At 66.8% G+C, this 57671-nt stretch carries 52 protein-coding genes and 1 pseudogene (1 of these 53 running past the window's edge); 34 read left to right on the top strand and 19 right to left on the bottom strand.

The window, feature by feature from the left end; genetic code table 11:
* A protein-coding gene (locus E9536_RS29590; protein WP_021156700.1) for a LysR substrate-binding domain-containing protein crosses the window boundary here: on the bottom strand, positions 1-730 show its 5' portion. 242 nt of this gene lie to the left of the window's left edge; the window shows 730 of its 972 coding nt (coding positions 1-730); the start codon lies at positions 728-730; its stop codon lies beyond the left edge, outside the window.
* 136 nt (positions 731-866) lie between these two features.
* Here E9536_RS29590 and E9536_RS29585 point away from each other — a divergent pair, with 136 nt between their 5' ends.
* Positions 867-3167, top strand: coding sequence for an NADP-dependent malic enzyme (locus E9536_RS29585; protein ID WP_027790699.1), 2301 nt, complete (start codon positions 867-869; stop codon positions 3165-3167).
* A 74-nt stretch (positions 3168-3241) separates the two neighbouring features.
* On the opposite strand, the gene E9536_RS29580 is transcribed toward E9536_RS29585, so the two are convergent.
* Positions 3242-3877 (bottom strand): TetR/AcrR family transcriptional regulator, encoded by a 636-nt coding sequence (locus E9536_RS29580; protein WP_027790700.1) that lies wholly within the window; start codon positions 3875-3877, stop codon positions 3242-3244.
* 99 nt (positions 3878-3976) lie between these two features.
* Here E9536_RS29580 and fabF point away from each other — a divergent pair, with 99 nt between their 5' ends.
* Together fabF and E9536_RS29570 are read left to right on the top strand one after the other, a co-directional pair.
* Positions 3977-5266: a beta-ketoacyl-ACP synthase II gene (fabF, locus tag E9536_RS29575; protein ID WP_027790701.1), complete on the top strand. Its 1290-nt coding sequence runs from the start codon at positions 3977-3979 to the stop codon at positions 5264-5266.
* A gap of 709 nt (positions 5267-5975) precedes the next feature.
* Positions 5976-6878, top strand: a complete 903-nt coding sequence (locus E9536_RS29570) for a hypothetical protein (RefSeq protein WP_226113421.1) — start codon at positions 5976-5978, stop codon at positions 6876-6878.
* Between the two features lie 40 nt (positions 6879-6918).
* Here E9536_RS29570 and E9536_RS29565 read toward each other — a convergent pair whose 3' ends face one another.
* Entirely contained in the window at positions 6919-8613 is a 1695-nt protein-coding gene (locus E9536_RS29565; protein WP_136471726.1) for a bacteriophage N4 adsorption protein A, read from the bottom strand.
* Positions 8610-10568, bottom strand: coding sequence for a glycosyl transferase family protein (locus E9536_RS29560; protein WP_247873528.1), 1959 nt, complete (start codon positions 10566-10568; stop codon positions 8610-8612). The genes E9536_RS29565 and E9536_RS29560 overlap by 4 nt, the downstream gene beginning before the upstream one ends.
* Before the next feature lie 973 nt (positions 10569-11541).
* Between E9536_RS29560 and E9536_RS29555 the strand changes: the two genes are divergently transcribed.
* The 6 genes from E9536_RS29555 to E9536_RS29530 all read left to right on the top strand — a co-directional run bounded on the left by E9536_RS29555 (position 11542) and on the right by E9536_RS29530 (position 16982).
* Positions 11542-11838: a hypothetical protein gene (locus E9536_RS29555; RefSeq protein WP_060312435.1), complete on the top strand. Its 297-nt coding sequence runs from the start codon at positions 11542-11544 to the stop codon at positions 11836-11838.
* A 12-nt stretch (positions 11839-11850) separates the two neighbouring features.
* Entirely contained in the window at positions 11851-13494 is a 1644-nt protein-coding gene (locus E9536_RS29550; RefSeq protein ID WP_124918242.1) for a DUF2334 domain-containing protein, read from the top strand.
* A 106-nt stretch (positions 13495-13600) separates the two neighbouring features.
* On the top strand, positions 13601-14569 hold the full coding sequence (locus E9536_RS29545) for a hypothetical protein (RefSeq protein ID WP_124534271.1): 969 nt from the start codon (positions 13601-13603) through the stop codon (positions 14567-14569).
* 317 nt (positions 14570-14886) lie between these two features.
* A complete protein-coding gene (locus E9536_RS29540) occupies positions 14887-16086 on the top strand; it encodes a PLP-dependent aminotransferase family protein (RefSeq protein ID WP_136471722.1) in 1200 nt (399 codons plus the stop codon).
* A 12-nt stretch (positions 16087-16098) separates the two neighbouring features.
* Complete coding sequence (locus E9536_RS29535) at positions 16099-16290, top strand: hypothetical protein (RefSeq protein WP_136471720.1); 192 nt, start codon at positions 16099-16101, stop codon at positions 16288-16290.
* Between the two features lie 95 nt (positions 16291-16385).
* On the top strand, positions 16386-16982 hold the full coding sequence (locus tag E9536_RS29530; RefSeq protein WP_136471719.1) for a pyridoxamine 5'-phosphate oxidase family protein: 597 nt from the start codon (positions 16386-16388) through the stop codon (positions 16980-16982).
* A gap of 10 nt (positions 16983-16992) precedes the next feature.
* Here the strand turns inward: E9536_RS29530 and E9536_RS29525 are convergent, their stop codons facing one another.
* The gene (locus E9536_RS29525) at positions 16993-17274 is read right to left on the bottom strand and encodes a hypothetical protein (protein ID WP_136471717.1); all 282 of its coding nucleotides are present in this window, start codon (positions 17272-17274) and stop codon (positions 16993-16995) included.
* A 27-nt stretch (positions 17275-17301) separates the two neighbouring features.
* Positions 17302-18234: a transcriptional regulator GcvA gene (gene gcvA / locus E9536_RS29520; protein ID WP_027790712.1), complete on the bottom strand. Its 933-nt coding sequence runs from the start codon at positions 18232-18234 to the stop codon at positions 17302-17304.
* A 134-nt stretch (positions 18235-18368) separates the two neighbouring features.
* On the opposite strand from gcvA, the gene E9536_RS29515 reads away from it, so the two are divergent.
* The 7 genes from E9536_RS29515 (at position 18369) to E9536_RS29485 (ending at position 26605) form a co-directional block, all read left to right on the top strand.
* Positions 18369-19073 (top strand): SDR family oxidoreductase, encoded by a 705-nt coding sequence (locus E9536_RS29515; protein ID WP_059732361.1) that lies wholly within the window; start codon positions 18369-18371, stop codon positions 19071-19073.
* A gap of 203 nt (positions 19074-19276) precedes the next feature.
* Entirely contained in the window at positions 19277-20554 is a 1278-nt protein-coding gene (locus tag E9536_RS29510; protein ID WP_060358777.1) for an epoxide hydrolase, read from the top strand.
* 441 nt (positions 20555-20995) lie between these two features.
* Positions 20996-21775 carry an enoyl-ACP reductase FabI gene (fabI, locus tag E9536_RS29505; RefSeq protein WP_027790715.1) on the top strand — a complete coding sequence of 260 codons (780 nt, stop codon included), beginning with the start codon at positions 20996-20998 and terminating at the stop codon, positions 21773-21775.
* A gap of 61 nt (positions 21776-21836) precedes the next feature.
* A complete protein-coding gene (locus E9536_RS29500) occupies positions 21837-24185 on the top strand; it encodes a DUF3141 domain-containing protein (protein WP_136471715.1) in 2349 nt (782 codons plus the stop codon).
* A 19-nt stretch (positions 24186-24204) separates the two neighbouring features.
* On the top strand, positions 24205-25143 hold the full coding sequence (locus tag E9536_RS29495) for a phosphate acetyltransferase (RefSeq protein WP_027790717.1): 939 nt from the start codon (positions 24205-24207) through the stop codon (positions 25141-25143).
* Between the two features lie 4 nt (positions 25144-25147).
* Positions 25148-26326 carry an acetate/propionate family kinase gene (locus E9536_RS29490; RefSeq protein ID WP_060197521.1) on the top strand — a complete coding sequence of 393 codons (1179 nt, stop codon included), beginning with the start codon at positions 25148-25150 and terminating at the stop codon, positions 26324-26326.
* 24 nt (positions 26327-26350) lie between these two features.
* Positions 26351-26605, top strand: coding sequence for a hypothetical protein (locus E9536_RS29485; protein ID WP_060085645.1), 255 nt, complete (start codon positions 26351-26353; stop codon positions 26603-26605).
* Positions 26606-26694: 89 nt separating this feature from the next.
* Here E9536_RS29485 and E9536_RS29480 read toward each other — a convergent pair whose 3' ends face one another.
* A complete protein-coding gene (locus tag E9536_RS29480) occupies positions 26695-27099 on the bottom strand; it encodes a hypothetical protein (protein WP_136471713.1) in 405 nt (134 codons plus the stop codon).
* Between the two features lie 340 nt (positions 27100-27439).
* Between E9536_RS29480 and E9536_RS29470 the strand changes: the two genes are divergently transcribed.
* The 13 genes from E9536_RS29470 (at position 27440) to E9536_RS29410 (ending at position 40959) form a co-directional block, all read left to right on the top strand.
* Positions 27440-28483 carry an alpha/beta hydrolase gene (locus tag E9536_RS29470; protein WP_060085643.1) on the top strand — a complete coding sequence of 348 codons (1044 nt, stop codon included), beginning with the start codon at positions 27440-27442 and terminating at the stop codon, positions 28481-28483.
* The gene (locus E9536_RS29465) at positions 28483-29016 is read left to right on the top strand and encodes a cytochrome P460 family protein (RefSeq protein WP_119338529.1); all 534 of its coding nucleotides are present in this window, start codon (positions 28483-28485) and stop codon (positions 29014-29016) included. The genes E9536_RS29470 and E9536_RS29465 overlap by 1 nt, the downstream gene beginning before the upstream one ends.
* Before the next feature lie 304 nt (positions 29017-29320).
* Positions 29321-29647, top strand: coding sequence for a DUF4148 domain-containing protein (locus E9536_RS29460; protein WP_059692880.1), 327 nt, complete (start codon positions 29321-29323; stop codon positions 29645-29647).
* A gap of 83 nt (positions 29648-29730) precedes the next feature.
* Entirely contained in the window at positions 29731-30522 is a 792-nt protein-coding gene (locus E9536_RS29455) for an alpha/beta hydrolase (RefSeq protein WP_136471711.1), read from the top strand.
* A 76-nt stretch (positions 30523-30598) separates the two neighbouring features.
* Positions 30599-31999 (top strand): amidase family protein, encoded by a 1401-nt coding sequence (locus E9536_RS29450; RefSeq protein WP_136471709.1) that lies wholly within the window; start codon positions 30599-30601, stop codon positions 31997-31999.
* Positions 32000-32421: 422 nt separating this feature from the next.
* Positions 32422-32892 (top strand): rhodanese-like domain-containing protein, encoded by a 471-nt coding sequence (locus tag E9536_RS29445; protein WP_021156736.1) that lies wholly within the window; start codon positions 32422-32424, stop codon positions 32890-32892.
* 28 nt (positions 32893-32920) lie between these two features.
* Positions 32921-33859 carry a serine O-acetyltransferase EpsC gene (epsC, locus tag E9536_RS29440; RefSeq protein WP_027790728.1) on the top strand — a complete coding sequence of 313 codons (939 nt, stop codon included), beginning with the start codon at positions 32921-32923 and terminating at the stop codon, positions 33857-33859.
* Between the two features lie 8 nt (positions 33860-33867).
* Positions 33868-34089, top strand: a complete 222-nt coding sequence (locus E9536_RS29435; protein ID WP_021156738.1) for a helix-turn-helix transcriptional regulator — start codon at positions 33868-33870, stop codon at positions 34087-34089.
* Between the two features lie 138 nt (positions 34090-34227).
* Complete coding sequence (locus E9536_RS29430; RefSeq protein ID WP_027790729.1) at positions 34228-35160, top strand: family 2A encapsulin nanocompartment shell protein; 933 nt, start codon at positions 34228-34230, stop codon at positions 35158-35160.
* Positions 35135-37135 (top strand): family 2A encapsulin nanocompartment cargo protein cysteine desulfurase, encoded by a 2001-nt coding sequence (locus tag E9536_RS29425; RefSeq protein ID WP_136471707.1) that lies wholly within the window; start codon positions 35135-35137, stop codon positions 37133-37135. The genes E9536_RS29430 and E9536_RS29425 overlap by 26 nt, the downstream gene beginning before the upstream one ends.
* A 104-nt stretch (positions 37136-37239) precedes the next feature.
* Positions 37240-37476: a hypothetical protein gene (locus E9536_RS29420; protein WP_136471705.1), complete on the top strand. Its 237-nt coding sequence runs from the start codon at positions 37240-37242 to the stop codon at positions 37474-37476.
* A gap of 411 nt (positions 37477-37887) precedes the next feature.
* Positions 37888-39447 carry a methyl-accepting chemotaxis protein gene (locus tag E9536_RS29415; RefSeq protein WP_136471704.1) on the top strand — a complete coding sequence of 520 codons (1560 nt, stop codon included), beginning with the start codon at positions 37888-37890 and terminating at the stop codon, positions 39445-39447.
* A gap of 363 nt (positions 39448-39810) precedes the next feature.
* Positions 39811-40959 carry a porin gene (locus E9536_RS29410; RefSeq protein ID WP_060171452.1) on the top strand — a complete coding sequence of 383 codons (1149 nt, stop codon included), beginning with the start codon at positions 39811-39813 and terminating at the stop codon, positions 40957-40959.
* A gap of 41 nt (positions 40960-41000) precedes the next feature.
* On the opposite strand, the gene E9536_RS29405 is transcribed toward E9536_RS29410, so the two are convergent.
* From E9536_RS29405 to E9536_RS29370, 8 genes are all read right to left on the bottom strand, one after another.
* On the bottom strand, positions 41001-41894 hold the full coding sequence (locus E9536_RS29405) for an acetylglutamate kinase (protein WP_124918256.1): 894 nt from the start codon (positions 41892-41894) through the stop codon (positions 41001-41003).
* Positions 41895-41953: 59 nt separating this feature from the next.
* Positions 41954-42475, bottom strand: coding sequence for a PTS sugar transporter subunit IIA (locus tag E9536_RS29400; protein WP_136471702.1), 522 nt, complete (start codon positions 42473-42475; stop codon positions 41954-41956).
* Between the two features lie 137 nt (positions 42476-42612).
* Entirely contained in the window at positions 42613-42831 is a 219-nt protein-coding gene (locus E9536_RS29395) for a hypothetical protein (RefSeq protein ID WP_021156746.1), read from the bottom strand.
* A gap of 47 nt (positions 42832-42878) precedes the next feature.
* Complete coding sequence (locus E9536_RS29390) at positions 42879-43250, bottom strand: DUF6697 family protein (protein WP_136471700.1); 372 nt, start codon at positions 43248-43250, stop codon at positions 42879-42881.
* A 425-nt stretch (positions 43251-43675) separates the two neighbouring features.
* Positions 43676-44968, bottom strand: a complete 1293-nt coding sequence (locus E9536_RS29385) for a hypothetical protein (RefSeq protein WP_136471698.1) — start codon at positions 44966-44968, stop codon at positions 43676-43678.
* Between the two features lie 184 nt (positions 44969-45152).
* Complete coding sequence (gene groL / locus E9536_RS29380) at positions 45153-46793, bottom strand: chaperonin GroEL (protein WP_027790738.1); 1641 nt, start codon at positions 46791-46793, stop codon at positions 45153-45155.
* Positions 46794-46805: 12 nt separating this feature from the next.
* Entirely contained in the window at positions 46806-47096 is a 291-nt protein-coding gene (groES, locus tag E9536_RS29375) for a co-chaperone GroES (protein ID WP_027790739.1), read from the bottom strand.
* A 142-nt stretch (positions 47097-47238) separates the two neighbouring features.
* Positions 47239-48522 (bottom strand): lipase family protein, encoded by a 1284-nt coding sequence (locus E9536_RS29370; protein WP_060085633.1) that lies wholly within the window; start codon positions 48520-48522, stop codon positions 47239-47241.
* Positions 48523-48902: 380 nt separating this feature from the next.
* Between E9536_RS29370 and E9536_RS29365 the strand changes: the two genes are divergently transcribed.
* Together E9536_RS29365 and E9536_RS29360 are read left to right on the top strand one after the other, a co-directional pair.
* On the top strand, positions 48903-49583 hold the full coding sequence (locus E9536_RS29365) for a class II aldolase/adducin family protein (protein ID WP_060208399.1): 681 nt from the start codon (positions 48903-48905) through the stop codon (positions 49581-49583).
* Between the two features lie 130 nt (positions 49584-49713).
* Entirely contained in the window at positions 49714-50841 is a 1128-nt protein-coding gene (locus E9536_RS29360) for a sigma 54-interacting transcriptional regulator (protein ID WP_059687577.1), read from the top strand.
* Here E9536_RS29360 and E9536_RS29355 read toward each other — a convergent pair.
* Genes E9536_RS29355 through E9536_RS29340 form a run of 4 tightly spaced genes read right to left on the bottom strand, consistent with a single transcriptional unit; the run spans position 50832 to position 54695 of the window.
* The gene (locus tag E9536_RS29355; RefSeq protein ID WP_060070895.1) at positions 50832-51620 is read right to left on the bottom strand and encodes an ABC transporter permease; all 789 of its coding nucleotides are present in this window, start codon (positions 51618-51620) and stop codon (positions 50832-50834) included. The genes E9536_RS29360 and E9536_RS29355 overlap by 10 nt on opposite strands.
* Before the next feature lie 21 nt (positions 51621-51641).
* Entirely contained in the window at positions 51642-52457 is an 816-nt protein-coding gene (locus E9536_RS29350) for an ABC transporter permease (RefSeq protein WP_060085630.1), read from the bottom strand.
* A complete protein-coding gene (locus E9536_RS29345) occupies positions 52457-53563 on the bottom strand; it encodes a PhnD/SsuA/transferrin family substrate-binding protein (RefSeq protein ID WP_136471696.1) in 1107 nt (368 codons plus the stop codon). The genes E9536_RS29350 and E9536_RS29345 overlap by 1 nt, the downstream gene beginning before the upstream one ends.
* A 55-nt stretch (positions 53564-53618) precedes the next feature.
* The gene (locus tag E9536_RS29340) at positions 53619-54695 is read right to left on the bottom strand and encodes a hypothetical protein (RefSeq protein WP_059692909.1); all 1077 of its coding nucleotides are present in this window, start codon (positions 54693-54695) and stop codon (positions 53619-53621) included.
* 465 nt (positions 54696-55160) lie between these two features.
* Here E9536_RS29340 and E9536_RS29335 point away from each other — a divergent pair, with 465 nt between their 5' ends.
* From E9536_RS29335 to E9536_RS29325, 3 genes and pseudogenes are all read left to right on the top strand, one after another.
* Positions 55161-56333 (top strand): LLM class flavin-dependent oxidoreductase, encoded by a 1173-nt coding sequence (locus E9536_RS29335; RefSeq protein WP_136471694.1) that lies wholly within the window; start codon positions 55161-55163, stop codon positions 56331-56333.
* Positions 56334-56377: 44 nt separating this feature from the next.
* Positions 56378-57424, top strand: a complete 1047-nt coding sequence (locus tag E9536_RS29330; protein WP_136471692.1) for an ABC transporter substrate-binding protein — start codon at positions 56378-56380, stop codon at positions 57422-57424.
* A gap of 33 nt (positions 57425-57457) precedes the next feature.
* A pseudogene (locus tag E9536_RS29325) lies at positions 57458-57671 on the top strand (energy transducer TonB); the annotation flags it as partial.

The following is a 57671-nucleotide window of genomic DNA, read 5'->3' as shown; positions in this document are numbered from 1 at the left end:
ACGAGTAGCTTTCGACGATCGGCACGGGCGGCGGGATGCCGGCCGACAGGAACAGGTCGGTGACCTGTTCCCGCATCGGCGTATGCGGGGCGCCGAGAATCCAGTCGAGCGCGTGCAGCTTGTGCCAGTCCAGCGCGGTGCGGGCCAGTTTCGCGGCAAGACGCCGGCTCGCGATCATGCGCGGCTGCTGCTGGTACAGCACTTCGAAGGAAACCTGCCCCAGGTCGATCGCCGACGACGCCCGCCCGATCACGATGTCGACGCTGTGGTCCTTGAGTTGCAGCAGGAGCTGATCGCTGGTGCCTTCGTGAATCGTCACGGTCAGGCGCCGTTCCATGCGCGCCTGCAACCGCTTGAGCGCCGCCGACAGCATCTGCCCGGAAATGAACGGAATCACGCCGATGTGCAGGTGGGCCGCATGCCCGGCGGCGACGGCCTCCATTTCTCGGGCGAGGTGGTCGAGATCCTTGATCATCGCCTTCGCCCGCTCGAGCACGACCGCGCCGAGCGCGGTAGGCCGCATGCCGCGCGACGAGCGTTCGAAGAGCGGCGTGCCGAACATGCTCTCCAGCTCGGACAGCGCGTTCGTCACGGCCGGCTGGCTGCTGGCCATGTGCTCCGCGACGCGCGTCAGCGACCCGTGCTGCTGAATCTGCAGCAACAGCACCAGGTGCCGCATCTTCAGGCGCGCGCCCAGCCGCCTGACCACGTCGTTCGCGTCAAAAGTCATTGACTGGTCACGTATTCATCATGAAAAAGTGATGGAGCGATATTAAAACAGAATCATCACCTTATGGCGGATCCCTAGAATCACCTTCATGGATCGCGCCGGGACTGGCCTGGCGCCCGTGCCCGGATCGAAAAACATGAAACAGACTGAGACACAGCAGCAGGCAGCGTTCGACTATCACGAATTTCCGACCCCGGGAAAGATCTCGGTCGTCGCCAGCAAGCCGCTCGTGACGCAGCGCGATCTCGCGCTGGCGTACACGCCGGGCGTGGCGGGCGTGTGCGAGGCCATCGCCGCCGATCCGCTGCAGGCGCACCGCTTCACCAGCCGCGGCAACCTGGTCGGCGTGATCACGAACGGCACGGCCGTGCTGGGTCTCGGCAACATCGGCCCGCTCGCGTCCAAGCCGGTCATGGAAGGCAAGGCCGTGCTCTTCAAGAAGTTCGCGGGGATCGACGTCTTCGACATCGAGATCAACGAAACCGATCCGGACAAGCTGGTCGACATCATCGCGGGCCTCGAGCCCACCTTCGGCGGCATCAACCTCGAGGACATCAAGGCGCCCGAATGCTTCACGGTCGAGCAGAAGCTGCGCGAACGCATGAAGATCCCGGTCTTCCATGACGATCAGCACGGCACCGCCATCACCGTGTCCGCCGCGTTCATCAACGGGCTGAAGGTCGTCGGGAAGTCGATTTCCGAAGTGAAGGTCGTGACGTCGGGCGCAGGGGCCGCCGCGCTGGCCTGCCTGGACCTGCTGGTCGACCTCGGGCTGCCGGTCGAGAACGTCTGGGTGACCGATATCGAAGGCGTCGTCTATCGCGGGCGCACCGCGCTGATGGACCCGGCGAAGTCGCGCTTTGCGCAGGAAACCGATGCGCGCAAGCTGGCCGACGTCATCGGCGGCGCGGACGTGTTCCTGGGCCTGTCGGTCGGCGGCATCCTGAGTGCCGAGATGCTGAAGGAGATGGCGCCGCGCCCGCTGATTCTGGCGCTGGCCAATCCCACGCCGGAAATCTTCCCGGAACTGGCGCACGCGACGCGCGACGACGTCGTCATCGCGACGGGCCGCTCGGACTACCCGAACCAGGTGAACAACGTCCTCTGCTTCCCGTACATCTTCCGCGGCGCGCTGGACGTGGGCGCGACGACGATCACCCGCGAAATGGAGATCGCCGCGGTGCACGCGATCGCGGGGCTGGCCGAGGAAGAGCAGAACGAAGTCGTCGCGGCGGCTTATGGCGCGTACGACGTGGCGTTCGGCGCGCAATACCTGATTCCGAAGCCGTTCGACCCGCGCCTGATCGTCCGTATCGCGCCGGCCGTGGCGAAGGCGGCGATGGAGGGCGGCGTGGCGAAGCGCCCGCTGACGGATCTCGACGCGTATGTCGAGCAACTGCAGCAATTCGTCTACCACTCCGGCGCGTTCATGAAGCCGCTGTTCGCGACGGCGCGCCGGCTGGTGCGTGACGGCGGCAAGGCACGGATCGTCTTCACCGAAGGCGAGGACGAACGCGTGCTCCGCGCGGTGCAGGTGATCGTCGACGAGAAGCTGGCGCGTCCGATCCTGGTCGGGCGCCCGGAAGTGCTGCTGGCGCGCATCGAACGGTTCGGCTTGCGGATCCGGCTCGGCCAGGATGTCGAGGTGACGAACCCCGAGTACGACGAGCGGTTCCCGCAGTACTGGACGACGTATTGGGAGCTGCGCTGCCGGGACGGCATCTCGAAGGAAATGGCGCGGGTCGAGATGCGGCGCCGCCTGACGCTGATCGGCGCGATGATGGTGCGGCTCGGCGATGCGGACGGGATGATTTGCGGCACGGTCGGCGAATATCACAACCACCTGCGGTTCGTCGACGAGGTGATCGGCAGGAAGCCGGGTGCGTCCACGTATGCGGCGATGAACATCCTGTTGCTCGATCAGCGGACGGTCGCGCTGGTGGACACGCACGTCAACGACAATCCCGATGCCGAGCAGATCGCGGAATTCACGATCGCGGCGGCTCGTCAGATGGAATGGCTGAACCTCACGCCGAAGGCGGCGTTGCTGTCGCGGTCGAACTTCGGGTCGGGGAGTGCGGCGTCGGGCGTGAAGATGCGCCGGGCGCTGGAGATCATCCGGGAGCAGGCGCCCGATATCGAGGCGGACGGCGAGATGCATGGCGACTGTGCGCTCGACGAAGGCTTGCGGTCGAGGCTGCTGCCGATGTCGCCGCTGAAGGGGGCGGCGAACCTGCTCGTGTGCCCGAACGTGGACGCGGGGAATATCGCTTACAACCTGCTCAAGACGGAGGCGGGCAGCAATGTGGCGGTGGGACCGTTCCTGCTGGGCGTCAACGCGCCGGTGAATATTCTGACGTCCAGTGCGACGGTGCGGCGGATCGTCAACATGACGGCGTTGACGGTGATCGAGGCGAACCGGAACGCGTCCGTTTGAGCGGAAACCGGAAGGGGGCGAGTTCACCGGACGGGGTGTGGTTCGGGGGGATTCGCCCCTTCGGCGATTGATTTCTAGTCGCGCCCGTCGACGTTGACTTCATCGAGGCCCCATGTGGCCGCAAGATGATCGCGCAAGGTCGCGAGAATCTCGTCCGATAGCGCCGGCAATCCCCGCGCGGTGGCTCGGGCGAGGATCAACCCGCCCACCATTGTCGACAGCATCGAAATTGCGCGAACCCGGTCCTCGGGTTCGATCTGCGCAGCCTCGGTGCCATCGGGCCTCCGCTGCGCGAATAGCGTCATGTAGCGCCCGATGCCTTGGGCGAAAGCGTCCGCGATCGCACCCGTTTCGCGTGCCGCGTCTGCCGCGAGCGCGGCCACCGGGCAGCCCTGGCCGATGCTGTCGCGATGCTGCGGCGACAAGTAATTCGCGACTCCAGTTCGAAGGAACCCGTCGGCGTCGGTGTTCGCATCGGCATCCGGTGTCTCCAGCTCGGAGAGTTTCCACTCGAACGCGTATTCCGCGGCCTCGGCCGCCAGCGCGTCCTTCGATTCGAAGTGCCGGTACAGCCCGCCGTGGGTGAGCCCGGCCTCGCGTGTGATGTCGGCCACCCCCACGCCGGTGAAACCGCGCTCGCGGTACAGCCGGGCCGCGGCCTGCAGGATGGCCAGGCGGTTTTCGGCCACCTGCGTTTTCGAGACTTTCATGAAGATCCTTTCGTGCGCATGGCATTGCGTGTTGATGACAATCATACTCAATACTGTATGATGTCGATCATCATCAATAGATCGACCAGGACAGAATCCATGCACATCACGCCCACTGCGAACCGCCGAATCGTCGTCACCGGCATGGGAATGGTCTCGCCGCTGGGTTGCGGAGTCGAACTGGTGTGGCAGCGGCTGCTGGCCGGCCAGTCAGGCTTGCGCCTGCTGCCGGATGCGATGACGGCGGACATCGCGGCCCGCGTGGGCGGTGTGGTGCCCGATGTGCACGAGGATGCGTGCGGCGGCTTCGACATCGACCGCTTCGTGTCGACCAAGGACCAGCGCAAGATTGACCGCTTCATCGCCTTCGCGCTCGCCGCCGCGCAAGAGGCACTCGCGCAGGCGCAATGGGCTCCGGCCGACGAAGCGTCCCAGCAGCGCACAGCCACGGTCATCGCGTCGGGCATCGGTGGATTTCCGGCGATCGCGGGCGCGGTGCGGACGACCGAGATGCGCGGACCGAAGCGTCTGTCGCCATTCACGATTCCCTCGTTCCTCGTCAACCTTGCCGCAGGCCACGTGTCGATCAGGCACGGCCTGAAGGGGCCAATGGGCGCCCCGGTGACGGCTTGTGCCGCGAGCATCCAGGCCATCGGCGACGCGGCGCGGCTGATCCGCTGCGGCGAGGCCGACATCGCGGTGTGCGGTGGCGCCGAGGCCGCAATCGATCGCGTCAGCCTGGGCGCCTTCGCCGCAGCGAAGACCTTGTCCACCGGCTTCAATGACACGCCGACCCGCGCATCGCGGCCCTTCGACCGGACTCGCGACGGTTTCGTGATGGGCGAAGGCGCCGGCATGCTGGTGATCGAATCGCTCGAGCACGCGCTTGCGCGCGGCGCCGCCCCCTTGGTCGAACTCATTGGGTATGGCACCAGCGCCGACGCGTTTCACATTACCTCCGGCCCCGAAGACGGCAGCGGCGCGCGACGCTCGATGCAGGCGGCGCTGACGCAGGCCGGCCTGACCGCGTCCGACCTGCAGCATCTCAACGCTCACGCGACCTCGACGCCGGTCGGCGACCTGGGCGAATTGGCCGCGGTGCGCGACCTGTTCGGCGTCGACGTCCCGCTCGCCATCACCTCCACCAAGTCGGCGACGGGCCACTTGCTGGGCGCGGCCGGTGGCGTAGCGGCGATCTTCACCGCCCTGGCCTTGCGCGATCAGGTCGTCCCGATGACGCTGAACCTCGAACAGCCGGACGCACTCGCCGAGGGCCTGGACATCGTGCACGATGCGCCGCGGCACATGCCGATCGTTCACGCGATGGCCAACGGTTTCGGCTTCGGCGGCGTGAACGCCAGCCTCGTCTTCAAGCGTTGGGGAGCTTGATGTCGCCCGCGTCTGCGAAGCCTGCCGGGCGCCAATGGCCCGGTCGGCTCCTCGATCGGCGATCGGTTCACGGTCAAACGCTCAGCGGACGCCTGAAGTCCGGGCCATTCGCCGAAACCCTTCGGTGCACGGTCTGATCGGAATATTCAATTGAGCTTCTGCTCTCGGCATCGGCGAATGTGCCGGCGTACGTCGGCTTCGGGTCGATCACGGCCCGTGATGGCGTGACGGCGAAGCAATCTCAGGCCTGATCCGACGCTGGCCGAGAGATCAGGGTTTTGACTTACTCGCCTGATCTGACTCTGGCGACGGACGTTCCGACGCGACCCTGGCGAGCGGCTCCCTTCACGCTGCCGTGCTTGTCAGTCGAAATCCGTTGCTGCCGGCTCGGGATGTCCGCAATCGTTTGCAAGCAACCACCCGGACATCGGCTTTACCCTTGGACGCCTCTGCCGCGTCTCCGCACCCCGCGCCGATTTAATCAGTATTTCGTAACAATCACCCGTCGCGACACTCCGGATAGCTCGCTTTCGATACCAATCCTAACGAAGTTTTAGGGCTCGCTACTTCGCGTATCGTCCGATAATTATCTTTTATTTTCGTCTAAAATCGCGCTTCCTCTTACTTTATAACGGAAAGCGTTTTGAAAGGACTGACGAAAAATCTCTCGCGCACGGCCATCGCCGCATGCGTCGCTTATGCCGGGCTCATGCCTTTATCCCGGCCCGCCGAAGCCCAGGTCGAACCTCTGAAGAATCCCGTCTACGGTGTGACCCTCGACGACCTGACCAAACTGGACGCCATCGTCGCGTCGCTGCAGAACCTGCCGTATAAGCCCACCGTGCGTGTCGTGTTCGATCCGGATACGTCGGCCGCCGACTACTACGCGCCTCTGCTGCGCCTGCACGCAGTCGCGTACGTGATGGGCGAAGTCTACGATTCCTACTATTTCCCGACGGACCTCACCACGTACAAGGCAAGAACGCAGGAACTGGTGTCGCAGCTGAAGAACACCGTCGACGTCTGGGAGATCGCGAACGAAATCAACGGCGAATGGCTGCGTAACAACCCGAGCGGCACGAATTCCGTGGTCAACTCGCAAGAGCAGCAGATCGGCCAGATGGTTGCGGCGGCCAACCAGATCGTCAAATCGAACGGCGGCAAGACGGCCATCACGCTGTACTACAACGACGACAGCAAGGGCAACAACTGCTGGGAGAAGCCGCAGGATTACTGGAAGACGTGGCCGACCGCGTTCCTGTCCTCGACGGTCCGCCAGCAGGCCGACTACGCGCTGTTCAGCTACTACCCGTATCAGGATTGCCCGGGGCTGAACCCGACGTGGAAGAACGATTTCGCGGCGCTGGAAAGCATCTTCCCGAACGCGAAGGTCGGCTTCGGCGAAATCGGCACCTCGGATATCTCCGCGCCCGCATCGGTGCAGCAGAACCTGATCAAGACCTACTACCCGATGGTCAACAGCATGACCGATCCGCGTTTCATCGGCGGATTCTTCTGGTGGAACTACGCCGAGCAAATGCTCCCGTATTCGACGAGCTCGTACTTCCAGCTGTTGCGTCAGACGATCATCACGCTCAAGGCGCCCAACTAAGCGAAAAGCGCCATCCAGGAGCAAGCGTCAGCGTCGTTGGTTAGAACCACAATGTCGCGCGTACCACGAGACCACGTGCGCGTGCCGCTGACGTCAATCCGAACCGGTATTGCACCGTGACATCCAGATAGCTTGCCGGCGCGCTGTACCGCCCTTCGCGAAACCAGTACCGCAACTGGATGCCGGGCCCGGCGCCGATCGCCGTCTTTTCCGGCTGTCGATTGTCGTGATCGCCGGCCACCGCGGCGTGCGGGTAGATGGTCAGCCGATCGCTGATCATCGGCAAACGCCAGGTGTGCCCGTAACGCAACTCCGAATAAATGATGTACCGGCCCGCGCTGATGAAGTACGCGCCTTCGACATACGCCTGCCAGCTGCGCCAGCTCGGTTCGGTCACCCTCAGGTCGGTCCCGGCCTCCGACGAATAACCCACGCGCATCAGCCAGTCCGTCATCGACAGGCTGCCGACGTGGAACAGCCGCTCGGCGGTCAGCACGACGTTCTGGTCGGGCAGCGGCTTGTAGCGCGCGCCCACCGAACCCTGCACGGTCGGCATGCCGGTCACGTTGCCCGTCCCGTCGTAGGCCGTGCCGTATCCACGCACGAAGAACTGGAAGATGCGGCCGTTCTGGTAGCCGATCTTCGGCGGCTGCCAATACGCTTCGATACCCGGCTGCAACACGCTGATCGTGCCTTGCGGGCCGAATGCGGCCGACTGGTACGGCGCGCTCAGCACGAACCCCCAGGTGCGCTGAAGCTGCTCGACTTCCCGTCGATAGCCGAACTTGTGCTGCGCATCGAATTTGTGTTCGTTCTCGTCGGCGTCGAGGCTGTGCTCGAACAGGTCGATGGACTCGTCGTTCAACCCGATCCGCTTGGCGGCATAACCCGCGTCCGCGTAGTTCATCGCGTTGCCGGCGCCGCCGGCGAAGCCCTCCTGGAATGCATCGAGTGCCTCGCGATCCTTATGGTCGCGCAGCAGGTCATAGGCTTCCTGCAACTTCTGTTGCGCGGTATTGTCCACCGGCGCCTGGGCGGGCTGGTCTTCCTGCCGCGCCTGCGCCGCGATCGACGCGGCCATGTTGCGCTCGCCGTCGGTCGTCGCATCGCCGGCCGCGAGATCCGCCATCCGGATCGCGGTATCGCGGTCGCCCGCCTGCAGGCTCAACTGCGCGATGCGCAACTGCACCACGGCCGATTTTTCATCGGCGAGTGGTGCCAGCGCAATGCCGGCTTCATGCGGACGATTCGCCGCGAGCGCGCTGTCCGACCAGGCGAGACGCAGGTTGCGCTGCTGCTCCTTGCTCCATTTCCCGGTTGCGACGGCGGCCGAGAAATCGCTGCAGGCGACGTCGTAGTGCATCTGCCGCTGCGCCAGGTAGCCATGCTGCGCACGCACCGCCGCACTCTTCGGAAAACGAACCATCAGCGATTCCACCAAGGCGTCCGCTTCGTCGACCTTTCCTTCCCGCCTGTATACGTCGACGAGCAGCAGCCCGAGCTGTTCGCTACCGGGCTGAATCCTGATGGCGCGCGATGCGTACACTTCCGCGAGGGGCAGGTCGCCGACATTGATCGCCTTGTAGGCGCTGTCGGCGAGCCGGTAGGCTTTGGGCGTCAGCGGCTGCGCGGCGAAGGCCGGCGCCTGCCACGCCAGCGACACGGCGATCGCCAGTGCGCTCAACCGTGCGCAGCGCTTGAGGCCGGCCGCGATCGGGGGTTTCGAATGCTTCATGCCTGTTCTCCCGACGGTTTCGCCACGAGGGCGCCTTGCTGCGCCGCCGGGTCGCCGTCGCGTACGCGGGCGAGTTCGACGAAGCGCGAGTGCCGGGAGAGTTCGGCGGCAATCTCCGCGTCGCAGGCGATGAAGTAGGCCACGTTCGATCGGGCGCCGCGCCGCACGACGTCCTGTTCGTCCGGCGTGAGCGGTCGCCCGACCGCGACGTTCAACGTGCCGTCTTCCGCGGTAGAAAACGGGACGGCGTGGTATGCGTACTGGAGCTCGAATGCCAGCGAATCCGCGAAGTGGCCCACCGCGACGTTGCCGAGGCTCACCCGGGGCAGTTCGGCTTGCTCGGCGATCGCATCCGCGAGCGATTCGGCGGATATCGCGCAGCCTTCGACCAGCAGTTCACCCAGCCGTTTGCCGCAGGTCAGCTGCTTGTCGAGGCTCGCCTGCAATTGCTCCAGCGTGACCACGCCCCAGCCGACCAGGATCTCGCCCACTTTCATGCGTGCTTTCCCGAGCGCTTCGTTCGACAGATAGGTATGGCTGGTCTTGTCCCAGGCGATGGGCTTGCCGGTCACCAGGTGGCCGATATAGATGCGCCACGCGCGGCAAACCGCGTAGAAATTGATCAGGTTGTTGACGAACATCCGCGGGATCGACAGCAGCCCCTGGGTCGGGCCGTTCAGCTTGCTGACGAAGTGGAAACGCTGCCCGGCCCGCGCGAACAGCATGGCGGTGTTGATCCACAGCAGCGGCGCGACCCAGTGGCTGGCCATGACGAGCGGGGCGCCGACGGGGATGACATGGATGGATCGCTGAAGTACGCCGAGCAACAGGAAGTTGATCAGCACGCCATAGGCAATGACCGAAAACAGCGAGGTCACGATGCCCTTGCGATCGTGGAAGAACATGTATCGGGTGAGAAGATTGCCTTTCCAGCCGAGTTGCTCCCAGCCCTGAAAGGCGATGCCGAGGATCCAGCGCGTGCGCTGACGGTACGCGGTACGAAATGTTTTCGGAAAATACTCGCGCGTGGCCAGCAGGTTGCGATCGGCGACGCTACCCGTTGCGCGTCTTTCCGCTGCATCGCGCGTGATGCCCGTCAATGGAATGCATGCAAAGGTTTCCTTCATCCCCAGGTCTCTCAACCGGAAGCTGAAGTCGTAATCCTCGGTCAGCGAACTGGTGTTGAACGGCGCGCCGTTGCGTTCCTTCATCGCCGCTTCGATCGAGCGCCTGCTGTAGCACGATGCAACGCCCGCGCCCGGGACGATGCCGGTCAGGCGGGCCCGAACCGGCACGTCCTTCTGGTGCGTTTCGCTGAAGTCGTCCAGGTAGCATCCGGCGACGAACTCGTTCCATTTTCGCGGCAAGGACAGCACGGGAAGCTGGACCAGGTCGCTATCCGCGACCGCGTGGTTGAGATACTTGAGTTCGACCGGATGAATGACGTCCTCGCAGTCGTGCATGACGACGCCCGCGAATTGAATTCGGTGGACCGCTTCGTAGCGCAGGATCGCCTCGACGATCCAGTTCAGGCAGTCCGCCTTGCAGGTCGGCCCGTCGTTCATGACGGTCGCGCGCGTGACCCTGCCCGGGTACCGGCGGACCATGCGTTCGACCTCGGCCGTGGTTTCGGCATCGTTGTGATAGGTGCCGACGAATATCACGTAGCGCTCGTACTCGAGGGTCGCCAAGGTGTTTTCGATCATCTTGGCGATCACGTCGTATTCCTTCCAGGCCGGTACCATCAGCGCCAGATGCCGTTCTTCCAGCGCGCGCAGCATGCCGATATCGATCGTTTGCGATTTTTCACGACGCAGGATGCGCCGGATTTCAAACGACCAGTAACAGGCATCCAGCGTGAGGTCATCCAGTGTGCTTACCAGGATGACAATTGCGGTCACAATGGCGACAAGGTTAAGTGCGTATAAGTACGCACTCCAAATCATGTTATCCATCATTTTTTCCGCGCTTTTATCTTGTATTTGATTATTTCCCCTCGTATCGACGAAAGACGAAAGTTCCCCGTCCTCGCCGGCCCCGTCACGTCCACTCCGTGGCTTGCGCCGCGCGAATTCCCGCCGCTCGAAAAAGCCGGCAGCACGCGAGCTTTCTCGATGTGGTCACGTTGCATCGCGAACGATGCAACGTGTTCAGTGGATGACTTTTTGACAGCCCGTTTCCAGCTTGCCTGCCTGCCTCCGTCCCTGCATTCCTGATCGCCTGCCGCCGCTCTCCACCCGACGCTTGCGCAGTGCCCCCGCGCACCGACTCCGCAGCACACAGCTCATGTAGCAAGTCGTGCGCCATCGCTGCGCGACCCTTGACGTTACGTGCATCGCAGGGGGCCGCACGGGATTGGCCTGCCGAATCCGAGCCAAATGTTTCAGTGCTGAAACACGCCGTCGATCGACCGGATGACACATCGTTTTCCGACCCTCTGCCGGGCTCCGATCGTCGCTTTCGGGAAATCGCCGCACGATTCCGGCGGTGACCAGCCGGATAAACCGGTGTCGAACCGGAAAGCCGGTGCTTCAGTCGTCATTGCACATGCGTGTCACCGGAGGAAATCTTCGCGTTGCGCTCAGAGAAGCTCGGCGATTGACTGGTTTTCCCTGAATCGTACGAACAGGGTTCGCGCGTTTGTCCGATTAAATTCATGACACCGCCGCGTTGCATGCCTGAAACGTTTTATCGGCCCAATTTTCGAATGGCGTCGATGCATGAATTTCACTCCCTTGGCGCATGCCCATTTGCGACCGATGGTACGGATCTAGCTTGAAAGTAAAGCCATCTCCTCCCGGATTTATTTGTCTGGTTTCAATTGCGCAGCAAAAATTAACGACATGGCGTCCCGATTCCGGAGGGTGATTCTCGATGCTCGTCTCGCGAGCGAGATGAACTTATTTTGCATATCAAAGGATGAAAATCATGCCTTCGCATCGCAATGAATCTTTTCGAAACGGGTTGAGCATCGCCGGATCACTCGTCGCATTGATCACCACGTTCGCCATCGCCGTCGGCGTTCAGGATGCGAATGCGCAGGCGACAGGCAACGCTTCCGTCACGAACATCAAGCCGCCTCCGCTGCCGAACGGCTCGGCCCAGGTCAACGTGAAAGCAGGGATGTCCGACGAGGATTGGGAGAAGGCATACAAGGAAACGGGGCGCCCGAAGTTCAGCAAGAATTCCGTCAAGAAACTCAACGGCAATGTGCAACGTGACTAGGGAGAAACGGCCATGAAAAAGATCTTGCTCGTCATCGCCCTGCTAGCGGGGCTCGCGCAAATGACATTGCCGGGCACCGCGCACGCGCAGGCCACCACAGCGCATACGCTCGTGCTGTACGACAACCCGGCCAACAACCCGTATTCGAAGCTCGGCCTGATGTACAGCATCATGCTGAGAAACCTGCTTGGCCATTTCAATGCGACGATCGATCTGGTTCCGATCCAGAACTACACGTCCGGCATGGTCGGGAGCCACGACGTCACGTTCTATATCGGCGACTACTACAACAACCCGATTCCGACGGCGTTCATGAGCGACGTGATGACCACCAAGAAGACGGTGGTCTGGTTCAAGTACAACTTGTGGCAACTGGCCTGGAACACGGCCTTCACGTTCAATCAGACCTTCGGGTTCAGCTTCGTGGGCCTCGCGGGGATGAACGCGACGCCGTCGGCGAGCAATCCGAATCCGGGTTTCTACGATACGGTCACGTACAAGAACCTGTCGATGGTCAAGTACTACGCCTATAACGCGTCGACGGGCGTCATCAGCGCGGATCCGGACATCGGATTGACCCAGGTCGTCGATTCCACCAAGGCGCAGGCGCTCGTCACCATCAAGAACAGCCAGAGCGGGGCAACCGCGCCCTACATCATGCGCTCGGGCAACTTCTGGTACTTCGCGGACATGCCGTTTTCCTACATCGGCCCGACGGATCGCTACCTGGTGATCTGCGACATCCTGCACGACATCCTGCAGACCAATGCACCGGTGAATCACCGTGCGCTCGTCCGTCTGGAAGACCTCGACGCGTATACGACGACGAGTTCGATGCAGCAGCTGACGAATTACATGTACTCGAAGCACATTCCGTTCACGATGGCAACCATCCCGTTGTATACGGACCCGAACGGCTATTACAACGGCGGCGTGCCGGAGACGATCCATCTGGCGCAGGCAACCGGCCTCAAGAGGGCGCTGAACTACGCGCTCGCGCGCGGCGGCTCGATCGTGATGCACGGCTACACGCACCAGTACGATTCGACGCCGAACCTGCTGAATGCAGTCAGCGGCAGCGACTACGAGTTCTGGTACGCGGTGCAGAACCGGCCGGTTGATGAGGACTCCATCCCGTGGGCGGAAGGCAGGATGGCCGACGGCCTGCTCGAGTTCACGCTCAACGGCTACAAGATCGTCGGCTGGGCCGCGCCGCAGTACCAGATGTCGCCGGCCGCGTCGTCGGCGACAGCCCTCACGTTCCCGACCACGTTCCAGCGGGCCGTGTACTACACGTCGACCAAGCCGCAACTCGGAACGGGTGCCGCCAACCAGGATTTTTCGGCCGGACAGTTTTTCCCGTACATCATCAACGCCGATTACTACGGGCAGCGGATCGTTCCGGAGAACCTGGGCAGCGTGCAGTACAACATCTGCAATGTCGACCCGTTCTCGTGCATCACGTACACGTGGCAGCAAATCGTGACCAATGCCCAGTATGGCCTGGCGGTACGCGACGGTTTCGCGTCGTTCTTCTTCCATCCGTACTGGCTTGAACCGGATCTCGGATTGCCGGCGCTCCAGGACTTCCAGAGCATGATTACCGGCATTACGAATCTCGGCTACAAGTGGGTGGACGGCACGACGGCCAAGTGACGCAGGCGGAGCGACAGCCCCGTGCGACCCGCATTGACAAGGCGGGTCGCACGTTTGCGTTCGATCGGCTACGATGACGCGCAGGCATGCTTCCGGAGAGCCAGCGATGACCCCATACGCGATCCCGGCCTGGCGCAGGATTCAACGGCGTATGGGCCGGCTTCGGCTCGCAGTTCGACCGGGCCCGCTCCCTGTCGCGCCGCGTTCGCCCCGGGCGGCGACGCTCGCGGCGATCGGCGCCTCGCTCGTCGTGGCCGCCTGCAGTTGGACCGCGCACGACGTGCACGCGGACGGCATCGTCTGGCAGGTGGACAACTCGACGACGAATCCGGTCGGCAACTGGCAGATGCTCGGCATTCACGATCTGCTGATTCAATGGACCGTCGTCGACGATACCGCGTTCATCGCCAGCACCTCGATCCAGCCCGCCGCGCATCTTCCCGACTGGGAGCGCATCGGTCGTGAGCCGTGGGCCAGGAACGTCATCCTGGGGCTGGCCGGCTACCAGGATGAAAAACGGGCGCGCACCCATCTGTCGACGCTCGCCGACCAGTCGCTGGAAGTGGCGCGCGCACCGGTTCCGCTGCATGTCGCCGGCTACTACTTCCCGGTCGAGATCGATCCGACCTGGCAGGACGCGCCAAAGCTCGCCGCCGTCCTGCAACGGCTGCCGCGGCCGCTCTGGGTGAGCGTGTACGACCAGACCAACATCGGCGGAAAGGCGCTCGCGGACTGGCTCGCGGCGTGGCTGCCCGCGGACGTCGGCGTGTTCTTCCAGGACGGCTGCGGTGTCTATGCCCGCGAGCCGTATGTCGCGCGCGCCTACCTCGACGAACTGGTTGCAAAGTTGGGAAAAAAGCGCGTGCGTGTCATCGCCGAGGCGTTCAGGCCTGCCGAGCGGGGCGGATTCCGTTCGGCCAGCGCCGACGAGCTGGGCAAGCAACTGCTGGCGTATCGCGGTTATCCGGTCTACCTGTTCGATGGTCCGCACTATGTGTCGGACGACCTCACGCGCACGCTCTCGACGTGGAAGCCCAAGCCGCCGCCGGCCGTGCCGGTGGGCACGGCGCACTGATTCGGCCCGGTTCCGGCGAACCGGGGGCAAGGGAGCAGGTGGCGAAACAATCGGGCGGATTGGTTTTCCGGCGGCAACGCGTGCCCGGCACCCGGTGCCGGCACGCCGGCGTACGGGGCCGACCGTCGATTTGCTGCTCCCGCCCGCGCCCCATTTGATGACCAAACCGCAAGACCTAGTGCATAGATATCGTTTGCCGCGGCCTTAATGACTATCGACAATCGTGGCTCGATTTCGCCGCCGTGGCGCCAGAAGCGCCGCGGTGGCCGGTACCTGGCGGCTATCCCGGCCGTCCGCACCATCCAGCTCACGACGACATGTACGCGTTCACCCCCTCATTCCAGAATCCCGCCGGCTCGCCGATCCGCGAGCTGTTCAAGTACCTGTCCGAACCGGGCATGATTTCCTTCGCGGGCGGCTATCCGGCCAGCGACCTCTTCGACGTCGACGGCCTGAACGCGGCCGCCGGGCGCTCGTATGCGCAGCCGGTGCGCTGCCTGCAATACGGCCCGACCGATGGCCTCGCCGAACTGAAGCAGCAACTGATCGCGTTGATGGCGCGTCGCGGTGTGGCGTGCACGGCGGCAGAGCTGCTCGTCACGACCGGTTCGCAGCAGGGGCTCGACCTGTTGCTGCGCGTGATGGTGTCGCCCGGCGACGTCGTGCTGACCGAACAGCCGGCCTATCCGGCGACGCTGCAGGCGATGCGTCTGCAGCAGGCGCGCATCGTGACGATTCCGGTCGACGGCGCGGGGCTCGACGTCGATCGTCTCGGCGAACAGCTTTCATCCGGCGCGATCGCGCAGCCGAAGCTGCTCTACACGGTCCCGACCTTCGCGAACCCGACGGGCGCGACGCTCACGCGCGAACGACGGCTGAAGCTGCTGCGTCTCGCGGTGCAATACCGCTTCCTGATCGTCGAGGACGATCCGTACGGCGACCTGCGTTTCGCGGGCGAAGCCGTGCCGTCGATGCTTGCGCTGGCCGACGAAGTGGACGGCGCACGCGACTGGATCGTGCATTTCGCGAGCCTGTCGAAGATCGTCGCGCCGGGGCTGCGCGTGGGCTGGACGATCGCGCCGGCCGAGATCGCGCGCCGCTGCGTGATCGCGAAGCAGACGGTCGACCTGTGCAGCACGCCGTGGACGCAGGCCACCGCCGCCGAATATCTGGCCGACGGCGCGCTCGAACGCCACCTGCCGCGCATCACGGCCGCGTACCAGCGCAAATGCGATGCGATGTGCGACGCATTGCGCGACGGCCTCGGCGATGCGATCGAATTTCATCGTCCCGAAGGCGGGATGTTCGTGTGGGCGCGGATCGGCGCGGTGTCGTCGGACGTGCTGCTGCAACAGGCGATCGCGAACAAGATCGTGTTCGTGCCGGGCAAGGCGTTCTTCGCGGACAACGTCGACGCCGCATCGCTGCGCCTGTCGTTCGCCGCGCCGGACGTCGATGCGATCCGGGAAGGCGTCGCGCGCCTCGTGCGCGCGTATGGAGCGGCGCTCGCCGCGTGAGGAGACAACAACGTGAATATCACCGTCAACGACACCGTATCGATGGGCGCAGCACCCGGCGCGGGCGAGAACCGGCCCGTGGCGCACCGCTCGTCGCAGATCAGCGCAGGGCCGCAGTATGTGGCCGACGTGCTCGGCCGCTTCGGCGCACAGCCGGCGGACGACATCGGCGACGCGGCGCCGGTCGTCCTCGGCTACAACTGAGCCGCACGGCGACGGCCGGCGTGCGGCACGCGTGCCGGCGCCGCCGCAAGCGGTTAAGCTTGCGCGACCGCAACACGCACGATCGCCGCTTCGCCATGTCCGACTCAACTTCCGAATCGCTCGCGCAAACGTACGAGCGTCTCTGGTCCTGCCTCGAATCCGGCGTGAGCGCGCAGCGTTCGCCGTTCACGATGCTGCAGGCCGCGACGCTCGGTATCGACGGCGCGCCGAAGGTACGCACGATCGTGTTGCGTCAGGCGAGCCGTGCCGATCGTGTGCTGTCGTTTCATACCGATGCGCGCTCGGAGAAGGTCGCGGAGCTGCGCCGCGATCCGCGCATCGCGTTCGTCGCCAGCGATCTCGATGCGCTCGTGCAGATTCGCGCGGAGGGCGTTGCATCGATCTGCGACGATGAAGCGCAACGCCGCGCGATCTGGCAATCGAGCCGCCCGCATACGCTGCTGCTGTATCGCGCACCGTTGCCGCCGGGTACGCCGGTCGAGTCGCCTGAGGCCGCGCATGTGTCGGCGAGCCCGCGCGCCAATCCCGACGACGACGGCTACGACAACTTCTGCCTGCTTCACGTGAGCGTGACGCGCATCGACTGGCTCGAACTCGCGCGCGCCGGCCATCGCCGCGCGGTGTTCGACCTGCACGAAGGCGGCTACGAAGGCCGGTGGGTCGCGCCCTGAGCCGGACTGCTCACGCACCGCTTTCGACGTGACGGGCCAATGCCGCGGCGAGGTACTGCTCCCCGTCGTCGATCGACCCGACGATCGCGGGCGCGATGACTTCTCCCCAGAACGGCAGACGCCACTGCGGATCGGGATGATGCCCGAGGACGACGGCCCGATACAGGCCATCGGGCCGTTGCACAATCAGCGTGACCAGATGCCGATCGGCGAGATGCGTTTCGGCAACGGGTTGCTCGCCGGGCATCACCACGCCCGTCCAGATGCCGCCGTATCTTTCTTCCCATCCCATTGGATCATCTCCTCGCGGCATATCGCCCTAAGCGCTGCTTCCCGCGCCGCGGCTACCGGGCGAGTCGGGCGGCCGCCCGTCCGACGCCGCCTGCGCGGTCATCCACTCGCGCATCACGACGATGGCGTCGTCATCGCGCCGTTCGGCCGGATACACGAGATAGAACCCCATCGACAGCGGAAACGCGAAATCGAACGGCTTGCACAGCCGGCCGGCGGCGATGTCGCGCTCGACGAGCGGATCGGTGGCGAGCGCGATACCCTGGCCGGCGACGGCCGCATCGATCGCGAGCGACGTCTGGTTGAAGCGCAGCCCCTTGTGCGGATCGAGGTCGACGGGCTCCGGCATCGCGGCGAGGAACTCGGGCCACAGGTCGTGCGCGTCGTGCAGCAGCACATGGCTTGCAAGCGCGCGCGGCGACGCCGGCGCGGCCAGCAGCGCGGGGCTGCACACGGCACACACGTCGAGCGGGAACAGCGCGTGCGTGGCGAGATGCTTGCCGAACGGCGGCTTGCCGTAACGGATCGCGAGATCGACGCCGTCGTGGCGGAACGTCGCGATCTGCGGGTCGGCGATCACGCGCACGTCGTAGTCGGGATGTGCGTCGGTGAACTGCGCGAGCCGCGGGATCAGCCACTTCGACGCGAACGACGGCGTCGTGCTGATGGTCAGCGCGGCGCGCCGCTTCACGAGCTTGTCGGTCGCGTCGGCGATCGCGTGCAGCGCGCGCTGGACGTCGGAGAAATACGCGGCGCCGTCGTGCGTCAGCGCGAGGCCGCGCGGCAGGCGTTCGAACAGCTTCAGGCCGAGCACGTCCTCGAGGTGGCGCACCTGCTGCGCGACGGCGCCCTGCGTGACGCCGATCTCGTCGGCGGCGGCGCGGAAATTGAGGTGCCGCGCGGACACTTCGAACGCGCGGAGCGCATTCAGCGGCGGCAGGCGGGAGGGGCGAGGCGGCATCGTCAGGCTGTAGAAAAACTATCGGCTGGAGGCAGAAATACTGGTTCGACAGTGGGTATCGATGCGCCTACATTACCACCATGGCGCACCGAACGGCGGTTGCGCGGCGGCAGGATTCGAATGAGGAGCAGATCGTGACTGTAGAAAAAGTGGCGTTGATCACGGCGGCGGGCAAGGGCATGGGCGCGGCGATCGCGCGCGAACTGGCGGCGACGGGCTATCGCGTCGCGCTGATGTCGCCGTCGGGCAGTGCGGTGGCGCTCGGCGAGGAACTGGGCGGGTTCGGCATCCAGGGCTCGGTGACGGAAGAAGCCGACATCGACCGGCTCGTGCAGGAAACGCTCGCGCGCTACGGCCGCATCGATGCGGTCGTGAACAACACCGGGCATCCGCCGAAAGGCGAGCTGCTGGCGATCACCGACGACAACTGGCATGCGGGGCTCGACCTGATCCTGCTGAACGTGGTGCGTGTGATGCGCCGTGTGACGCCGATCTTCCAGAAGCAGGGCGGCGGCGCGGTGGTGAACATCTCGAGCTTCGCGGCGGACGCGCCCGAGCAGCCGATGCCCGTTTCGTCGGCACTGCGCGCGGCGCTGAGCGCATGGACGCGTCTTTACGCGGAACGTTACGCGGCCGAGCACATCCGCATGAACGCGGTGCTGCCGGGCTTCATCGACAGCTGGCCGGAAACGCCGGAGATCGTCGCGCGCATCCCGGCCGGCCGCTTCGGCAAGACCGGCGAGATCGCGAAGACGGTCGCGTTTCTGCTGTCCGACGGCGCGGGCTACATCACCGGGCAGAACATTCGCGTCGACGGCGCGATCGTCAAGGCGCTGTAAGCGTCGCGCGGGCGAGCGGCCGCAGCGGCCGTGCCGCTCGCCGCGCCGCCGCTACAAACGCGTACAAATCAGACAAATCCGGGATACATCAGACCTTTCAAATGGGCGACGCCGCGTGAGCCGGGCGCGCCGGATTGAAAGCGAAGGCGCGGCCCCGCGCGCGGCATGTTCACTTTCCACTTCACGAAAGGAGATGCCGAACGATGTCTTCCACACCGTTTTCCCCGATGCGTCGCCACCTGCTTGCCACGTCCGTGGCCGCAGGGGTCTCGGCGATGCTGCCCACGGCGCTGCATGCCGCGACCGGCGCGAGCGGCATACGCCCGTTCACCGCGCACATTTCCGACGAAGCCGTCGCCGACCTGCGCCGCCGCATCGCGGCAACACGCTGGCCGGGCCGCGAGACCGTCGCCGACGAATCGCAGGGTGTGCGGCTGGCGCGCATGCAGGCGCTGCTGCGCTACTGGGGCACCGATTACGACTGGCGCAAGGGCGAGGCGCGCCTGAACGGCTTCCCGATGTTCATCACGGAAATCGACGGGCTCGACATTCATTTCATCCACGTGCGCTCGCGGCACGAGAACGCGATGCCGATGATCATGACGCACGGCTGGCCGGGTTCGATCTTCGAGCTGCTGAAGGCGATCGGCCCGCTGACCGACCCGACCGCGCACGGCGCGAGCGCCGACGATGCGTTCCATGTCGTCGTGCCGTCGTTGCCGGGCTTCGGCTTCTCGGGCCGGCCGACGCAGACCGGCTGGGGTTCCGACCACATCGCGCGCGCGTGGGGCGAGCTGATGGCGCGGCTCGGTTATACGCGCTTCGTGTCGCAGGGCGGCGACTGCGGCTCGGTGATCTCGCACCGGATGGCGATGCAGCGCGTGCAGGGCCTGGCCGGGATTCACGTGAACATGCCGGCGACGGTGCCGCCGGATATCGCGACGCTGCTCGCGACCGATGCACCCGCGCCGGCGTCGCTGTCGCCGAAGGAGAAGGCCGCGTACGAGAAGCTCGCGACGTTCTATCGCGACAACTGCGGTTACTCGGCAATGATGGTCACGCGCCCGCAGACGGTCGGCTATGCACTCGCCGATTCGCCGTCCGGGCAGGCCGCGTGGATGTACGACAAGATTTCGCAGTGGACTTATAGCGGTGGCGTGCCCGAGCGTTCGATCCCGCGCGACGAGATTCTCGACGACATCTCGCTGTACTGGCTGACCAACACCGCGACGTCCGCCGCGCAGATCTACTGGGAGGATCACTCGAACAACTTCAACGCGGTGGATATCGCGTTGCCGGCCGCGATCACGGTGTTTCCGGGCGAGATCTACCAGGCGCCGCGCAGCTGGGCCGAGCGCAGCTATCACAACCTGATCTACTTCAACGAAGTCGACAAGGGCGGGCATTTCGCGGCATGGGAGGAGCCGGAGTTGTTCGCGCGTGAAGTGCGTGCCGGGTTCCGGCCGTTGCGGCGCGTGTAAGCGAGGGAGGACGGGCGAACGCGGGCCGGCGCGGATGCGGCCGGCGTTTGCTTCCGTCGTGCACGTTCCTGAATTCACCGTAGCGTCGTTATGGCTGCCGGCGTCACCCGTCAAAGCGGCCGTTTTACAGCAGAAACGGCACGGCGCTTCCGTTCACGATTGAATGACATATCGATGAACCAGCCCCCTTCTGGAAGAAACATTCCATCGTAATTATTTGATTAAAAAGCGATTTTGATAAAAATCAAAATATATCGCGTGAATTGCCTGATGTATTGAAACCCTCAATACAATGATTCGCGACTGCACCTGAGTGCGGACGGATCATCCTGTTTATTGGCACGCGGCAAAAAGCCGAATCGGCTTTTTCACGGTTTCGCCCGGTGAAAAAATACGACCCGAGGTTTCGCGATGACGAATAACGACGTGCGCGAGTCACGCATGGCTTGCGATGGCATGCGCCCGCTTGAAGGTCGAAGAGGCATCGTCGTCGGCCTGGCGAACGAGCAGAGCATCGCGTGGGGATGTGCGCGCGCATTTCATGCAGCGGGTGCCGAGCTGGCGGTGACCTGGCAATCCGACCGGGCGTTGCCGTACATCGAGCCGCTGCTCGACCAGCTGAAGCCGGCGATTGCGATGCCGCTCGACGTGAGCCGGGCCGACCAGATGCGCGAGGTGTTCGACACGATCGGCGAACAGTGGGGCGGCCTCGATTTTCTGTTGCATGCCGTTGCCTATGCCCCCAGGGCCGATCTGCACGGGCGGGTCGTCGACAGTTCGCCGGAAGGGTTCGCCCTCGCGATGGATACCTCCTGCCACTCGTTCATCAGGATGGCGAAACTGGCCGAGCCGTTGATGACGTCCGGTGGAAGTCTGATGGCGATGACCTATATCGGTGCCGACCAGGTCATCGCGGAGTACGGCGTGATGGGGCCGGTCAAGGCGGCGCTGGAGGCCACCGTCCGATACCTCGCTGTCGAGCTGGGGCCGGCCGGCATTCGCGTGCATGCGGTGTCGCCCGGCGCACTGGCCACGCGGGCGGCCTCCGGGCTGCCTAACTTCGATCACCTGCTTGACGACACCGCCCGGCGTGCGCCATTGCGCCGTCCGCTCGACATCGACGACGTCGGTGCACTGTGCACCTTTCTCGCCAGCGATGCAGCACGCGCGATGACCGGCGGTATTCACTACATCGACGCGGGGATGCACGTGCTCGGCTGACGCGAGGCGGCCGCTCCCGGAATGCGTCGAGATTCACCTTGCCCCTCTGGAGAACAGTGTTATGGATGCTGCCACGCAACTGGCGCGCAGTCATGAGATCGCCACGGAGATTGTCCACGTCCTGCAAAAGCGCACGCAGCACGCGCTGGAACAGTACGGGAAACGGTTGGGCGAAGCACTCGACGGCCGCGACGGCCCCGGCCAGGAGCCGGGCGCCGACCCGTTTGCCATGCCATTCTCGCCGCTGGGCGCGTGGCATTACGCGGTCGACGCTGCACAGCGCGCGCTGCTGTTCTGGGACACGCTGCGCGAGCGCGGCGCGCAATATGTCGAGCGCATGGCCGAGGGGCTCAAGCCGGTGCTGCATTTCGACTACGACGTCGTGCTCGACGGCCGGCAGTTCGCACGGCCCGTCAATTACGCGCTCGTTCACATCCAGCCGCCGGATGGCGTGATCGTCGACGCCGGCAAGCGGCCTTACCTGATCATCGATCCGCGCGCGGGGCACGGCCCCGGTATCGGCGGCTTCAAGGACGATTCGCAAGTCGGCGTGGCGTTGCGCGCGGGGCATCCCGTGTATTTCGTCGTGTTCTTCCAGGAGCCCGAGCCCGGCCAGACGTTGCTCGACGTGTGCGCCGCGGAACAGGTGTTCGTGCGGAAAGTGCGGGAGTTGCATCCGGACAGCCTCAAGCCGGCCATCGTCGGCAACTGCCAGGGCGGCTGGGCCGCGATGATGCTCGCGAGTTCGTCGGCGGACGATACGGGCCCGATCGTCATCAACGGCGCCCCGATGTCGTACTGGAGCGGCGCGTGGAGCGACGGGCCCGGCGACAATCCGATGCGCTATGCCGGCGGCATACTCGGCGGCACGTGGCTCGCGTCGTTCGCGTCGGACCTGGGCAACGGCAAGTTCGACGGCGCCTATCTCGTGCAGAACTTCGAGAACCTGAACCCGGCGAACACGTTGTGGGACAAGTATTACCACGTGTACGACCACATCGACACCGAGCCGCCGCGCTTCCTCGAGTTCGAGCGCTGGTGGGGCGGCTACTACCTGATGAACCGCGACGAGATCGAATGGATCACGCGCAACCTGTTCATCGGCAACAAGCTCTGGTCCGGCGAAGTGAAAGACGGATCGGGCAAGGCGTTCGACCTGCGCGAGATCCGCTCGCCGATCATCCTGTTCGCGTCGATGGGCGACAACATCACGCCGCCGCAGCAGGCGTTCAACTGGGTCACGGACATCTACGGCAGCACGGAGGAGATCAAGTCGCGCGGGCAGGTCATCATCGGGTTGGTGGAAGAGGACGTGGGGCATCTCGGCATCTTCGTGTCCGGCAAGGTCGCGAAGAAGGAGCACGCGCAGATCGTCAGCGTGCTGGATGCCGTCGAAACGCTGCCGCCCGGCCTCTATGCGATGTCGATCGAGGAGGTAAAGGGCGCCGACGGGAAGGTCACGTACGACGTCACCTTCGCCGAGCACCGTCTGGAAGAGATCGCGCAATACTTCAACCGCTTCGGGCGCAAGGACGAGCAAGCGTTCGAGGCCGTCGCCGCGTTGTCCGAGTTCACGCAGCGCGCGTATGAACTGTTCATGCAGCCATACGTGCAGCAGGCATCGAACGAGACCACGGCGCACCTGTTGCGCGACTTTCATCCGCTGCGCTTCCAGCGCTGGGCGTTTTCGGAACTGAATCCCTGGCTTCGCTGGCTGAAGCCCGCCGCCGACACGGTCAGGGCCCACCGCCAGCCGGCCGAAGATATCGAGCCGTGGCGCAAGCTCGAGCGGCGTGGCTCGGATATCGTCAGCGCGTCGCTCGATTGTTTCCGCGCGATGCGCGATGCAAGCATCGAGTCGCTGTTCTTCTCGCTGTACACCCAGCCGGCCATGCTTCATTTCGGGGAGCAGTATCGCGACCGTCACGCTGCTGCGCCGGCGGCGGCGGACCCTCGCGACCTGCCGTTCGTGAAGGCGGCGCTCGCGTCGATCGAGCGTGGCGGCTACACCGAAGCGGTTGCGCGCGCGGCGTTTCTGCTCGAGCGCAGCGGCGAACCGTTTCCGCTGGCGCAGCTTGCGACCGAGCGCGAGCTTGCCGAAACCTACGCCGAATACCTGCCGAACCTGCCGCCCGACCAGTGGCGGCGCATCTATGGCGAGCAGGAGATCATCGCGACTTACGCGCCCCAACAGGCCGTCGCCGCGCTGCCGGTGCTGCTTGCCCGGCCGGAGGACCGCCAGCGGCTGCTGACGCTGCTGGACAAGCTACTGGGCGACGCGCGCGTGCAAAGCGCGTCGGTGAGCGAGCAACAGTGGGCGGCGCTGCAACGCATTCGCGCGGTACTGGGCGCGCCGCCTGCCACGCTACCGGCCAGGGGGCCGTTGGCGACACTCGAACGCGTGCAGTGACGGACAGCGAGGAACCGCAATGGAAACCCGACACGAGAAATATCGCCGCCTCATCGAACACTGCCAGGCGCTCGCGCCGATGCCGACGGCCGTCGCGCATCCGTGCGATCGAAGCTCGCTCGAGGGCGCGCTGGAGGCGGCGCGCAAGGGGCTGATCGAGCCGATCCTGGTCGGCCCGCGTGCGCGTATCGAAGCGACCGCCGCGGAGTTGCAGCTACCGATCGGCGACTACGAGATCGTCGATGCGCCGTACAGCGAGGCGTCGGCAGCGGCGGCGGTGCGGCTCGTACGTGACGGCCGCGCGTCCGCGCTGATGAAGGGCAGCCTTCACACCGACGAACTCATGGCCGAAGTGGTGCGGCACGATTCCGGGTTGCGCACGGGCCGGCGCATCAGCCATTGCTTCGTGATGGACGTGCCCGCGCACGCCGATCCGCTGATCGTGACCGACGCGGCGATCAATATCGCGCCGACGCTCGAGGAAAAGGTCGACATCCTGCAGAACGCGATCGATCTCGCGCATGCGCTGGATTTTCCGCAGGTCCGTGTGGCGATCCTCTCGGCCATGGAGACGGTCAACCCGAAAGTGCCGTCGACGCTCGAAGCCGCCGCGCTGTGCAAGATGGTGGATCGGCGGCAGATCACCGGCGCGCTCGTCGACGGCCCGCTGGCGCTCGACAACGCGATCGATCCCGAAGCCGCGCGCATCAAGCAGATCGATTCGCCGGTGGCCGGGCACGCGAACGTGCTGATGGTGCCGAACCTCGAAGCGGGCAACATGCTCGCCAAGAGCCTGTCGTTCCTGGCCGGCGCGGATGCGGCGGGCATCGTGCTCGGCGCGCGCGTGCCGGTCATCCTGACGAGTCGTGCCGATTCGTTGATTACCCGGCTGGCTTCCTGCGCGGTCGCGATGCTCGTCGCGAACGTGCAGCGCGAAGCGGCCCGGCGCGCGGGGTGACGCCATGGCAGACGTGATTCTGGTATTGAATGCCGGCTCGTCGAGCATCAAGTTTTCCGCATTCGACGTGCACGGCGACACGCTCGGCCTGATCGTGCATGGCCAGGTCGAAGGCCTGTACACGGCCACGGCGCACTTCAGCGCCGTCGACCGCCACGCGGAGCGTCACGAACGGCAATGGGCCGGCGGCGATACGTTCGGCCATCAGGAAGGGCTCGAGCAGATCGCCGCGTTCCTGGGCGCGCATCAGGAAGGGCACCGTCTCGCGGCGGTGGGCCATCGCGTCGTGCACGGCGGACAACGCTTCAGCGGCCCGGTGCGCGTCACGCCCGAGATCGTGGCCGAGCTGGAGAAACTGACCCCGCTCGCGCCGTTGCATCAGCCGCACAACCTGACGCCGATTCGTATCCTCGAAACGATGCAGCCCGGCGTCGAGCAGGTGGCCTGCTTCGACACGGCGTTTCACTGCACGCAGCCCGCGGTGACCCAGGCGTTCGCGCTGCCCGCGTCGATCACCAGCCGGGGCGTGCGCCGTTACGGTTTCCACGGGCTCTCGTACGAGTACATCGCGAGCGTGCTGCCCGACGTCGCGCCGGCGGCGGCGCGCGGGCGCACGGTCGTCGCCCATCTCGGCAACGGCGCGAGCATGTGCGCGCTCGTGGCAGGCAAGAGCGTCGCGAGCACGATGGGGTTCACGGCGCTCGACGGGCTGCCGATGGGCACGCGTTGCGGCAGCCTCGATCCGGGCGTCGTGATCTTCCTGATGGAAGCACTCGGGATGGACGTGCGTGCCGTCGAGGATCTGCTCTATCGGCGTTCCGGGTTGCTCGGCGTGTCCGGTATGTCGAGCGACATGCGCACCCTGCTCGCGAGCGACGACCCGCACGCGCGCTTCGCCATCGAGCTGTACGTCTACCGCATCGCGCGCGAACTCGGTTCGCTTGCGGCCGCGATGGAGGGCATCGACGCCGTCGTGTTCACGGCGGGGATCGGCGAGCACGCGGCGGCGGTTCGCGAAGGGGTGTTGCGCCGTGCGGCGTGGCTCGGCGTCGAGATCGATGTCGACGCGAACGGCACGGGCGGGCCGCTGATCACGACGGCATCGAGCCGCGTATCGGCGTGGGTGATCCCGACCGACGAAGAACTGATGATCGCGCGCCATACGCACCGGCTGATCGGGTGACGGGCGAACGAGCAAGGAATCCTCATGGCTGAACTACTGCTGGTCAATGTCGAAGAACACGCGCGCGACGACGAGGTCGGCGCGTTCCTGGCGCGGCATGGATTCCCGCTGTTCGATGCGATCGAGCGCGTGCCGGCCGGGATCGGCACCCCCATCGCACTGCTTCGGTTCGACACGCTGTCGTCGGTGGCGCTTTACACGCTGCGCGCCCGGATCGATCACATCTCGTGGCGGGGCCGCTCGATTCGCGCGCATATCCTGCCGGACCGGAAGGACTGAACGGCTGCGTGCAGCGGCGTGGTTCGAGCGGTGAATGCGGGCCGGCCGGCATGCGGCCTGTGTTCATCGGCGGGGTGGGGCGGTCACCTTCAGATGATCCGGCACGTGCCGTGTACGTCCCTCAGCCACGTGAGAAGCGTCATCGCGGCATAGACACAAGGCAGCACGATCAAAAATCGACGCCACGTGACCTTGAAACGCGGAAGCCGCCGGACGACCGCGGCGAGCGCGATGCAGGCAACCAGCCCGACCGGAAAAATGTTCCAGTTGTCCCTGAAGGCGGCAAAAACGAAAGCCGCCGTGACAAACACGACCCAGACGACGGCACCGCCAAGCGTGTCGCAGTAGGCGGTGGCGTATCCGGAGAACCACGCGAGCAGGAGCGCCGCAAGCCCGAACGCGGTCAGGATGGTCGCGAGCCAGAGCGGCGGCCCGTTCGTGCCCGCCTGGCGCACGGGAGCGTCTTGTTCGTCGGCATTGGTCAATTCGGTCACCTGCAATCGGGCGGGTTGTCACGGCAAGCGGCGTAGTATCGCCGCGTTTCGGCGCCGAAGCGAGAGGCGGTGCGTGGCCACGCCATCGCCGAGGCAGGCCGGCGCGTGGCACATGGCCCCCCGCGAACCCGCATTCCCGCCCGATTTTTGAATCGTCGTGTGTCGTGTTCGCCGACAGATACGTTGGGATACAAAGCCTCGCCAGGGCTCGGGTATAAAACCGGTGAAGCGATTCACACGGCGGCGCGATGCCATGCGCCGCTGCCGAGAACGCAGATTCCCGAGTGCCCGCACGTGCCGCGGGTCACCTTCCTTAGCGATCGACACTGGAGAACGAGCCATGCCCGAAACCGTGAACACCCGCCGCCGCCTGATCCTGGGTACGACGCTGGCGAGCCTCAGCCTCGCCGACCTCGGCTTCAGCGCCCTGGCGCACGCGCAGTCGGCGCCCGATGCAGCGCCTGCGAAGCGCGCGGCCGGCGTCGCGTCGCTGGGCACGATCCACCAGATCGACGCGGGCGTGCTCAACGTCGGGTATGCGGACCTCGGGCCGAAGAACGGCCCGGTCGTGTTCCTGCTGCACGGCTGGCCGTACGACATCTACAGCTATGCGGAAGTCGCGCCGCTGCTCGTCGCGGCCGGCTACCGCGTGATCGTGCCTTACCTGCGCGGCTACGGGTCGACGACGTTCCGCTCGGCCGACACGGTGCGCAACGGCCAGCAGGCCGTGACGGCCGTCGACATCATTGCGCTGATGGATGCGCTGAAGATCGACCGCGCGGTGTTCGGCGGCTACGACTGGGGCGCGCGCACGGCCGACATCATCGCGGCGCTGTGGCCGCAGCGCGTGAAAGCGCTGGTGTCGGTGAGCGGCTACCTGATCGGCAGCCAGGAGGCGAACCGCAAGCCGCTGCCGCCGCAGGCCGAATTCCAGTGGTGGTATCAGTTCTACTTCACGACCGAGCGCGGCGCGCTGGGCTACGCGGCGAACCGCGATGCGTTCAACAAGCTGATCTGGCAGCTCGCATCGCCGAAATGGCAGTTCTCCGACGAAACCTACGCGCGCACGGCCGCGTCGTTCCAGAACCCCGATCACGTGGCGGTGGTGATCCACAACTATCGCTGGCGTCTCGGGCTCGCGAAGGGCGAGGCGCAATACGACGACCTCGAGCGGCGCCTTGCGGCCGGCCCTGCGATTACGGTGCCGACGATCACGATGGAAGGCGATGCGAACGGCGCGCCGCATCCGGAGCCGGCCGCGTACGCGAAGAAGTTCACCGGCAAGTACCAGCACCGCACGATCACCGGCGGCATCGGCCACAACCTGCCGCAGGAAGCGCCGCAGGCGTTCGCGGATGCGATCCTGCAAGTGGAGCACCTGTGATGCGGGCGCGCATGGGTGGAGTGCGCCGCGGGTTCGTCGCGGGCGTGCTGCTGGCCGGCGCGTGGTCGGCGAGCGGCCCGGCCGCGTTCGCGGAGCAGCCGAAGCCGGCTGCCGCCGCCGCGTCGCCGATTTACGGCGTGACGATCCCGCCCGGCTACCGGAAGTGGGAAATGGTCGCCCCGGCCGAAGAAGCCGCGCCGCTCGATGAACTGCGTGTCGTGCTCGGCAATCCCGTCGCGATCCGTGCGCTCGAGCAGGCGACACTGCCGTTTCCGGACGGCACGATCCTGGTGAAACTCGCGTACAAGCGCAAGCAGTCCGACGAGTTCGCGCCGGCGACGGTGCCCGGACAGGCGACGACCGTGCAGGTGATGGTGAAGGACTCGCGCCGCTATGCGTCGACGGGCGGCTGGGGCTTCGGGCGTTTCATCAACGGCGTGCCGGCCGATATCGGCCAGCATCAGACGTGCTTTGCGTGCCATCAGGCGCGGGTGAAGAATCACGACTACGTGTTCACGCGGCTGGCGCCGTGACGTACCCGGTTCGATGTGTTCGACGGAAAGGCGTGCCATGCGTGGCACGCCTTTTTTTCATGGTGGGTGTGCTTTCGTGGAGAACGTCAGCGGAGCGGGCCATGAACGATGCGGTAGCCCGGTTTGTATCGCACTGTATCTGCGGCCGTTCCTGAAAAACTGGCATGCAGAAAGCCCCGGTTCCGGAAACATGCCGGATACGTGGGCGGGTTCTACTGTCGACATGCAGGAAACGTTCGATGCCAGACGATCTGGATCGGATGCCGAATGATCGACCGACCTACTTCCTTCAAGGAGAACCCTCATGAAAGCCGCTCGCATCCTCGCCGTTGCCGTCCTCGCCGCCATCCCCGCCCTGTCGTTTGCCGACACCGGCCACGGCCTCACGCGTGCCGACGTGCGCGCCGAACTCGTCCGCCTGGAACAGGCCGGCTACAACCCGGCGCGTAGCGAACCGCATTACCCGGAAGACGTCGCCGCCGCGCTGCAGGTCGCGCGTTCCGACCAGAACGGCCCGTCGAAGTCGCAAGGCGACAACGTGGCCGACGCATCGACGCGTGCCGGCCATCGCGGCGCGGCGCAAGCGCATTCCGCGCCGAACGCTTACGACGACCTGTACGCGCATTCGTGATCCGGAGCCGCGCCTGCCTCGTGCGCAGGCGCAGCCGCTACCGCGGCACGTTCAAACAACACAACAGAGCAAGGAGTAAAACGATGGCCGGTTTGATGAAACGCGTTCTGGTGTCCGCCGCCGTGATCGGCGGACTGTTCGGTGCGGTCGCGGTGCAGGCTGCGCAGAAGGACGACCTGAAGGGCACGAACGTCGTGCTCGTGCACGGCGCATTCGCCGACGGGTCGAGCTGGAACCGCGTGATTCCGCTGCTCGAGGCGCGCGGGCTGCACGTGGTGTCGGTGCAGAATCCGCTGAGCTCGCTCGGCGACGATGCAGCCGCGACGAAGCGCGCGATCGACGAACAGAAGGGGCCGGTCGTGCTGGTCGGCCATTCGTGGGCCGGCGTCGTGATCAGCGACGCGGGCAACGACGACAAGGTGAAGTCGCTTGTGTACGTCGCCGCGTTCGCACCCGACAACGGCCAGTCGATCGCGGACGTCACGCAGGGGCTGCCGGCACCCGCATGGGCCGGCGAACTGCGCAAGGACGCGGGCGGCTTCGCCACGTTGTCGGACAAGGCGATCGCGCAGGATTTCGCGCCGGACCTGCCGCCCGCGCAGCAGCGCATCGTCGCGGCGACCCAGGGGCCGTGGTACGGCGGGTGCATTTCGGAGAAGGTCACGCAAGCCGCGTGGCATGTGAAGCCGTCGACGTTCGTCGTCGCGACGCAGGACAGGATGATCGATCCGACGCTGCAGGAAACGATGGCGAAGCGGATCGGCGCGACGGTGGCGCGCGTGAACGGCAGCCATGTGTCGATGCTGAGCCAGCCGAAGGCCGTGGCCGATGCGATCATCGCGGCGGCGGAACGCGCGAAGCAGGATGCGCAGTGAGTGAGCGCGGCGCCGCGCTTTCGCAGGGAAGCGCGGTGGCGCGAGTGACGGAGATGTCTTTTCACGAGGAGGAGTCATGACGCAACTGTGGCAACTGCCGGCAACCGAACTCGCGAAACGCGTCCGGCATCGCGACGTGTCCGCGCGCGAAGTGGCGGACGCCGTGCTCGATCGTCTCGACGCGGTGAATCCGGCGATCAACGCGGTGATCGAACACAGGCCCGACGACGTGCGGCGTCAGGCCGACGAAGTCGATCGCGCGATCGCGCGCGGCGACGATCCGGGGCCGCTCGCGGGCGTGCCCGTCACCGTGAAGATCAACGTCGACCAGGCGGGTTTCGCGACGACGAACGGCACGCGCCTGCAGGAGAACCTGATCGCGCATGCCGACAGCCCGGTGGTCGGCAACCTCAGAAAAGCCGGCGGGATCCTGCTCGGCCGCACCAATTCGCCGACGTTCGCGCTGCGCTGGTTCACGTCGAATCTCGTGCACGGCCACACGCGCAATCCGCGCCATCCGTCGCTGACGCCGGGCGGATCGAGCGGCGGCGCGGCGGCGGCCGTGGCCGCGGGAATCGGCCCGCTTGCCGTCGGCACCGACATCGGCGGCTCGGTGCGTTACCCCGCCTACGCATGCGGCGTGCACGGAATCCGGCCGTCGCTCGGGCGCGTGCCGGCGTTCAACGCGTCGTCGCCCGAGCGGGCGATCGGTGCGCAGTTGATGTCGACGGCGGGCCCGATCGCACGCACGATCGACGATCTCGCGCTCGCGCTGCGGGCGTTCGCCGCGCCCGACCCACGCGACCCGTGGCACGTGGCGGTGCCGTTCGACGGATGCGAGGTGCCGAAGCGCGCGGCACTGTGCGTGCGGCCGGGCGGCCTGCAGGTCGTGCCCGAAGTCGAGGCCGCGTTGCGCGATGCCGCGCGACGTCTGGTCGATGCGGGCTGGACCGTCGACGAGATCGACGACACGCCGCCGATGCGTGAGGCCGCGCTGTTGCAGGAGCAGCTCTGGCTCGGCGACGGTTTCGATGCACTGGCGAACGCGGTTGCCGGCGACGGCGATCCGGGCGCGGCGGCGGTGGTCGAGGCCGTGCGCGGCAAGGTGCGCGACCTGCCGGCCGATGTGATCAGCCGCGCGCTCGTCCGGCGTACGACGCTGACGCGACAGTGGCGGCTGTTTCTCGATGAATATGCGGTCGTGTTGCTGCCGGTGTCGTCGGAGCTGCCGTTCCCGGACGATCTCGACCGGCAGGGGCAGGACGGGTTCGATCGCGTGTGGGAGGCGCAGCTCACGTTGCGCGCGCTGCCGGCGATGGGGCTGCCGGGGCTCGCCGTGACGACGTCGCTCGAGAATGGCGTGCCGGTCGGCGTGCAGGTGGTCGCCGCGCACCATCGCGAGGATCTGTGCCTGCTCGCCGGGCGCGACATCGAAGCGCGCGGCGTGCCGGTTGCGCCGGTCGACCCGGTACGGTGACCGGCAGACGCACAAGCGAATGCGTCGGCGATGCCCGTCAGGCATCGTGCAGACGCCTGCCGGCAGCCGGATTTCTTGCATCATCCATGCAGGCGCGCCAGCGCCTGCATTCCATTTCCGCTTCCATCCCAACGCGCCACCCGCCGCGTTGATCGTCTCCCGCGATTCCTTTCGAACACCTTCGATGCGCGACATCGAACGGCCACCATTGCGCCTGTCCTGCTCGCCCGCGAGCCCGCGCCGATAGCGCGCGTCTGCTATTGCATTCCCCGCAACGCTGATTAGGAAATGAATTTTTATTGGTTCAGCTTCCCCGGCCGCCCTCGCATAGTGGCGCTGACGGCTATAGACAGCACGCAAGCTGCAACGGCCGAATTCCCGGTGTTTTTGTTCATACGAATCCGCGAAAACAAGGAAGTGTCATGACGGTTGAACTGGAAGAACGAACTGCTGCGCAGCAGGCGCTCGAAGACGCGCGCGCGGCCGCTGCGGCGGCCGGTACGCCCTATGCGGGCGGTGTCGCGCCGGAAGTCGCGTGGGCGCTGTTCTCGTCCGGCGATGCGCTGCTGGTGGACGTGCGCACGGCCGAGGAACGGAAATTCGTCGGCCACGTGCCGGAATCGCTGCACGTGCCGTGGGCGACCGGCACGAGCCTGACGCGCAATCCGCGCTTCGTGCGCGAACTGGAAGCGAAGACGGGCAAGGCGGCCGTCGTGCTGCTGTTGTGCCGTAGCGGCAACCGCTCGGCGCAGGCGGCCGAGGCCGCGACGAAGGGAGGCTTCACGCAGGTATTCAACGTGCTCGAAGGGTTCGAGGGCGACCTCGACGAACGGCAGCATCGCGGCGGCAGCAACGGCTGGCGCTTCCGCGGCCTGCCGTGGGCACAGGACTGATTCACGGCCGAGACAGGGAGAACGCAGCATGGCCGCATTCGACATCGACGACATCGTTCAATCGCTGCAGACCGTACGCCGCGCATGGCGCGAGAAGCAGCGGCGCTCGCTCGAACCGGGCGGGCGCGACCTGCCGGCGCGCGAAGCGCTCGCGCAGATCATCGGCGCGCTGAAGGGCGTGCTGTTCCCGATGCGGCTCGGGCCGCCCGAGCTGCGCCAGGAGAGCGAGAACTTCCACGTGGCCCACGCGCTCGACGCGGCGCTGAACGCGCTGCTCGCGCAGGTGAAGCTGGAATTGCGCTACGCGGCGCGGCAGCGCAATGCCGACGGGCCGGTCGATCATGTCGACGAAGTCGCGTCGACGGCCGTGCAGGCGTTCGCCGCGCGCCTGCCCGAGATCCGCCGGCTGCTCGACAGCGACGTGCTGGCCGCATTCCACGGCGATCCGGCGGCCGGCAGCGTCGACGAGGTGCTGCTGTGCTATCCGGGCATCCTCGCGATGATCCACCACCGGCTCGCGCACGAGTTGTACGGGCTCGGCCTGCCGCTGCTCGCGCGGATCATCGCCGAACAGGCGCATGCGGAGACCGGCATCGACATTCATCCGGGCGCGCGCATCGGCGCGGGCTTCTTCATCGACCACGGCACCGGCGTCGTGATCGGCGAGACGGCGATCATCGGCGAGCGCGTGCGCGTGTACCAGGCCGTCACGCTCGGCGCGAAACGCTTTCCGCGCGACGCGGCCGGCCATCTCGAGAAAGGGCTCGCACGGCATCCGATCGTCGAGGACGACGTGGTGATCTACGCGGGCGCCACGATCCTCGGCCGCGTGACGATCGGGCGCGGCGCGGTGATCGGCGGCAACGTGTGGCTCACGCAGGACGTGCCGGCCGGCGAGAACATCACGCAGGCGGTGCTGCGCAGCGAAACGAACGCCACGCCGCGCGCGGCGGCGCGTGTCGCCTAGGAGGCGCGATGAGCGACCTCATCCATCACTTCGGCGCCAACGTGCGCAGGCTGCGCGAAGCGCGCACGTGGTCGCAGGAACAGCTGGCCGAGCATGCGGGGCTGAACCGTTCGTATGTCGGCGAGATCGAGCGTGGCGAGGCGATCGCGTCGATCGTCACGGCCGACAAGATCGCGCGCGCGTTCGACGTATCGATCTCGACGCTGCTGCCGGGCACGTTCGTCACCTGAGGCCGCCTCGTCACCTTTCCCTTTCGGTCGCACGCGACATGACGGCTATAGCATGTTGAGCCGGCAGGTGCGTGCTTCCGATAATCACCCAGCGTCATAAGCAATCCCGTTTTTCATCTTAAGAACCCGGAGCCACACATGTCGACCGTTGCAAGCGGCGCGGCTGCGCTGAGCGATCACGCCGCCCGCCAACTAGCGAACGCTACCAAGACCGTCCCCCAGCTTTCCACGATCACGCCGCGCTGGCTGACCCATCTGCTGCAATGGGTACCGGTCGAGGCCGGCATCTATCGCCTGAACCAGGTGAAGAACCCGGAAGCCGTGCGTGCCGCATGCACGCAGCTCGAGGACGAAAGCGTGCTGCCGCAGACCTTCGTGCCGTACGAGGAACAGCCGCGCGAGTATTTCCTGAACGCGGTGAGCACGGTGCTCGACGTGCATACGCGGATCTCCGATCTTTACAGCAGTCCTCATGACCAGATCAAGGAACAGCTGCGCCTGACGATCGAGACGATCAAGGAGCTGCAGGAAAGCCAGCTGATCAACAACCCCGACTACGGGCTGCTCGCGAACGTGACCGACGACCAGCGGATCTTCCCGCTGACGGGCGCGCCGACGCCGGACGACCTCGACGAGCTGCTGACCAAGGTGTGGAAGGAGCCCGCGTTCTTCCTCACGCACCCGCTCGCGATCGCCGCGTTCGGCCGCGAATGCACGCGGCGCGGCGTGCCGCCGCCGACGGTCAGCCTGTTCGGCTCGCAGTTCCTGACGTGGCGCGGCATCCCGCTGATCCCGTCGGACAAAGTGCCGGTCGCGGACGGCAAGACCAAGATCCTGCTGCTGCGCGTCGGCGACAAGCGCCAGGGCGTGGTCGGCCTGTATCAGCCGGGTGTCGCGGGCGAGCAGGGTCCGGGCCTGTCGGTGCGCTTCATGGGGATCAACAACCAGGCGATCGCGTCGTACCTGATCTCGCTGTATTGCTCGCTCGCGGTCCATTCGCCGGATGCGCTGGCTGTCCTCGATGACGTCGAAATCGCCAAGTTCCATGACTATCCCGACACCTACCGTTAATCCCGGCCTGGCCGGCGGCGACGCGCACGCGCTGCCGCACGCGCCGTTGCCGGCCGGCTTGCCCGATCCCGCGACGCTTGCGCGGCTCGCGTCCGAGTTCTTCTCGACGCCGCCCGGGCAGGCCACCGCGCCCGGGTTGTCGGCGGGCAGCGGTGCGGTCGGCGGCGTGCCGTCGGCCTTGCCGGCCGCCGCGCCGATCCTGGCGTCGGTGAGCAACCCGGTCCCGGGCGGCTCGCCGCTCGCGGGGCCGGGCGGCGCGGGCACCGGCGTGCCCGGTCTCGCGCTCCCGCAAGGGAAGGTGCCCGGCGCGAACCTCGCGCCGTCCGCACCGACCCACGTGCTGTCGCTCGGCAACCGCGCACCGGCGCTCGCGCCGCATGCGGCCGCGCAGAACGGGCTGCCCGACAGCGCCGTGTCGATCGCGCCCGCGCTCGAACCGCGCGTCGGCGGCGCGGCGCTCGGCGTGCCGCAAGTGAATGCGCCGGCGCCGGAAGGCGCGGCGAAGGCATCGCCGTACTACTTCACCGACGGTTCGCTGCAGGGCTGGCAGGCGACGCCGCAGGACATCGTCGTGCCGTCGAACGGCCTCGCGTCGCCGGAAGCGTTCGGGCTGCCGGGCGACGACGCGCTGCGCGAGCTGCTCGCCGTGCATCGCGACGTGCCGGCGTCGCGCGCGTCGGGCTCCGATGTGCCGCGTTACTTCATCGACGATACGCACGCAGCTGAGCCACAAGGTCAGCTGTATCGCGGCGCGCACCCGCCGTTCGACGTGAACGCGATCCGCCGCGATTTCCCGATCCTGCAGGAGCGCGTGAACGGCAAGCAGCTCGTGTGGTTCGACAATGCGGCGACGACGCACAAGCCGCAGGCCGTGATCGACCGTCTCGCATACTTCTACGCACACGAGAACTCGAACATTCACCGCGCGGCACATGCGTTGGCCGGCCGCGCGACGGATGCGTACGAGCATGCGCGGGAAACGGTGCGGCGCTTCATCGGCGCATCGTCGCCGGACGAGATCGTGTTCGTGCGCGGCACGACCGAGGCGATCAACCTGATCGCGAAGTCGTGGGGCGTGCAGAACGTCGGCGAAGGCGACGAGATCATCGTGTCGAACCTCGAGCATCACGCGAACATCGTGCCGTGGCAGCAGCTTGCCGCGCTCAAGGGCGCGAAGCTGCGCGTGATTCCGGTCGACGATTCGGGGCAGGTGCTGCTCGACGAATACCGGAAGCTGCTCAACGACCGCACGAAGATCGTGTCCGTCACGCAGGTGTCGAACGCGCTGGGCACGGTTGTGCCGGTGAAGGAGATCGTCGAGCTTGCGCATCGGGCGGGCGCGAAGGCGCTCGTCGACGGCGCACAGTCGATCTCGCACATGCGCGTGGACGTGCAGGCGCTCGATGCGGATTTCTTCGTGTTCTCCGGGCACAAGATCTACGGGCCGACCGGGATCGGCGTCGTGTACGGCAAACGCGCGATCCTCGACGACATGCCGCCCTGGCAGGGCGGCGGCAACATGATCGCGGACGTGACGTTCGAGCGCACGGTGTTCCAGCCGCCGCCGAACCGGTTCGAGGCCGGCACCGGCAACATCGCGGATGCGGTGGGGCTGGGTGCCGCGCTCGACTACGTGAGCCGGGTCGGCATCGAGAACATCGCGCGCTACGAGCACGACCTGCTCGCGTACGCGACGAGCGTGCTCGCACCGGTGCCGGGCGTGCGCCTCGTCGGTACCGCGCGCGACAAGGCGAGCGTGCTGTCGTTCGTGCTGAAGGGCTACGAGACCGAGGAAGTCGGGCAGGCGCTGAACGAAGAGGGCATCGCGGTGCGCTCGGGGCACCACTGCGCGCAGCCGATCCTGCGGCGGTTCGGGCTCGAGGCAACGGTGCGGCCGTCGCTCGCGTTCTACAACACGTGCGACGAAGTCGACGCGCTGGTGAGCGTCGTGAGAAGGCTGGCGACGCGACGCTGACGCATGCCGTCTGCGAGGAGGCCGCTTGTGGCGCCCGGCAACGGGATGTCGCAAGCGGCCTCATTTGCGTGGCGATGCGGGCATGGCGCGCCGCTCGACGTTCCGTGAGCATCCATCCGTCGCGCCCCATCCTCCACAGCCCGGCCGTCGTATCGGGCACGGCCTGGCACCGGATCGGCAACCGGCGCATTGACGGGAGCGCCATTGCGCCGTGCGTTGCGCCTGGCATTCCGCCGGCGCTGCGTTGCGCGATTGCGGTCGAAGTGGTGATCACGAAGTTCGGGCATGGCCCGGCCAAGCTGCGCAGCAGGACGCTGGCGATCAGCGGTCCTGCGGGTTGATTGCTCGCCGAGCGGCTAAGGCATGATCGGCGCGCTTCGGGCAGGGCGGCTGAATGGTTTGTTATCCAGATCAATCTGCGTGGAAGCCGGTACGCAGCGCGCACGGTCGAAAGCAGCCCGACGTGAGCGCAGGGGCGCATCGGCATGCCATCACGCGACACGTGCGCCCGCCAGTGCCCGGGCACCTGGATATTCATCGGATGATTCAGTGTGCAAGCGTTGCACACCTTGCTATCACGGACTCGCGCGGATCACAACTCGCCGCTTCTGGAAACGTCCGTTACGGATTCTGCGTTAATCCCGGCGTCACTTTGGTCGTTATCGGGAAGTCGACCTTGCACGTGCCGTACCCGACTGGTTTCACGCGCATGCGTCGCATGCACCGGCGGCGTGCTCAACGCTCTCCTGACCATGATCAAGAATTTCAGCATTCGCACCCGTCTGGCGCTGGCGATGGGTTTTCTCGGAGTATTGCTGGTTGTCGGCGGCATCATCGGCGTGGTCGGCATGGCAATCGGAAACAACGACGTGAAGACGCTCTATTCCGAACGGCTCGCTTCGTCGGAGGCGCTCGGGCAGGCGAATGTCGCGCTGTCGAGGACGCGCCTGTGGCTGTATCGCATCGCGCTCGATCCGGCCAGCGACGAAGTTCCGCAGGAAACCGGTGTGGCCCGCGACATGCTGGCCGCATCGAGGAAGGCATGGGACGCCTATCGTGCGCTGCCGTTCTCCGGCCCCGAAGAGGCCCGCCGCGCGGCCGACGCCGGCAGCAAGTTCAAGGCGCTGGTCGACAACGGGCTGGAGCCGATGTTCGAGGCCATAGCCACCCATGATGCGGCCAAAATTCCGGAAGTCTGGCGACGCATCCCGCCGTCGCTGTTCATCGACGCGTCCGACGCCATGGATGCGCTCGGGCAGCTCCAGATCACGGCTTCGCGGGCGACGTTCGATGCCGCGCAGGCACGCTTCCACTGGTTCATCGCCATGGCGTTTGCCGGGAGCCTGGTCGCGCTCGGGGCGGCCACGCTGACATGGTGGTCGCTGCAACGGGCGATCGGCACGCCGCTGGCGAACGCACTGGGCCATTTCGGCGCCATCGCCGAAGGCGACCTGACGACCCGGGTGGAGGTTCATTCGACCGACGAAATGGGGCAACTGCTGACCGGCTTGCAGACGATGCAGGGCGAACTGCTCCAGACGATCCGGGCGGTGCAGAACGGCTCGCACGCGATCGACGCCGCCGCTCGGGAGATCGCGGAGGGCAACATGGATCTGTCCCAACGGACCGAGGAGCAGGCCGCGTCGCTGGAGGAGACGGCCGCGTCCATGGAGCAGCTGACGTCGACGGTTCGCCAGAACGCCGAGAACGCGAAGCAGGCCAGCCAGGTGGTGAGCGACGCGGCGCTGCTGACCGAGCAGGGCAATCAGGCCGCGCAAGAGGTCGTCAGGACGATGCGGGGGCTGTCGGAATCGTCAGGCAAGATCGCCGAGATCATCACGGTGATCGAAGGCATCGCCTTCCAGACCAACATCCTGTCGTTGAACGCCGCGGTCGAAGCGGCCCGGGCCGGCGAACAGGGGCGCGGGTTCGCGGTCGTGGCGGGCGAAGTGCGCTCGCTGGCCCAGCGCAGTGCCGCGGCATCGCGTGAAATCAAGGAACTGATCACGGATTCGCTCAGGCGCGTCGACACCGGCGCACGGCAGGTCGATCGCGCGACGGGGACGATGACGGAAATACTGGCGTCGGTGCGACGGGTCGACGTACTGATGAGCGAGATTACCGCCGCGTCCGACGAGCAGTCGCGGGGCATCGAGCAAGTCAATCAGGCCGTCGCGCAGATGGATCAGGTGACGCAGCAGAATGCCGCGCTGGTGCAGCAGGCATCGGCAGCGGCGGCGGCGCTGAAAGCGCAGGCGGGGCAGCTGGAAGCGACGATCGCGGTATTCCGGATCGATGCCGCCCGAGCCTGATTCGACGCCGGCGCATCGGGTCGCGAAGGACGCACCGTGTCGGGCTCGTTGCCGCTCTGCGCGCCGTGGCCATGCTCCGACAGCCGGGCATCGAACCATCGGTGGCGCGCTTCGACACGATGTGAATCATTGGGGCGGAACGTGATTTGCCCGCCGTCCGGCAGGCCGCGACAGCGGATCTCGATCGCGCCGGGCCGCCGCATCGTGCACGACAGCGATTGTTGACGACGCTGGAAAGGTCCAATCCAGAAGCGGTAATAGGTGCCGCGAATATGGCCGATTATTCTCCCGTTCGCAGTAATGGCGTCCGTCCACGAATGCTATCGGACTGCTTACAAAATCAATTGCCCAGGGAGGCCTTTCATGAGACGCACCGTTGTCACCGGTTGTATCGGCGCCGCTTTCACCATGTCTGCATCGTGCACGTTCGCGCAGAGTTCGGTTACGTTGTATGGCCTCGTCGATACGGCGATCCGTTATCAGACGAATGCCGGCCCTGACGGCAAGGACCTGATCGGAATGACGGTCGGCCCGGAAACGCACAGCCGCTGGGGCTTGCGCGGCAGCGAGGATCTCGGCGGCGGGCTGTCGGCGATTTTCCGTCTCGAGAACGGTTTCGAGCTGGGCGACGGCAAGCTGCACGTCGCGAACACGCTGTTCAGCCGGCAGGCCTACGTGGGCCTGTCGAACAGCCGATATGGCACGCTGACGTTCGGCAACCAGTACGCGCCGGTGTACGACACGATGGGCGACGTATTCGATCCGATGACCGTCGGCGACTACTGGCAGGACAGCTGGGCGTACAACGGCATTGGCAACTACCTGACGGTGCCGAACTCGGTGAAGTACGCATTCACGTACAACGGGTTCAGCGTCGATGCGATCTACGGCTTCGGCAATCATGCCGGTGCGATGGGCCTCGACAGCACGTACGGCGTCGAGCTCACCTACGCGCAAGGGCCCGCGTCGATCAACGCAGGCTTCCAGCAGACCTCGGTATCGTCCGTGAACGGCAGTGCGACCAACGGCGCGAAGGTGAACTTTCTGCACGTGAGCGGCGCGTATCAGGTTACGCCCTCCGTCCGCCTGCTGGCCGGCTGGCTGCACGGCCAGGACAAGACGGGCACGACCGACTTCAACATGCAGCAGGCCGGCGCACCGGCGTTGAGCGGCGGGAGCCCGAACCGCATCGACGACACGTTCTACGTCGGCGCCAACTGGCAGGCCACCGCGCCGCTGCTGATCACGGTGGCCGGCTACTACGGCCACGCACGCAACGCGCAGCGGCTCGACGGCACGCTCGGCTCGGGGATCAACTACTCGGCGACCGTGCTGGCCGAGTATGCGCTGTCCAAGCATACGGAGGTCTACGGCACGGTCGATTTCTCGCGCGGCAACGGTGCGTTCGCGGCCGACTATCCGGGTGCCACCAACCGGCTCACCGGCAAGGTCGACCAGATCGGCAGGACCAACAACGTCGGGGCTGCCGTCGGCCTGCGCCAGATGTTCTGACGGCACTGCGCACCGCGCCGCGTGCGGTTCTGCTGCAAAATTCAGAACCGCACGACCTGCTTCTGCTCGACGTTGAAGCCGTCGCGCAGCACGCTCGCCGAATCCGCGAAGTAGCGGCGGGTTTCCGCCAGCAGGTCGGTGTTGCCGCGCCGGCAGAACACGACCCCCGATCCTTCCTCCGTCAGCAGTTCGTCGATCAGCGATTCGGGTTGCCCGATATCGGCGAGATGGACGTTCTGCACGCCGTGCGCGAGCGCATCGAGCGCTTCCCGCACGCAAGGCGCTGCGGTTGCGGCCGGATGCTCGGCCAGCCATTGCTCGAGTTCCGTGATGCCGTAGAGCCCGGCGAGCTCGCCGAGTTCGCGCAGCAGCGCGCTGTCGACCATCATCACCAGCGTGACGGCGCCGGTGCGCTGCGCGAAGAGGCTGCCGAGCTGTTCCGCGCGCAGCAGGTGATCATGGCCTGCGTCGTCCGGGGCGACCGGCATCACGACGGGCACCAGCCCGTTCTCGAGCAACGCGTTCAGCGCCGTGCCGTCGAAGCGGGCGACCGCGCTCGTGTCGGTGCGGTCGGAATGGGCGCTCGCCACCAGCAGGCCGCCGTCGTGGCCGTCGATGCCGATCGCCTTGGCGCCGTGACCGCCGATCAGGCGCACCAGTTCATGATTGACGCCCGCCATCGCCGCATGAACGGCGTGGATCGATTGCGTACCGGACGCGGCCGGCACGCCCTGCACGACGATCGGGCGAACGCCGGTGAGTGCGAGCAGCGCGACATCCTGCGCGAATGCGTGGCGGGCGCGTGCGTCGCTCGCGGCGCCGCCTTCGACGATGACGACGGTCTGCCCGTGCAGGGCCTGCATGAACGGCAGCGAGCGCGCCAGGCCGGCTACGCGGCGCGACGTCGGGGTGGGACTTTCAGGGTCTGGGAACATGGGAATCCGAATGGATGAAGGGAGTGCGTGTTGCCGCACGACGCGGCACCACGACGGCATCAATACGTGCGTTGCATCAGCCGGTGAATCTCGTCGGGCGTCAGCGCGTCGCGCGACGACTGCCGGAACGGACGTTCGCTGAAACAGCGCGCCGCGTCGGCGAGCAGTTCGAGGTGCGCGCGGTTGTCTTCCTGCGGCAGCACCAGCACGATGAATTCGCGCACGGGCTTGCGATCCGGCGCGTTGAAGGGGAACGGATACTGCGCGCGAACGAACAGCGCGATGGCCGAGCGGAGGCCGGCGACACGCGCATGCGGAATCGCGACGCCCTGGCCGAGGCCGGTCGAGCCGAGTTGCTCGCGCTTCGTCAGTTCGGTCCTGATCCGTTCCGCGGACACACCGCTGCTGCGCTCGATATAGCGCGCGACGAGGTCGAACAACTGGATCGCGCTTTCGACCGGTACGTCGAGCAGGATGTTGTCCGGCGGGCACGCGTCGGCCAGCCGGGTCGCGAACGTTGCGCCGCCGTGTCGGCAGGGAAGGTCGGGTTGGCCGCCGGCGGCGGCCTGCTGCGTTTGCATGCGGATCTCTCCGTGTCGGGATGACAGGGAAATCCTAGACAAAAGCGTGTAAAGACGGTGTCAGAGACGCGGGGGCGCCGCATTAAAATTTCGTATCGATTGCGCTGGCGCCCGCCGCGTGCCCGACAAGGACATCGTCAGGTACCCGACAGCACGAACGGCAACGTCGTCAGCAAGAACACCGAAATGCCGACGACCGGCGCACCGAACGCGATCGCCGCAAATGCCACCGCGGCGCTCGTCAGCACCAGCGTCCTCGAGCGCACGCGGTGCCGGCCGAGTGCCGTTGCGCGATCGTCTCGGGCGGCATCGGGTCGTGTGCCGATCACGTGTTTCCAGAACGTCAGGCCAAGCATGATTGCTCCTTGATGAAAGGCGACCGGAAAGGCGCGCGCTGCGCGCGTCAGCAGCGCTTGAGCTTCAGCACGCGCGAGATCTGCCCGGGCGTGAAGCCGCTGTTGCGCACGTAAGGCGCGCAGTCGAGCGGTGCGGTGAGCGATTCGCTGACGACGTACCGGCCGACGAAGCGGTACGCGTCCGTGGCCATGCGGATGAACACCGGAATCGCATCGCGTTGTGCGGCGAGCGTCCTGCCGGCCGCGCGCGCGGATGCACTGCCGTCGCAGAGGATCACGTCGGGTGCGTGCGGGTCGAGGTCCGTGCGCAGGCAGGCGGCCACGACCTTGCCGTTCTTCGTCGGCAGGAATGCCTGTTTGCTGCCGCCGCACGCGGTATGGATGAATTCGCGGGTGTAATGCTTGTCGATCTCGAACATGACCGGGCTCCGGTATCGGGAACTTCAGCGGGTTAAATCAGGGATGCAAAGCAATGTGACCGGATCGACATGCCGGATGCGGGCATGCCAGGCGATCGTTGCCGGGCTGGCGGATCGATGGCGCGACGTTGTAAGGGATGTTCCGCGGGAACACGCTTGCCCGCACGACGCGCGATCAACGCATCGACGTCGTGTTCAAGCGTGCACGGGAATGACTACGGCGCGCACCGTCCGCCTGCTGGCAGGACGGTGGCTCGGGAAAAGAGAGACGCAGGCGTCCTGCCTGTCAGGCAGAAAAGCAACTCGGAGGGCGAGGACTTCGGATGCGCATGGTGCGTACTCGGTGATGGATGGCGAACACATTCTAGTGAACGCACGCGCGTCCGCAAGTAAAAAGGTCGTAAAGGTTGCGTGGCCGGTGCGTGCTACGTGCATTGCCAGAGGTGCGCGCTGGTGCGGCACGGCGCGCACCAGAACGTGTAGTTCGCGCCGCCGCTGCCCCACAGCCATTCGCCGCCGTCCGTTTGCGGGAGGCCGGAATCGAGCTGCATGACGAACGACATCTTGCGGCCGCAATCCGGACAGTCGGGATACCACGCCGACTGTACCCACGACGGCGCGCCGCCGACACGGCTCAGGTTCTGCCGGCCGTTCGATTCGCCCCAGTCCTGCCGTGTCCAGCGTGCCGGTGCGGCGAAGAGCGCAACGTCGGCCTCCACGAATGCGGCCGCCGGATACTCGGGCTGAATCGCGATGTCGCGTTGCTGGGACGGGTGCGCGCAGGCGTTGCCTGCGTCGTCGTGCCGGTGGAACAGCGGGCCGTCGCTCTCCCAGCCGACGCACGACAGGCAGGTGTCGAACGATACGGGCGTCGCGCTGTCGATGCCGGCTGCCGCGGGTTGCGGTAGCGTCAGCAACCGATGCAGCGGCTCGTGACACAGGCCGCATCGATGCGTCGACACGCCGCCGAAGCGCGCGCCCGATCGATGCGAATCGCGTGCGTGCCAGGTCGGGTGATGCGCGTCAATCTCGCGTTTCCACTTCGGCATCTCGCGGAGCCTCGGCGCACGCAGCGTCGGGCCGAAGTCGATGTGTAGCGGCGACTCGCCATGCAGCGCGCGCAACGTGTCGTGTTCCTGCGCATAGCCGGCAGACATGAGCCAGTTGGCGCACTTGCCCGGATCGTCGGAAAACAGCCGCGCCGCCGCGTCGCGAACGGCCGCAGGGTGTCGCGAATGAAGCAGCGCGACGGCGCGTTCGCGCATCGCGTCGTCGCCGGAGGGGGGCTCGGCAAGCCGGCCGCGCCATGCATCGATCGTCGCCGGATCGAGCATTCGCCACGCGTTGTCCTCGTAGTACAGGTGCGGCGACCGCTTCGCGGTCACAACGTCGAGAAACACGTCCCAGTGACCGGAAAATACCTGCGGCGCCTGTATTGCCGCGCTCGACAACACGCTCGCGAGCCGCGTGTTCCATGCGCCGTCGCGGACGCGTTGCCACGCCGCGGCGGTGACGTTCGCGAAAGCGGTGTCGTCCATCAGGTCGAGTGCGGCGTCGAGGAATGTCGCATGCGACAGCTCGCGATCGAACGAAGCGATCACGAGGTCGGCGAGTGCCGCCGGGTTGTCGCGCCGCAGCGCCAGCATCCGCGACATCGGATCGTTGCCGGTCCAGCCGAGGCGTTCATAGTCGTCGAGAATGGTTTGTACGGTCGGCATGGCGTGGGCGGCGGGGCGGCGGACGGGCGTTCATCTTACCCGAGCGCGCCAGCGGGCCGGCACGCCGCCCGTTTTCGCAGCCCCATGCAAAAAACGCGTGACGACTTTCGTCGCCACGCGTTGCCTGCGTTTCGCTGTGCGTGCCGGTCGCGCATGCCGGCGAACCGGCATACGCGTCGGGTCGTCAGAAATCGAACCCCGGCCCGCCCGCACCCGGGCCACCCGGCGCAGCCGCCGGTGCCGCATCCTTCGGTGCTTCGAACACGGTGGCATCGGTCGTCAGCAGCAGCCCCGCGACCGACGCCGCGTTCTGCAGCGCCGTGCGCGTGACCTTGGTCGGATCGAGCACGCCCGACTCGACGAGGTCGCCGTATTCGCCCGTCTGCGCGTTGTACCCGAAGTTGCCCGAGCCGTCGGCCACCTTCGCGACGACGACGCTTGCTTCCTCGCCCGCGTTCGTGACGATCTGGCGCAGCGGTTCCTCGAGTGCGCGCAGCACGATCTTGATGCCCGCGTTCTGGTCGGCGTTCACGCCCTGCAGTTCGCGGATCGCCTGCCGCACGCGGATCAGCGCGACGCCGCCGCCCGGCACGATGCCTTCCTCGACGGCCGCGCGCGTGGCGTGCAGCGCGTCGTCGACGCGGTCCTTCTTCTCCTTCACCTCGATTTCGGTGGCCCCGCCGACCTTGATCACTGCAACGCCGCCCGCGAGCTTCGCGACGCGTTCCTGCAGTTTCTCGCGGTCGTAGTCCGACGTCGCTTCCTCGATCTGCACGCGGATCTGCTTCACGCGCGCCTCGATGTTCTTCGCATCGCCCGCGCCGTCGATCACCGTCGTGTTTTCCTTGCCGACCTCGATGCGTTTCGCCTGGCCGAGTTCCGCCAGCGTCGCTTTCTCGAGCGTCAGGCCCGTTTCCTCGGCGATCACCTGGCCGCCGGTCAGGATCGCGATGTCTTCGAGCAGCGCCTTGCGGCGGTCGCCGAAGCCGGGCGCCTTCACGGCCACCGTCTTCAGGATGCCGCGGATGTTGTTGACGACCAGCGTCGCGAGCGCTTCGCCTTCGACGTCTTCCGCGATGATCAGCAGCGGCCGGCCCGATTTCGCGACCTGTTCGAGCACCGGCAGCAGGTCGCGGATGTTCGAGATCTTCTTGTCGTGCAGCAGGATGTACGGGCTTTCGATCTCGGCGATCTGCTTGTCGGGATTGTTGATGAAATACGGCGACAGGTAGCCGCGATCGAACTGCAGCCCTTCGACGACATCGAGCTCGTCCGCGAGCGACTTGCCGTCCTCGACGGTGATCACGCCTTCCTTGCCGACGCGGTCGATTGCTTCCGCGATGCGCTGGCCGATCGATTCCTCGCCGTTCGCGGAGATCGTCGCGACCTGCGCGATTTCCTTGCTCGTGGTGGTCGGGCGGCTGATCTTCTTCAGCTCGTCGACGGCCGCCGCGACGGCCTTGTCGATGCCGCGCTTCAGGTCGAGCGGATTGAGCCCGGCCGCGACGTACTTCTGGCCTTCGCGGACGATCGCCTGCGCCAGCACGGTGGCCGTCGTGGTGCCGTCGCCGGCCGCATCGCTGGTGCGCGACGCGACTTCCTTCACGAGCTGCGCGCCGATGTTCTGCAGCTTGTCCGCGAGTTCGATTTCCTTCGCGACCGACACGCCGTCCTTCGTGACGACCGGCGCGCCGAAGCTGCGTTCGAGCACGACGTTGCGGCCCTTCGGCCCGAGCGTGACCTTCACCGCGTTCGCGAGAATGTTCACGCCTTCGGTCAGCCTGGCCCGTGCGACGTCGCTGAAAATGATTTCCTTCGCTGCCATGATTGCGCTCCGTTACTGGTTGACGACTGCGACGATGTCTTCCTCGCGCAGCACGAGAAACTCGGTGCCGTCCAGCTTGACGGCCTGGCCCGCGTACTTGCCGAACAGCACGCGCTCGCCGACCTGCAGGTCGGGCACGATGCGCTGGCCGTCCGCATCCTTGCGGCCGGGGCCAACGGCGATCACTTCACCCTGGTCGGGTTTTTCCGCGGCGCTGTCGGGGATCACGATGCCCGACGCGGTGGTGGTTTCCTGGTCGAGTCGCTTCACGATCACGCGGTCGTGCAAGGGGCGTAGGCTCATAGGTTCGTCCTGTGCTGTTCTGTCGAGATTGGCTGGCACTCTTTGGAAGAGAGTGCTGACGAGTATAAAAATGCGCGGCGACGCGATCCAATAACGGATTCGGAAATGCATTCGCGCCGGCGTGCAAAGCGCGCGGCGCGCGTTACCGCGACACGGCCTGCTGCGCGGCGGGCGTGCAGACCGGGTGGATCGTCTCGCCGGCGAGCACGCGCTTCACGAACGGGATCGAATCGGCGAGCGACGCGTTTACGGTGCCGTTGTGTTCGCGGCCCGCATACAGGTGCGCTTCGACGGTCGTGCCCGCCGCGCACGCGTCCTTCGCAAGCGCGAGTTCGAGCGGCGCGAGCCCGTCGTCCGCGCCCGCGCCGATGAAGACGGGTGTCGCGATCTTCAGCGTCGGGTACGTCAGGTACGCGTCCCACCACGCTTTCAGCCGTGCATCGCCGCCGGGCTTCACGGTGTTCGCATGCGTGAGGTGCGCGAGCGCCGCATCGTCCTCGAGCGACGCGAGGCAACCGATGCGCGCCTGTTCGAGGATCGGCACCGCCTGGTCGGTCAGCACTTCGTCGGCGCGCAGCGACGGGTCGATCTGCTGGGCGGAGAGCACCGAGTAGAACTGATACGCGAGTGTCGGATCGACGCGCTCGGGATCGCGCCGGTAGGCACTGTCGAACTTCGGCAGCGACGCGAGCGTGGCGGGCGATGCGTTGTAGATCGTCCCGGTGGCGACGGTCGCGCGGATCGCGAGTTCGGGCGCATACGCGGGCGCGTAGCCGGCCGCCGCGAACACGGCCGATCCGCCTTGCGACTGGCCGACGAGCACGACTTCGTTCGCGAGGCCCGGCACGCCGCCGAGTACCGCGCGCACGCTGTCGAGCAGCGTGTAGCTGTTCGAGCGGTTGTTGAGCTGCGGATTCGGGCCCGGCGTGCCGAGCCCCTGATAGTCGGTCGCGACGACGGCGAACCCCTGCTGAAGCCACGCGTTCAGGTAGCGCACGTCGCGATACGAGCGGCCGAACCACGACGGCGCGCAGATGTCGGCCATCCCGAACGTGCCGTGCGCCCATGCGACGATCGGCCAGCCGCCGGCGGGCGGCGTGCCGCGCGGCACGAACAGCGCACCCGACACGGCGATCGGCGTGTGACCGCCGACACCGTCGGTCGACGCATAGAGGATCCGCAACTGGCGCGCCGCGCTCGCGAGCCCGAGCGTCGCGGGCAGCGGCTCGGTGCGCAGCAGCGCGCCGGGCGTCGCCGGAATGTCGCGGTCCCACGTGTAGAACGCGGACACGCGGCCGTCGCCCTGCAGCGGGTCGGGCGCGGGAACGCGGCCGGGCGAAGCCGCGTGCGAGAGGAAAGACGATACGGCGAGCGCCGAAGCCAGCAGTGCGCGCGCGGCGCAGCCGCGCAGGGGGAGAAGCGTCATGGTCGGATGGAGGTCGATGAGATCGGATCGGAAGCGCCGGACGGTGCATGGCGCGGGCCGAGCACGACGCAAGTTTCGAACCAGCGCATCCGTTGCATGTGCGGCGCGCGGTGCGACGGGCCGTTGCGTCGTACCGCGTGTGCCGCACGCATGCGCCGGCTGCGCGTCGCGCAGCAATCCGGGCCGGCGGGCTGTTGCTCCCGCAACAAACGCAGGGGCATCGATCGTGCCGCGGGCGTCGTGCATGACCGGCCCGCACCGCGGCGCGGGCATTCGATGCGAGCGCGCCCGGCTGGCACGATTGCTGCTGATCCGGTCGGCGTGTGTCGCGACGTTGCGTTGCGATCCCCTCCGTCCACCCGATCAAGGAAACCATCCTCATGTCCGTCACCCCAACCATCGACAGCGGCGAACTCGTGGCATTCGTCGAGCGTGCCACGCGCGAATTCACGCAGGCCGCACGCGTGCTGAAGGACACGCGCACGCTGTCCGCGACCAACACGTTCCAGGCGTTCCAGCGCGTGCCGGGCACCGAGCTCGTCGTCGCGCTGTCGGCGCCGAGCCCGTGGGCCGCCTCGCAGGAAGTCCAGCCCGTCGTCGTGACGTTCGACGGCGACGTGCTGCATGGCGACGCGCGTGCGGGCGGCAACGGGCCGCGTTACGCGGACGTGTTCCGCGAGGCGCCGGACGTCGGTGTCGTGATCCACGTGCACGGCCCGTATCTCGGCGCATGGGCGAGCGCGCATCGCCCGCTGCCGATCCGCTATGCGCCGGCCGCGCGCTACACGCGCGCCCGCGAGATTCCGGTGTACGTCGATCGCCGTCCCGGCGAGCCGCGTTTCATCGTCGACACGATCCGCCGCGACCCCGAGGTACCGGCGATCATCGAGGCGAACGGCGGCGCAACCTTCTGGGGAAAATCGATCCTCGACGTGTCGAAGTACATCCTGATCCTCGAGGAAGCCGCGTATTTCCAGGCGCTCGCGGAGCCGCTCGGCGGCTCGCTCGAGTTCGGGCCGGGCGCGCTCGAGCAGCAATGGAAGATGACCGGTCTCGCGTGACATCGCGCGAGCTCGCGCGGCGGCCGGCGCAATCCGGCCGCCGTCATACCGATAGCTCGATGAATTGGTTCATCCCCGGCGCGCGCCTTGCTATCGTCGAACCTTCCCCGTTCAACACGCCGGTCGTGCCATGGCCATCTTCAGTTTGCCGGACCCGAATTCGCATGCGATCACGATCCGTGCGAAGGCGCTGACGTTCGACGATCCCAAATCGCGGGTGCTGCTCGAGCGCATCCAGCTCGTCGCGCCGAGCGACGCGACCGTGCTCGTCACCGGCGAGAGCGGCACCGGCAAGGAGCTGATCGCGCGCCTCGTGCACTCGCTGAGCGAGCGCCATGACGGCCCGTTCGTGGCGGTCAACTGCGGCGCATTCTCCGAGACGCTGATCGAAAGTGAGCTGTTCGGCCACGAACGCGGCGCGTTTACCGGCGCGATCAACAGCCAGCCCGGCTGGTTCGAATCCGCGAATCGCGGCACGCTGTTTCTGGACGAGGTGGGCGACCTGCCGCTGTCCGCGCAGGTCAAGCTGCTGCGTGTGCTGCAGGAGCGCGAAGTGACGCCGGTCGGCTCGCGCAAGACCGTGAAGATCGACGTGCGGCTCGTCGCGGCGACCAACGTGAATCTCGAAGCCGCGGTGCGCGCGGGCAATTTCCGCGAGGATCTTTACTACCGGCTCAACGTCGTGAAGCTGAGCCTACTGCCGCTGCGCGAGCGCCTCGGCGACATCGCGCCGCTGATCGAGCACTTCATCGACACCTATGCGAAGCGGCTGCGCGTCGCCGCGCCGACGCTCACGGACGCCGCGCGCGCACGGCTGCATGCGCACGCGTGGCCGGGCAATATCCGCGAACTCGAGAACGTGATCCACCACGCGGTGCTGATCTGCGCGGGTGGCGCGATCGATGTGGGCGACCTGCAGTTCTCCGCGCTGTCGCTCGCGCCCGATGCCGACGACCCGCGCGCCCCGGCGGCGGCACCGCCGCGCCGTGCGCGCGACGTGGCCGAGGCGACCGATGCGCTGCGCCATGCGGTGATCGAGCTGCTGGATCTCGGCACGCCGTCGCTCTGGCAGCACATCGAGGACACCGTCTACCGCAGCGTGTTCGACTACAGCGAGCACAACCAGCTGCGCATGTCGCGCCTGCTCGACCAGTCGCGCAACATCGTGCGTGCGCGGCTCGCGCAGCTCGGCATCCTGAAGCCGCGCGATGCGGGTGACGGAGGCGACGCCGACGCGCGGCTGCGCCGTCAGGCGTGATCGCGCCAGCGCAGCGCGCGCTGCGCGATCCGCTCGCATAGCGCACTCATGCCGACGGCGAGCGCCGTCACCCCCAGGACGCAGACCAGCAGCACGTCGGCGCGCGCGCCGGCCTGCGCGTTCTGCATCAGGCTGCCGACTCCCGCGCCCGCGTTGAACAGCAGCTCGCTGCTGGTCGCGGTGATCCACGCGAACGGCACGGCTTGCAGCACGCCCGCGAACAGGTCGGGCAGCGCGCCGGGAATCAGCACGTCGCGCCACAGGCCGATGCGCGTCAGGCGATACGACTGCGCGAGTTCGACGTAGCGCGGATCGACGCGGCGCAACCCGTCGAAGCTGGCGGTGGTCATCGGGTAGAACGCGGCGAGCGCGATGATGAGCACCTTCGCGAATTCGCCGGTGCCGGCCCACAGGCTCAGCAGCGGAATCAGCCCGAGCAGCGGCACGTAGCGCAGTGCCTGGAACGCCGGCTCGCCGAGCTTGCGCGCGAGCGTCGAGCGTGCCATCGCCGCGCCGAATACAAGCCCGAACGCGACGCCGAACCCCAGCCCGAGCGTCGTGCGGCGCAGGCTCGCGCCGAGATCGGTCGCGAGTTCGCCGCTGCGGGCGAGTTCGACCAGCGCGGCGCCCACCTGCTGCAATGGCACGAACGCGTATTGATGGGCCGCGTCGCCGGACGACGCGAACTGCCATGCGGCCACCAGCAGGGCCGGCACGACGAGGCCGCGCGCGCGGCGGCGCAGCGGGGCGAGCGAGAGAGAGCGTATGGCGGGAGTCATGTCGAAGCGTATCCAGTCAGGTCAGCGCGAGGGCGCTTGCCAGCGCAATGCGTAGCGTTGCACGAGCGCGATCGACCGGTCGATCGCGAAGCCGATCAGCCCGATCACCGCGACGTCGATGAGCACGACGTCGAGCCGCAGCATCTGCCGCGCGAGTTCCATCATCTGGCCGATCCCGCTGTCGGCGCTGAGCAGCTCGACCGCGACGAGCGCGAGCCACGCCCGTGCAAGCGCGATCCGCACGCCGGTCAGCAGCGGCGGCAGCGCGGCCGGCAGCAGCACGTCGCGCAGCAGCGCGAAGCGGCCCAGCCCGTAGTGCCGCGCCATCTCGACGAGGTCGCGCGGCGCGTCGTGCACGCCCGTGTACGCGGCCAGCGCGACCGGGAAGAACACGGCCTTGCCGACGACGACGAGCTTCAGCGGCTCGTCGACGCCGATCAGCAGGATCAGCAGCGGAATCAGCGTGAGCGTCGGTACTTGCCGCAGCAGGTCGAACGTCGGCCGCAGGTAGTCGGAGAACAGCCGGCTGCGCGCCAGCAGGATGCCGAACGCGGCCCCGCCCGTCGCGCCGATCGCGAACCCGAGCGCGAGGCGATGCAGGGTGATCAGCAGGTTGTCGCGCAGTTCGCCGGTGTCGAGCAGGATGCGCAGCGTTGCCGCGAGCCGGCCGGGCGGCACGACGAGCTGCGGCGGGAACCAGCGCTGCGCGCTCGCGAGCCACCACAGCGTGGCGAACGCGACGGGCGTGGCCCACCACAGCGCGAGCCCGCCGAGCCGTGCGACGCCGGGCAGGCGGATCGCGCGTGCGCCGTTCGACGCGAGGGCGTGCATCGGCATCAGCGGCTCGCGACGCGCGCCGTGTCTGCGCGCCAGTATCCGTCGAGCCCGAGCTGCTTGAGCGCGGTCGCGACGAACGTCGGCGCGAGCAGCTCGTTCACGTCGACCGGCGCGGACGTCAGGCCGGCCTGGCGGCTGTACGCGACGACGTCGCGGTAGTGACCGGTCAGCGCGGGCGTGAAGAGCGGCGTCCATTGCTCCTTCCACGGCGTCGATTCGTCCGCGTATTCGCGGCGCACGACGCTTTCCGGCTGGCCGGACGCGCTCAGGATCTTCACGTACGCATCGCGGTTCTGCGGCTGCGAGATCCAGTGCGCGGCACGCACGTAGGCGGTCGCGACGAGCTGCGTGATGTCGGGGTAGCGCCGCACGAAATCGTCGGATGCCCACAGTTCCGCGCGCATCTTCCAGTCGTCGGGCGCGGTCTTGGTCGACCAGATGATCTTGCCGACGTTCTTGTCGACGAGCGAATACGCGTCGGACAGCGTGAAGAAGCCGTCGACGCGGCCGGCCGCGACCGCTGCCGCACCGGCCTGCGGGTCGAGGTTGTAGATCCTGAAGTCGGACAGCTTCAGCCCGTTCTCGGCGAGCAGCTTGCTGAACGTGACTTCCCACGGCCGGCCGCGATTGAGCGCGATGCGCTTGCCTTTCAGGTCGACGATCGACTTCGCGCTCGAGCCGGCCGGCACGACGAGATACGTATTGCTGCCGACCCCGCCCGGCACGATCAGGCGCGTATGCGTGCCCGACGCGTTGACGACGACCGACGGCAGGTCGCCGTAGCCCGCGAAGTCGATGCTGCCGTTCGTGAACGCCTCGTTGACGAGCGTGCCGACCGCCGCGGTCGACACCGGTACCCATTGCAGCTTCACGTGCCGCGCGGCGAGCGCTTTCTCGAGCGACTTGTCGGCGTCGATCAGCGCGGAGGCGCCCGCGTACTGCGTCTTGCCGCCGCCCGAATAGGCGACGACGGCGATTCGCACCACCTTGGGCGCATCGTCCGCGTGCGCGGCCGGTGCGGCGAGCGATGCCGCGGCAAGCGGCAGCGCGGCGAACAGCGCACGCAGCGGGCGGCGCAGCGAAGCGAGGGAGAGCGTGTGTTTCATGATGGTCGGGATCAGTGGGCGGAAAAGAGGCGCACGCGGGGGCTCACTCAGTGGCTCACGCGCGTTTCTGCCGCGACGGCCGCAGCACGTCGGCGAGCGGGCGCGGGTCGATCCAGTCGGCGACGTCGAAGTCGGCTTCCAGAAAACCCCGGTCGTGCAGAAACGTCTTGAAGTCGTCGAGCGCCGCGACGGATTCGTCGTCGAGGTTGACGCCGAGGTGCCGGTGCAGCTGGTTGCCGTACGCGGCGCGGACCCAGTCGATCGACGACGCGGTTTCGCCGGCCACGTAGTGCGCGGTTTCGTCGGGATGCGTACCGGCCCATTCGCCGGCCGCGACCACGAGCTTCAGGAAGCCGGCGACGATGTCCGGATGGTTCGCGAGCACGTCCGCGTTGACGGTCAGCGGGCGCGGCGTGCCGTTGTTGTTGCGGATCGAGCGCTCCGGATGAAAGCCGATGTCGATCACGACATGCGCGCCGATCAGCTGCGCGATCTCGAGGCCGGTCGAGCCCTTCACGTAGATCGCGTCGACCTCGCCGCGCAGCAGTGCGCCGGCTTCGGCCGCGTACAGCGCACGGCTCGAGAAGCCGTGCGGCGACGCGAACAGGTCCGCCGCGCGCGCCGGCCCGACGGCCTGCAGCGTGCGTGCATGCACGTCGACGAGTTCGACGTCGGCGGTGGTCAGCCCGTCGAGGCTCAGCGCGTTCACGAAGCCGCGCAGCGCCGACGCGCGAAAGATGTCGATGCGGTCGTCGGGGCGGCTCGGGATCGCGACGCGGCGCCCGCGCAACGCCTTCACGGAGCGGATGCCCGACTCGGGCCGCGCGAGGATCAACTGCGATTCGTCGACCCACGACAGCCCGATCACGCGCGTGTTTGCGCCGTTCGAGCGCGCCCACATCGCGGGGATGCTGCCGCCCTGGCGAAACGACTGCGTCAGCGTGTGGTCGCTGATCGACGACACGTCGTGCCGCGTGGCGCCGCGCGGCGAGCGGATCGCGACGCCGTCGGCCGACGTCTCGCCGTTGAGCCAGCCGAGATGCACGGCGATGCCGAGCGGGGTCGGCACGGGCGATCGGGCGTACCAGAACGTCTGCTGCTTGTCCGATGACGAATCGGGCCTGTCTGTCATGTGTGAGATTCCCTCTCTGCGTAAGCATGGTCGAAGCGCGGTCGCGCGCGGTGCCGTTCGGTGTCGGTGCGCACGCGCGGGCCGGTCAGCGTTGCAAGTTCCGGGCCAGTGAACGGAAACGGCGCGGCCGCACGCGGTGCGGGCGTCGCGCGAAAAGGGCGATGCACGTGTCGACGCATGGCCTGTTGCGCCAGCAACAGTCGCGTGGGCCGCTGTTGCGCGCGCAGCAGCGGTGCGGCCGATGCAGCAGCACGGCACGGGCCTGTCGCGACCGTGCCGGCCACGGCCGGACGTGTGCGATCCGGTTGCCGTCGACGCCCGGCGTGCAAGGCGCCGCGCAGGTTTGCAGGCGGCCGCGCAGGTGCCGCGTCGGGCCGGTTGGCACACCGCGTGCTTTACAGCGCAGCACACGGGCGGCATGCCGATGCCGCACGCAATCCGAATGGCCCGACCAGGAGAACCCCGATGGCTGTTGAATTTCTGTGGCGCCTGCCGATGCATGGCGACGGCAGGCGCGCACACGACCTGCATACACGCGGCGAATGGAACCGCCAGCGCGGATCGCGCGTCGCGCCGAAAGTCGACGACGACGAATTCGGCTACATCGACTATCTGTCGCAGGTCGCGCGCGCGGCCGATATCGCCGGCTTCCACGGCGCGCTGATCCCGATCTTCCGCTTCACGGAGGAGCCGTGGATCGTGGCGGCCGCGCTGGCGCGCGAGACGCGCCGGCTGCGGCTCCTGATCGCGCTGCAGCCGCATTTCGTGCATCCCGTCTACGCGGCGCAGATGGCCGCGAGCCTGCAGCGGATCAGCCGTGGCCGCGTGGAGTGGAACGTCGTCACGGGCGGCGGCGGCCCCGACCAGCGCGCGTACGGCGACTTCATCGATCACGACAGCCGTTATGCGCGTACGGACGAATTCCTCGACGTCGTGAAGGGCGTCGCGGCCGGCGAGCCGTTCACGTTCGACGGACGCTTCTACCGCGTCGAAGGCGGCGGCCTGCTGCCGCCGCTGAGCGGCCAGAAACCGCCGCGCATCTACCTGGCCGGCGCGAGCGATGCCGCGCTCGCGGTTGCCGCGAAGCATGGCGACGTGCACCTGAGCTGGGGCGAGCCGCTCGCGAAACAGAAGGAGGTGATCGATGCGGCCCGCCGCGCGCTCGATCGCCAGAACGCCGAGCGCGACCTGCGCTTCGGCATGCGCATCGACATCCTGGCGCGCGAGACCGAGGAGCAGGCGTGGGCCGAGTTGCGGCAGATGTTCGCGACGGTGGGCGACGCGACGCGCAACGGCTTCGGCGGGCGCGGCGCGTCGTCGGAATCGGTCGGTGCGAAACGCCAGTTCGCGCTGCACCAGGGCAACACGCAGCACTTCGACGACCTGATCGTCGGCCCGAACCTGTGGGCCGGGATGTCGCAGATTCGCGGCGGCCCCGGCTGCGTGATCGTCGGCAGCCACGAGCAGGTGGCCGAGCGGCTCGCGGAATACGTCGATATCGGCGTGTCGACGTTCATCCTCGCGAGCAACCCGCATCTCGAGGAGGCGTACCGCGTGGGCGAGGAAGTGCTGCCGCTCGTCGACGGCGCGCTGAACGCGCGCGGCACGCAGGCGGCGCTGCGCGTGGCCGGCGCATGAGCGCAACGGCATCCCCCCGCATTCCAACGACAAGGATATTCACCATGACGACACTCGCTGCGCAGGCCACGGCCCGCGACGCACTCTGGTACACGCGCTGCCCGGTGCCGACCGCGCTCGGCATCGCCGTGCACCGCGGCTGGTTCGACGAGGAGTTCGGGCCGGACGGCATCGCGCTGCATTCGCTGCAGGAAACGGCCGACGCCGGCAAGCGCGAATCGCACTTCGATCACAGCCTCCCGTCCTCGTTCCGGCAGGGCGGCAACATTCCGGCGCTGTGGGCGCGGGCACGCGGCGCCGATACGCGCGTGATCGGCCTGTCGTGGACCAACGAGTTCCAGGCGATCGTCACGCTGCCCGATCGCGGCATCCGCACCGCCCGCGATCTGCGCGGCCGGCGGCTCGGGTTGCCGCGCCATCCGATCAGCATCGACTTCTGGCGCGCGGCCGCGCTGAAAGGCTTCCTGAGCGCGCTCGAACTGGAGGGGCTCGGGCACGGCGACGCCGAATGGGTCGACCTGCCCGACGAACGCGAACGCCGCACCGGGCCGGCATCGTTTACGCGCGGCCCGCACGAGTACGGGATCGAGATCGCGGCGCTCGTGCGCGGCGAGGTCGACGCGGTGTTCGTGAAAGGGGTCGAAGGGCTCGAAACCGTGCACCTGATCGACGCGCAGGTGGTCATCGATCTCGGCGCGCACCCCGATCCGCTGGTGCGGATCGGCAACGGCACGCCGCGCACGCTGACCGTCGATCGTGCACTGATCGACGCGCGCCCCGATCTCGTGAGCCGCTTCCTGTCGGTCGTGGTGGGCGCGGGCGACTGGGCCGCGCGTCATCCGGCGGAGACGGTGGCCTATATCGGCCGCGAAACGCGCGCGTCCGACGAATGGGTGCGCTATGCGTACGGCGCGGACGTGCACCGCCATCTGGAGACGGGGCTCGCGCAGACGTCGATCGACGGGCTGGTGGCGTTCAAGGATTTCCTCGTCGAGTGGGGCTTTCTCGAACAGGATTTCGATGCGCGCGCATGGATCGACCCGGTGCCGTTCACGCGCATCGACCGGCAACGCCATGCGTGGGTCGCGTAGCGCGCCGCGGCGCGTCATTGCAAGGAGTCGAGCATGACAGGTCTGACGATCGAATACGGCGTGCCGCCGGCGCGCCGGCATGCGGCACGCGCGGCGCCGCGCACGGGCGCGGGTGTGGCCGCCGCGGTGGCTGCTGCATGGCCGCCGTCGGCTTCGCCTGCCGCACGGCCGGATGCGCGCGCGGCGAAGCCGGGGCGGTGGCGCTTCACGGGTGCGATTGCACTCGCTGTAGCGGCGCTGCATGCGG

The sequence above is a fragment of the Burkholderia sp. LS-044 genome, from assembly GCF_004803625.1.
Lineage (GTDB): Bacteria > Pseudomonadota > Gammaproteobacteria > Burkholderiales > Burkholderiaceae > Burkholderia > Burkholderia cepacia.
This window is presented reverse-complemented; position numbering and strand designations above follow the sequence as displayed.

Excerpts from the sequence above, each read along its gene's own strand:
- E9536_RS29335 (WP_136471694.1), top strand. The coding sequence starts at position 55,161 with ATGGCTGTTGAATTTCTGTGGCGCCTGCCGATGCATGGCGACGGCAGG.
- E9536_RS29360 (WP_059687577.1), top strand. The coding sequence starts at position 49,714 with ATGGCCATCTTCAGTTTGCCGGACCCGAATTCGCATGCGATCACGATC.
- E9536_RS29460 (WP_059692880.1), top strand. The coding sequence starts at position 29,321 with ATGAAAGCCGCTCGCATCCTCGCCGTTGCCGTCCTCGCCGCCATCCCC.
- E9536_RS29500 (WP_136471715.1), top strand. The coding sequence starts at position 21,837 with ATGGATGCTGCCACGCAACTGGCGCGCAGTCATGAGATCGCCACGGAG.
- E9536_RS29530 (WP_136471719.1), top strand. The coding sequence starts at position 16,386 with ATGTCCGACTCAACTTCCGAATCGCTCGCGCAAACGTACGAGCGTCTC.
- E9536_RS29550 (WP_124918242.1), top strand. The coding sequence starts at position 11,851 with ATGAAAAAGATCTTGCTCGTCATCGCCCTGCTAGCGGGGCTCGCGCAA.
- E9536_RS29355 (WP_060070895.1), bottom strand. The coding sequence starts at position 51,620 with ATGACTCCCGCCATACGCTCTCTCTCGCTCGCCCCGCTGCGCCGCCGC.
- E9536_RS29455 (WP_136471711.1), top strand. The coding sequence starts at position 29,731 with ATGGCCGGTTTGATGAAACGCGTTCTGGTGTCCGCCGCCGTGATCGGC.
- E9536_RS29345 (WP_136471696.1), bottom strand. The coding sequence starts at position 53,563 with ATGAAACACACGCTCTCCCTCGCTTCGCTGCGCCGCCCGCTGCGTGCG.
- E9536_RS29430 (WP_027790729.1), top strand. The coding sequence starts at position 34,228 with ATGTCGACCGTTGCAAGCGGCGCGGCTGCGCTGAGCGATCACGCCGCC.
- E9536_RS29485 (WP_060085645.1), top strand. The coding sequence starts at position 26,351 with ATGGCTGAACTACTGCTGGTCAATGTCGAAGAACACGCGCGCGACGAC.
- E9536_RS29445 (WP_021156736.1), top strand. The coding sequence starts at position 32,422 with ATGACGGTTGAACTGGAAGAACGAACTGCTGCGCAGCAGGCGCTCGAA.
- E9536_RS29555 (WP_060312435.1), top strand. The coding sequence starts at position 11,542 with ATGCCTTCGCATCGCAATGAATCTTTTCGAAACGGGTTGAGCATCGCC.
- E9536_RS29340 (WP_059692909.1), bottom strand. The coding sequence starts at position 54,695 with ATGACAGACAGGCCCGATTCGTCATCGGACAAGCAGCAGACGTTCTGG.
- groL (WP_027790738.1), bottom strand. The coding sequence starts at position 46,793 with ATGGCAGCGAAGGAAATCATTTTCAGCGACGTCGCACGGGCCAGGCTG.
- E9536_RS29580 (WP_027790700.1), bottom strand. The coding sequence starts at position 3,877 with ATGAAAGTCTCGAAAACGCAGGTGGCCGAAAACCGCCTGGCCATCCTG.
- E9536_RS29415 (WP_136471704.1), top strand. The coding sequence starts at position 37,888 with ATGATCAAGAATTTCAGCATTCGCACCCGTCTGGCGCTGGCGATGGGT.
- E9536_RS29405 (WP_124918256.1), bottom strand. The coding sequence starts at position 41,894 with ATGTTCCCAGACCCTGAAAGTCCCACCCCGACGTCGCGCCGCGTAGCC.
- E9536_RS29525 (WP_136471717.1), bottom strand. The coding sequence starts at position 17,274 with ATGGGATGGGAAGAAAGATACGGCGGCATCTGGACGGGCGTGGTGATG.
- E9536_RS29545 (WP_124534271.1), top strand. The coding sequence starts at position 13,601 with ATGACCCCATACGCGATCCCGGCCTGGCGCAGGATTCAACGGCGTATG.
- E9536_RS29560 (WP_247873528.1), bottom strand. The coding sequence starts at position 10,568 with ATGGATAACATGATTTGGAGTGCGTACTTATACGCACTTAACCTTGTC.
- groES (WP_027790739.1), bottom strand. The coding sequence starts at position 47,096 with ATGAGCCTACGCCCCTTGCACGACCGCGTGATCGTGAAGCGACTCGAC.
- E9536_RS29465 (WP_119338529.1), top strand. The coding sequence starts at position 28,483 with ATGCGGGCGCGCATGGGTGGAGTGCGCCGCGGGTTCGTCGCGGGCGTG.
- E9536_RS29495 (WP_027790717.1), top strand. The coding sequence starts at position 24,205 with ATGGAAACCCGACACGAGAAATATCGCCGCCTCATCGAACACTGCCAG.
- fabI (WP_027790715.1), top strand. The coding sequence starts at position 20,996 with ATGGCTTGCGATGGCATGCGCCCGCTTGAAGGTCGAAGAGGCATCGTC.
- E9536_RS29370 (WP_060085633.1), bottom strand. The coding sequence starts at position 48,522 with ATGACGCTTCTCCCCCTGCGCGGCTGCGCCGCGCGCGCACTGCTGGCT.
- E9536_RS29350 (WP_060085630.1), bottom strand. The coding sequence starts at position 52,457 with ATGCCGATGCACGCCCTCGCGTCGAACGGCGCACGCGCGATCCGCCTG.
- E9536_RS29470 (WP_060085643.1), top strand. The coding sequence starts at position 27,440 with ATGCCCGAAACCGTGAACACCCGCCGCCGCCTGATCCTGGGTACGACG.
- E9536_RS29395 (WP_021156746.1), bottom strand. The coding sequence starts at position 42,831 with ATGCTTGGCCTGACGTTCTGGAAACACGTGATCGGCACACGACCCGAT.
- epsC (WP_027790728.1), top strand. The coding sequence starts at position 32,921 with ATGGCCGCATTCGACATCGACGACATCGTTCAATCGCTGCAGACCGTA.
- E9536_RS29490 (WP_060197521.1), top strand. The coding sequence starts at position 25,148 with ATGGCAGACGTGATTCTGGTATTGAATGCCGGCTCGTCGAGCATCAAG.
- E9536_RS29585 (WP_027790699.1), top strand. The coding sequence starts at position 867 with ATGAAACAGACTGAGACACAGCAGCAGGCAGCGTTCGACTATCACGAA.
- E9536_RS29565 (WP_136471726.1), bottom strand. The coding sequence starts at position 8,613 with ATGAAGCATTCGAAACCCCCGATCGCGGCCGGCCTCAAGCGCTGCGCA.
- E9536_RS29400 (WP_136471702.1), bottom strand. The coding sequence starts at position 42,475 with ATGCAAACGCAGCAGGCCGCCGCCGGCGGCCAACCCGACCTTCCCTGC.
- E9536_RS29435 (WP_021156738.1), top strand. The coding sequence starts at position 33,868 with ATGAGCGACCTCATCCATCACTTCGGCGCCAACGTGCGCAGGCTGCGC.
- fabF (WP_027790701.1), top strand. The coding sequence starts at position 3,977 with ATGCACATCACGCCCACTGCGAACCGCCGAATCGTCGTCACCGGCATG.
- E9536_RS29510 (WP_060358777.1), top strand. The coding sequence starts at position 19,277 with ATGTCTTCCACACCGTTTTCCCCGATGCGTCGCCACCTGCTTGCCACG.
- E9536_RS29570 (WP_226113421.1), top strand. The coding sequence starts at position 5,976 with ATGCCTTTATCCCGGCCCGCCGAAGCCCAGGTCGAACCTCTGAAGAAT.
- E9536_RS29390 (WP_136471700.1), bottom strand. The coding sequence starts at position 43,250 with ATGTTCGAGATCGACAAGCATTACACCCGCGAATTCATCCATACCGCG.
- E9536_RS29365 (WP_060208399.1), top strand. The coding sequence starts at position 48,903 with ATGTCCGTCACCCCAACCATCGACAGCGGCGAACTCGTGGCATTCGTC.
- E9536_RS29385 (WP_136471698.1), bottom strand. The coding sequence starts at position 44,968 with ATGCCGACCGTACAAACCATTCTCGACGACTATGAACGCCTCGGCTGG.
- E9536_RS29540 (WP_136471722.1), top strand. The coding sequence starts at position 14,887 with ATGTACGCGTTCACCCCCTCATTCCAGAATCCCGCCGGCTCGCCGATC.
- E9536_RS29410 (WP_060171452.1), top strand. The coding sequence starts at position 39,811 with ATGAGACGCACCGTTGTCACCGGTTGTATCGGCGCCGCTTTCACCATG.
- gcvA (WP_027790712.1), bottom strand. The coding sequence starts at position 18,234 with ATGCCGCCTCGCCCCTCCCGCCTGCCGCCGCTGAATGCGCTCCGCGCG.
- E9536_RS29450 (WP_136471709.1), top strand. The coding sequence starts at position 30,599 with ATGACGCAACTGTGGCAACTGCCGGCAACCGAACTCGCGAAACGCGTC.
- E9536_RS29425 (WP_136471707.1), top strand. The coding sequence starts at position 35,135 with ATGACTATCCCGACACCTACCGTTAATCCCGGCCTGGCCGGCGGCGAC.
- E9536_RS29330 (WP_136471692.1), top strand. The coding sequence starts at position 56,378 with ATGACGACACTCGCTGCGCAGGCCACGGCCCGCGACGCACTCTGGTAC.